General features: G+C 35.2%; 42 protein-coding genes, 16 tRNA genes, 2 rRNA genes and 2 pseudogenes (2 of these 62 only partly in view). 57 read left to right on the forward strand and 5 right to left on the reverse strand.

Annotation, left to right across the window (positions count from 1 at the left end):
• The 18 genes from BGI23_RS02720 to BGI23_RS02805 form a co-directional block, all read left to right on the forward strand.
• Positions 1-1080: ribosomal RNA gene (locus BGI23_RS02720) — 23S ribosomal RNA — on the forward strand; it begins 1843 nt to the left of the window's first position.
• 100 nt (positions 1081-1180) lie between these two features.
• Positions 1181-1296 (forward strand): 5S ribosomal RNA (gene rrf / locus BGI23_RS02725).
• Positions 1297-1304: 8 nt separating this feature from the next.
• Positions 1305-1379 (forward strand) — tRNA-Asn (locus BGI23_RS02730).
• Between the two features lie 2 nt (positions 1380-1381).
• Positions 1382-1473 (forward strand) — tRNA-Ser (locus BGI23_RS02735).
• A gap of 17 nt (positions 1474-1490) precedes the next feature.
• Positions 1491-1565: transfer RNA gene (locus tag BGI23_RS02740), tRNA-Glu, on the forward strand.
• Between the two features lie 5 nt (positions 1566-1570).
• A tRNA-Val gene (locus BGI23_RS02745) sits at positions 1571-1646 on the forward strand.
• A gap of 24 nt (positions 1647-1670) precedes the next feature.
• Positions 1671-1747 (forward strand) — tRNA-Met (locus BGI23_RS02750).
• A 3-nt stretch (positions 1748-1750) separates the two neighbouring features.
• A tRNA-Asp gene (locus BGI23_RS02755) sits at positions 1751-1826 on the forward strand.
• A gap of 9 nt (positions 1827-1835) precedes the next feature.
• Positions 1836-1911: transfer RNA gene (locus BGI23_RS02760), tRNA-Phe, on the forward strand.
• An 18-nt stretch (positions 1912-1929) separates the two neighbouring features.
• Positions 1930-2005: transfer RNA gene (locus tag BGI23_RS02765), tRNA-Thr, on the forward strand.
• 10 nt (positions 2006-2015) lie between these two features.
• A tRNA-Tyr gene (locus BGI23_RS02770) sits at positions 2016-2099 on the forward strand.
• 7 nt (positions 2100-2106) lie between these two features.
• Positions 2107-2180, forward strand: a tRNA-Trp gene (locus tag BGI23_RS02775).
• Between the two features lie 19 nt (positions 2181-2199).
• Positions 2200-2275 (forward strand) — tRNA-His (locus tag BGI23_RS02780).
• 63 nt (positions 2276-2338) lie between these two features.
• Positions 2339-2413 (forward strand) — tRNA-Gln (locus tag BGI23_RS02785).
• A gap of 5 nt (positions 2414-2418) precedes the next feature.
• A tRNA-Gly gene (locus tag BGI23_RS02790) sits at positions 2419-2493 on the forward strand.
• 14 nt (positions 2494-2507) lie between these two features.
• Positions 2508-2578 (forward strand) — tRNA-Cys (locus BGI23_RS02795).
• A gap of 10 nt (positions 2579-2588) precedes the next feature.
• Positions 2589-2670 (forward strand) — tRNA-Leu (locus BGI23_RS02800).
• 332 nt (positions 2671-3002) lie between these two features.
• A complete protein-coding gene (locus BGI23_RS02805; protein ID WP_000532946.1) occupies positions 3003-3722 on the forward strand; it encodes a YebC/PmpR family DNA-binding transcriptional regulator in 720 nt (239 codons plus the stop codon).
• Between the two features lie 72 nt (positions 3723-3794).
• Here BGI23_RS02805 and BGI23_RS26945 read toward each other — a convergent pair.
• A protein-coding gene (locus tag BGI23_RS26945; protein WP_088300244.1) for an IS3 family transposase occupies positions 3795-5125 on the reverse strand; the annotation gives its coding sequence in 2 pieces (ribosomal slippage) (positions 3795-4738 and positions 4738-5125; 1332 coding nt in all).
• Between the two features lie 218 nt (positions 5126-5343).
• Between BGI23_RS26945 and BGI23_RS02820 the strand changes: the two genes are divergently transcribed.
• The 12 genes from BGI23_RS02820 (at position 5344) to BGI23_RS02885 (ending at position 21222) form a co-directional block, all read left to right on the forward strand.
• Complete coding sequence (locus BGI23_RS02820; RefSeq protein WP_000436089.1) at positions 5344-5805, forward strand: NUDIX hydrolase; 462 nt, start codon at positions 5344-5346, stop codon at positions 5803-5805.
• A 487-nt stretch (positions 5806-6292) separates the two neighbouring features.
• Positions 6293-7069, forward strand: a complete 777-nt coding sequence (locus BGI23_RS02825) for a transglycosylase domain-containing protein (protein ID WP_000664704.1) — start codon at positions 6293-6295, stop codon at positions 7067-7069.
• Between the two features lie 187 nt (positions 7070-7256).
• The gene (locus BGI23_RS02830; protein ID WP_000841311.1) at positions 7257-7907 is read left to right on the forward strand and encodes a DsbA family protein; all 651 of its coding nucleotides are present in this window, start codon (positions 7257-7259) and stop codon (positions 7905-7907) included.
• Positions 7908-8022: 115 nt separating this feature from the next.
• Positions 8023-8096 (forward strand) — tRNA-Gly (locus tag BGI23_RS02835).
• Between the two features lie 198 nt (positions 8097-8294).
• Positions 8295-9437 carry a tRNA epoxyqueuosine(34) reductase QueG gene (gene queG, locus BGI23_RS02840; RefSeq protein ID WP_000345218.1) on the forward strand — a complete coding sequence of 381 codons (1143 nt, stop codon included), beginning with the start codon at positions 8295-8297 and terminating at the stop codon, positions 9435-9437.
• 44 nt (positions 9438-9481) lie between these two features.
• Positions 9482-10369: an amidase domain-containing protein gene (locus BGI23_RS02845; protein ID WP_000260539.1), complete on the forward strand. Its 888-nt coding sequence runs from the start codon at positions 9482-9484 to the stop codon at positions 10367-10369.
• A 58-nt stretch (positions 10370-10427) separates the two neighbouring features.
• The gene (gene trmL / locus BGI23_RS02850; protein WP_000538147.1) at positions 10428-10916 is read left to right on the forward strand and encodes a tRNA (uridine(34)/cytosine(34)/5-carboxymethylaminomethyluridine(34)-2'-O)-methyltransferase TrmL; all 489 of its coding nucleotides are present in this window, start codon (positions 10428-10430) and stop codon (positions 10914-10916) included.
• A gap of 129 nt (positions 10917-11045) precedes the next feature.
• Positions 11046-13115: a sensor domain-containing protein gene (locus tag BGI23_RS02855; RefSeq protein WP_070805162.1), complete on the forward strand. Its 2070-nt coding sequence runs from the start codon at positions 11046-11048 to the stop codon at positions 13113-13115.
• Between the two features lie 393 nt (positions 13116-13508).
• Positions 13509-15404, forward strand: coding sequence for a PrkA family serine protein kinase (locus BGI23_RS02865; protein WP_000353279.1), 1896 nt, complete (start codon positions 13509-13511; stop codon positions 15402-15404).
• Between the two features lie 447 nt (positions 15405-15851).
• Entirely contained in the window at positions 15852-17027 is a 1176-nt protein-coding gene (gene yhbH / locus BGI23_RS02875; protein WP_000503505.1) for a sporulation protein YhbH, read from the forward strand.
• Between the two features lie 128 nt (positions 17028-17155).
• Positions 17156-20200: a leucine-rich repeat domain-containing protein gene (locus tag BGI23_RS02880; protein ID WP_083322642.1), complete on the forward strand. Its 3045-nt coding sequence runs from the start codon at positions 17156-17158 to the stop codon at positions 20198-20200.
• 155 nt (positions 20201-20355) lie between these two features.
• Positions 20356-21222, forward strand: coding sequence for a GNAT family N-acetyltransferase (locus tag BGI23_RS02885; protein ID WP_070805163.1), 867 nt, complete (start codon positions 20356-20358; stop codon positions 21220-21222).
• Positions 21223-21351: 129 nt separating this feature from the next.
• Here BGI23_RS02885 and opuD read toward each other — a convergent pair whose 3' ends face one another.
• Complete coding sequence (gene opuD / locus BGI23_RS02890; protein ID WP_070805164.1) at positions 21352-22902, reverse strand: glycine betaine transporter OpuD; 1551 nt, start codon at positions 22900-22902, stop codon at positions 21352-21354.
• Between the two features lie 268 nt (positions 22903-23170).
• On the opposite strand from opuD, the gene colA reads away from it, so the two are divergent.
• From colA to BGI23_RS02920, 7 genes and pseudogenes are all read left to right on the forward strand, one after another.
• Positions 23171-26068 (forward strand): collagenase ColA, encoded by a 2898-nt coding sequence (gene colA / locus BGI23_RS02895; RefSeq protein WP_070805165.1) that lies wholly within the window; start codon positions 23171-23173, stop codon positions 26066-26068.
• A 246-nt stretch (positions 26069-26314) separates the two neighbouring features.
• Complete coding sequence (locus tag BGI23_RS02900; protein WP_000242438.1) at positions 26315-26863, forward strand: NfeD family protein; 549 nt, start codon at positions 26315-26317, stop codon at positions 26861-26863.
• A 12-nt stretch (positions 26864-26875) separates the two neighbouring features.
• Positions 26876-28450, forward strand: coding sequence for a flotillin lipid rafts scaffold protein FloT (locus BGI23_RS02905; protein WP_070805166.1), 1575 nt, complete (start codon positions 26876-26878; stop codon positions 28448-28450).
• A 236-nt stretch (positions 28451-28686) separates the two neighbouring features.
• A pseudogene (locus BGI23_RS28895) lies at positions 28687-29724 on the forward strand (HAMP domain-containing protein); the annotation flags it as partial.
• Between the two features lie 78 nt (positions 29725-29802).
• Positions 29803-30663: a methyl-accepting chemotaxis protein gene (locus tag BGI23_RS28900; protein WP_369805076.1), complete on the forward strand. Its 861-nt coding sequence runs from the start codon at positions 29803-29805 to the stop codon at positions 30661-30663.
• Between the two features lie 153 nt (positions 30664-30816).
• Positions 30817-32427, forward strand: coding sequence for an ATP-binding protein (locus BGI23_RS02915; protein ID WP_083322643.1), 1611 nt, complete (start codon positions 30817-30819; stop codon positions 32425-32427).
• The gene (locus tag BGI23_RS02920) at positions 32427-33119 is read left to right on the forward strand and encodes a response regulator (RefSeq protein ID WP_070805169.1); all 693 of its coding nucleotides are present in this window, start codon (positions 32427-32429) and stop codon (positions 33117-33119) included. The genes BGI23_RS02915 and BGI23_RS02920 overlap by 1 nt, the downstream gene beginning before the upstream one ends.
• 45 nt (positions 33120-33164) lie before the next feature.
• On the opposite strand, the gene BGI23_RS02925 is transcribed toward BGI23_RS02920, so the two are convergent.
• Positions 33165-34469, reverse strand: a complete 1305-nt coding sequence (locus BGI23_RS02925; RefSeq protein ID WP_042515741.1) for a CitMHS family transporter — start codon at positions 34467-34469, stop codon at positions 33165-33167.
• A 252-nt stretch (positions 34470-34721) separates the two neighbouring features.
• Here BGI23_RS02925 and BGI23_RS02930 point away from each other — a divergent pair, with 252 nt between their 5' ends.
• From BGI23_RS02930 to BGI23_RS03015, 19 genes and pseudogenes are all read left to right on the forward strand, one after another.
• Positions 34722-34976: a hypothetical protein gene (locus tag BGI23_RS02930; protein WP_070805170.1), complete on the forward strand. Its 255-nt coding sequence runs from the start codon at positions 34722-34724 to the stop codon at positions 34974-34976.
• A gap of 131 nt (positions 34977-35107) precedes the next feature.
• Positions 35108-35611, forward strand: a complete 504-nt coding sequence (locus BGI23_RS02935) for a nitrous oxide reductase accessory protein NosL (RefSeq protein ID WP_044791429.1) — start codon at positions 35108-35110, stop codon at positions 35609-35611.
• Positions 35612-35848: 237 nt separating this feature from the next.
• The gene (locus BGI23_RS02940) at positions 35849-36718 is read left to right on the forward strand and encodes an ankyrin repeat domain-containing protein (RefSeq protein ID WP_157441013.1); all 870 of its coding nucleotides are present in this window, start codon (positions 35849-35851) and stop codon (positions 36716-36718) included.
• A gap of 559 nt (positions 36719-37277) precedes the next feature.
• Positions 37278-37844, forward strand: a complete 567-nt coding sequence (locus BGI23_RS02945) for a glycerol-3-phosphate responsive antiterminator (protein ID WP_000472009.1) — start codon at positions 37278-37280, stop codon at positions 37842-37844.
• Positions 37841-38938 carry an ABC transporter ATP-binding protein gene (locus BGI23_RS02950; RefSeq protein WP_000571386.1) on the forward strand — a complete coding sequence of 366 codons (1098 nt, stop codon included), beginning with the start codon at positions 37841-37843 and terminating at the stop codon, positions 38936-38938. Before BGI23_RS02945 ends, BGI23_RS02950 begins: the two co-directional genes overlap by 4 nt.
• Entirely contained in the window at positions 38938-39870 is a 933-nt protein-coding gene (locus BGI23_RS02955; protein ID WP_000573563.1) for a carbohydrate ABC transporter permease, read from the forward strand. Before BGI23_RS02950 ends, BGI23_RS02955 begins: the two co-directional genes overlap by 1 nt.
• Positions 39867-40688 carry a carbohydrate ABC transporter permease gene (locus BGI23_RS02960; protein ID WP_000635931.1) on the forward strand — a complete coding sequence of 274 codons (822 nt, stop codon included), beginning with the start codon at positions 39867-39869 and terminating at the stop codon, positions 40686-40688. Before BGI23_RS02955 ends, BGI23_RS02960 begins: the two co-directional genes overlap by 4 nt.
• Before the next feature lie 21 nt (positions 40689-40709).
• Complete coding sequence (locus tag BGI23_RS02965; protein WP_070805171.1) at positions 40710-42086, forward strand: ABC transporter substrate-binding protein; 1377 nt, start codon at positions 40710-40712, stop codon at positions 42084-42086.
• 416 nt (positions 42087-42502) lie between these two features.
• Positions 42503-43207, forward strand: a complete 705-nt coding sequence (locus tag BGI23_RS02970) for a metallophosphoesterase family protein (RefSeq protein ID WP_000821995.1) — start codon at positions 42503-42505, stop codon at positions 43205-43207.
• Positions 43208-43419: 212 nt separating this feature from the next.
• The gene (locus tag BGI23_RS02975; RefSeq protein WP_070805172.1) at positions 43420-44091 is read left to right on the forward strand and encodes a response regulator transcription factor; all 672 of its coding nucleotides are present in this window, start codon (positions 43420-43422) and stop codon (positions 44089-44091) included.
• Complete coding sequence (locus tag BGI23_RS02980) at positions 44088-45338, forward strand: sensor histidine kinase (protein WP_070805173.1); 1251 nt, start codon at positions 44088-44090, stop codon at positions 45336-45338. Before BGI23_RS02975 ends, BGI23_RS02980 begins: the two co-directional genes overlap by 4 nt.
• Positions 45339-45544: 206 nt before the next feature.
• The gene (locus tag BGI23_RS02985; protein ID WP_070805174.1) at positions 45545-46366 is read left to right on the forward strand and encodes a transporter; all 822 of its coding nucleotides are present in this window, start codon (positions 45545-45547) and stop codon (positions 46364-46366) included.
• A 13-nt stretch (positions 46367-46379) separates the two neighbouring features.
• Entirely contained in the window at positions 46380-47126 is a 747-nt protein-coding gene (locus BGI23_RS02990) for a C39 family peptidase (protein ID WP_070805175.1), read from the forward strand.
• Positions 47127-47403: 277 nt separating this feature from the next.
• A pseudogene (locus BGI23_RS29025) lies at positions 47404-48417 on the forward strand (HAMP domain-containing protein); the annotation flags it as partial.
• Between the two features lie 120 nt (positions 48418-48537).
• Positions 48538-49356, forward strand: a complete 819-nt coding sequence (locus tag BGI23_RS29030) for a methyl-accepting chemotaxis protein (RefSeq protein WP_434611925.1) — start codon at positions 48538-48540, stop codon at positions 49354-49356.
• Positions 49357-49434: 78 nt separating this feature from the next.
• A complete protein-coding gene (locus BGI23_RS03000; protein ID WP_070805177.1) occupies positions 49435-51039 on the forward strand; it encodes a sensor histidine kinase in 1605 nt (534 codons plus the stop codon).
• Positions 51036-51743 (forward strand): response regulator, encoded by a 708-nt coding sequence (locus BGI23_RS03005; RefSeq protein WP_000598675.1) that lies wholly within the window; start codon positions 51036-51038, stop codon positions 51741-51743. The genes BGI23_RS03000 and BGI23_RS03005 overlap by 4 nt, the downstream gene beginning before the upstream one ends.
• Positions 51744-51865: 122 nt before the next feature.
• A complete protein-coding gene (locus BGI23_RS03010) occupies positions 51866-53212 on the forward strand; it encodes a 2-hydroxycarboxylate transporter family protein (protein WP_000512725.1) in 1347 nt (448 codons plus the stop codon).
• Positions 53213-53271: 59 nt separating this feature from the next.
• Positions 53272-54471 carry an NAD(P)-dependent malic enzyme gene (locus BGI23_RS03015; protein ID WP_070805178.1) on the forward strand — a complete coding sequence of 400 codons (1200 nt, stop codon included), beginning with the start codon at positions 53272-53274 and terminating at the stop codon, positions 54469-54471.
• Between the two features lie 293 nt (positions 54472-54764).
• Here BGI23_RS03015 and BGI23_RS03020 read toward each other — a convergent pair whose 3' ends face one another.
• Together BGI23_RS03020 and BGI23_RS03025 are read right to left on the reverse strand one after the other, a co-directional pair.
• The gene (locus BGI23_RS03020) at positions 54765-55289 is read right to left on the reverse strand and encodes a DUF4871 domain-containing protein (RefSeq protein ID WP_070805179.1); all 525 of its coding nucleotides are present in this window, start codon (positions 55287-55289) and stop codon (positions 54765-54767) included.
• A 115-nt stretch (positions 55290-55404) separates the two neighbouring features.
• Entirely contained in the window at positions 55405-56331 is a 927-nt protein-coding gene (locus BGI23_RS03025; protein ID WP_001066054.1) for a DMT family transporter, read from the reverse strand.
• Positions 56332-56451: 120 nt separating this feature from the next.
• On the opposite strand from BGI23_RS03025, the gene pdxR reads away from it, so the two are divergent.
• Positions 56452-57671 carry the 5' portion of a MocR-like pyridoxine biosynthesis transcription factor PdxR gene (gene pdxR, locus BGI23_RS03030; RefSeq protein ID WP_070805180.1) on the forward strand. The gene runs 181 nt beyond the window's last position, so 1220 of the gene's 1401 nt are visible here — the first part of the coding sequence; its start codon is at positions 56452-56454; its stop codon lies beyond the right edge, outside the window.

Here is a 57671-nt window from a genome sequence, read left to right on the forward strand (position 1 = left end):
TAGGGGGTGACACCTGCCCGGTGCTGGAAGGTTAAGGAGAGGGGTTAGCGTAAGCGAAGCTCTGAACTGAAGCCCCAGTAAACGGCGGCCGTAACTATAACGGTCCTAAGGTAGCGAAATTCCTTGTCGGGTAAGTTCCGACCCGCACGAAAGGTGTAACGATTTGGGCACTGTCTCAACCAGAGACTCGGTGAAATTATAGTACCTGTGAAGATGCAGGTTACCCGCGACAGGACGGAAAGACCCCGTGGAGCTTTACTGTAGCCTGATATTGAATTTTGGTACAGTTTGTACAGGATAGGCGGGAGCCTTTGAAACCGGAGCGCTAGCTTCGGTGGAGGCGCTGGTGGGATACCGCCCTGACTGTATTGAAATTCTAACCTACGGGTCTTATCGACCCGGGAGACAGTGTCAGGTGGGCAGTTTGACTGGGGCGGTCGCCTCCTAAAGTGTAACGGAGGCGCCCAAAGGTTCCCTCAGAATGGTTGGAAATCATTCGTAGAGTGCAAAGGCATAAGGGAGCTTGACTGCGAGACCTACAAGTCGAGCAGGGACGAAAGTCGGGCTTAGTGATCCGGTGGTTCCGCATGGAAGGGCCATCGCTCAACGGATAAAAGCTACCCCGGGGATAACAGGCTTATCTCCCCCAAGAGTCCACATCGACGGGGAGGTTTGGCACCTCGATGTCGGCTCATCGCATCCTGGGGCTGTAGTCGGTCCCAAGGGTTGGGCTGTTCGCCCATTAAAGCGGTACGCGAGCTGGGTTCAGAACGTCGTGAGACAGTTCGGTCCCTATCCGTCGTGGGCGTAGGAAATTTGAGAGGAGCTGTCCTTAGTACGAGAGGACCGGGATGGACGCACCGCTGGTGTACCAGTTGTTCTGCCAAGGGCATAGCTGGGTAGCTATGTGCGGAAGGGATAAGTGCTGAAAGCATCTAAGCATGAAGCCCCCCTCAAGATGAGATTTCCCATAGCGTAAGCTAGTAAGATCCCTGAAAGATGATCAGGTTGATAGGTTCGAGGTGGAAGCATGGTGACATGTGGAGCTGACGAATACTAATAGATCGAGGACTTAACCATATAATATGTAGCAATGTTATCTAGTTTTGAGAGAACATAAAAAACTTGTTGACTTTTAAAGAAAATAAGTTATAATAATGATTGTCTCAAAAGAATAATGTCTGGTAATGATGGCAGAGAGGTCACACCCGTTCCCATACCGAACACGGAAGTTAAGCTCTCTAGCGCCGATGGTAGTTGGGACCTTGTCCCTGTGAGAGTAGGACGTTGCCAGGCAATATTATTCCGCAGTAGCTCAGCGGTAGAGCTATCGGCTGTTAACCGATCGGTCGTAGGTTCGATTCCTACCTGCGGAGCCATTGGAGAGCTGTCCGAGTTGGCCGAAGGAGCACGATTGGAAATCGTGTATACGTCACAAGCGTATCAAGGGTTCGAATCCCTTGCTCTCCGCCATAGGATTTATAATATTTGGCCCGTTGGTCAAGTGGTTAAGACACCGCCCTTTCACGGCGGTAACACGGGTTCGAATCCCGTACGGGTCACCACTTTTGGAGGATTAGCTCAGCTGGGAGAGCACCTGCCTTACAAGCAGGGGGTCGGCGGTTCGATCCCGTCATCCTCCACCATATAAACTATATGAATAATATTATCGCGGGGTGGAGCAGCACGGTAGCTCGTCGGGCTCATAACCCGAAGGTCGCAGGTTCAAATCCTGTCCCCGCAACCAAATGGTCCCGTGGTGTAGTGGTTAACATGCCTGCCTGTCACGCAGGAGATCGCCGGTTCGACCCCGGTCGGGACCGCCATTTTAATAAGGCTCGGTAGCTCAGTCGGTAGAGCAGAGGACTGAAAATCCTCGTGTCGGCGGTTCGATTCCGTCCCGAGCCACCATTTACTTTAATAAAATACGCCGGCTTAGCTCAATTGGTAGAGCAACTGACTTGTAATCAGTAGGTTGGGGGTTCAAGTCCTCTAGCCGGCACCATGTAAGTTTCGGAGGGGTAGCGAAGTGGCTAAACGCGGCGGACTGTAAATCCGCTCCTTCGGGTTCGGCAGTTCGAATCTGCCCCCCTCCACCATTTACATAGGGGCATAGTTTAAAGGTAGAACTGAGGTCTCCAAAACCTCCAGTGTGGGTTCGATTCCTACTGCCCCTGCCAAATATATTTACACAACATGGCGGTTGTGGCGAAGTGGTTAACGCACCGGATTGTGGCTCCGGCATTCGTGGGTTCGATTCCCATCAGTCGCCCCATTTTTATTTTAAAAATTATAAATAATCTAATGGATACTTACATATAATTAAGTAAGAATTCGATGGGCTATAGCCAAGCGGTAAGGCAACGGACTTTGACTCCGTCATGCGCTGGTTCGAATCCAGCTAGCCCAGCCATTTTTGCGGAAGTAGTTCAGTGGTAGAATACAACCTTGCCAAGGTTGGGGTCGCGGGTTCGAATCCCGTCTTCCGCTCCAGTAAAATTTTATATGGCGGCATAGCCAAGTGGTAAGGCAGAGGTCTGCAAAACCTTTATCACCGGTTCAAATCCGGTTGCCGCCTTTTCTTTTGTGCCGATGTGGCGGAATTGGCAGACGCGCACGACTCAAAATCGTGTTCCTTCGGGAGTGTCGGTTCGACCCCGACCATCGGTATCACGAACGGCGTAATAAAAAGACTCTACACCAAATGTGTAGAGTCTTTTTATATTTTCATCACACTACAAAATAAGCATAAATAGTGTGTTGGTGAAATGGTAGAATTTTTTTGCTAAATTATGTTATGTGCTTCTAAAATTCGTAATAAACGTAGGAATTCATGTATAATATAACTTGTCGAAAGAACAAAATGATAGTGATTTATATTATGTCTGTAATATGAATCAAAAATGAACTTTTTATATTTCTTTTAAAAATGTGTTGAACACACATGATATTTCATATTAATATTTTTATGTAGATTTAAAACGGGAAAGAGAGTGGAAAGTATGGGTCGTAAATGGAATAATATTAAAGATAAAAAAGCATCAAAAGATGCAAATACTAGCCGTATATACGCGAAATTTGGACGTGAAATTTATGTAGCGGCAAAACAAGGCGAGCCAGATCCGGAATCAAACCAAGCGCTTAGAGTTGTATTAGAACGTGCGAAAACATACAATGTTCCAAGAACAATTATCGATCGTGCAGTTGAAAAAGCAAAAGGTGGTTCAGAAGAAAATTATGACGAGCTTCGTTATGAAGGGTTCGGACCAAATGGAGCTATGGTAATTGTAGATACACTTACAAACAACGTAAACCGTACTGCAGCAGATGTACGAGCTGCATTTAGCAAAAACGGTGGTAACATGGGTGTAAACGGTTCTGTAGCTTACATGTTTGATGCAACAGCTGTTATCGGCCTTGAAGGGAAAACATCAGATGAAGTTCTTGAGATTTTAATGGAAGCAGATGTGGATGCACGTGACATTCTTGAAGAAGAAGATGCTGTTATCGTGTATGCTGAACCAGATCAATTCCATGCAGTACAATCTGCTCTTAAAGATGCGGGTGTTGAAGAATTTACAGTTGCCGAATTAACAATGCTTGCACAAAACGATGTAACACTTCCTGAAGATGCACAAGCACAATTTGAAAAAATGGTTGATGCATTAGAAGATTTAGAAGATGTACAACAAGTTTATCACAACGTAGACTTAGGAGAATAATACGATAAAAGCCCCTGTTCGTTTGAACTGTACCCTATAAAATGGACAGTTTAATAAAAAAGCCCTGAAAAATCAAGCACTTAAAAGATGGTTCCGATATTCGATCGGAGCCATCTTTTTTAATGTCCACTGATAACGATTATAATTATACTCCTCCATATAATCCTTTATGTTGAGCTCAAGGGATTCAAAGGTTTGACAATCTTTGTAATCTAATTCATCTTTCATATGACCAAAGAAGGATTCCATTGGTGCGTTGTCTAAACAATTGCCCCTACGGGACATAGATTGTTTGATCCCCATTTCTCTTACACGTTTCTGAAATTCAGGGTGTGTATAATGAATACCTTGGTCTGAATGTAGAAGCGCTTCAGGATGGATGACTTCTCCTAATCTCTCTTTCAAGTTATCTAATGTTTGATAGACGATATCCATTTGTAAAGAAGAGGAGACATGATAGGCTAAAATCTCTCGTGTTGTACTGTCTTTTACACATGATAAATAAGCCTTCTTTCCTTGTCCATAAAATAAATAGGTAATATCGGTTAACATACTTTTTTCAGGCTCTTCTTGATTGAATTGGCGATTTAAAAGGTTCGGACATGTTTTATGTTCTTGTGTCGCTTTTGCGATGTGTTTATAAGGGTTTGCTCGGCGAATCTTTGTCACAAGATTATATTTACGCATAATACGGTAAATACGCTTGAGATTCATACAAATTCCTTTTGTCTTTTCCAACACCATTTTGATAGAACGACCACCACATATTTTTCCTTTTCGATTAAAAATTTCTTGGATCCATTCATAATCTGTTTCATCATTACGTTCTTTTTCTAGATGTTTATCTGACTGATGAAGCCACGCATAGTATCCACTCCGACTTACCCCAGCCAGTGTACAAAGGTAACGCACCATACGTGGGAATTGGAAGCGACGTATGGTTTGTTCAATCAGTGCGTATGTTTCTCGTGGTGTTAACGCTTCTTCTGTAACGCCTGCCTTTCGAGTTCGTCTAACTTTTTTAGGAATGTCAATTCCGCTTCTAAAAACGCAATACGTGCTTCCGCTTTTTTTAATTTTTCATCAGAAGAGAGAGCTTTTTCCGAAGGGCGTCCCGTGCTTCCTTTCCCGCGGCGTTCTGTATAAAAGCCCTCTTCACCAAATTGTTCAAAGGTTCTTCGCCAGCGTTTCAAGCATTGTTTTGGTTTCTTCTCACCAATCACAGCTAAGTCAAACCCATTCTCTAAAAAGATTTGGCTAGGACCTTTTCCTTGTTGATTTTCTTTTACCGCTCTTATTTTGAAATCAGGACAATAGCTAATCGAACGTTCCGACGCTTTTAATACATTTTTATTTTTTTCTAGCTGTTTCATTTGAATCTCGTTAAAAATAATTTTACTCATTCTCCGTACCTCATTTCTATCGTTGATTCCATTATAACGAGGTTTTTTGATAAAAATACACAAAAACCCCGAATCATGGGTCTTTTTTTTAGTGTCCATGATTCGGGGTACAGTTCAGTTTAACGAATAGGGGCTTTTTTAATAAAGGTATTTTATTGTAAACAGGGAATATGCTTATAGGGATATATGAAATATTCATTATTGCTAGGAGGCTTAACATGGAACAAAAAACACCAAAACATATCGTTGCTGTAGCAGGCTATTTAACAAATGAAAAAGATGAAGTGTTATTAGCAAAGGTACACTGGCGAGCTGATACGTGGGAGTTACCAGGAGGACAGGTAGAAGAAGGGGAAGCACTCGATCAAGCTGTTTGTAGGGAAATGCTTGAGGAGACGGGTTTAACTGTGAAGCCGCTTGGAGTTACAGGAGTTTATTATAATGCTTCCAAGAACATTTTAGCTGTCGTTTTTAAAGTAGCATATGTAAGCGGTGAAATAAAAATTCAACATGAAGAAATACAAGAGGCTAAATTTGTAGCTTTAAACGAAGAGAACATAAATGAGTATATAACGCGTCCTCATATGAAATCCAGAACGCTTGATGCGATGAGAGCAACCCATTTCATTCCGTATGAAACGTGGGAAGTGCAGCCGTATAACTTAATAGGAAGATTGTAAAGAAAAGAGTAGCCGATTTGAGATACAGTCAAATCACTACTCTTTTTTGTATACTGTTTAAGAAAAAGGTCAAAATAATAATAGCGTTAGTATTGATTTAAAGAACGTTTGTTCTGTACAATATATGATATATTATGTACATTTAGATTACTAGATACTCAAAAGTATATATATTGGTAGATGATATAATGAAAATAGGGTGCTTTAATAGAGAAAGTATAATAACCTTAAGATCTAATCTGCTATTGATTTAGCATAATCTATATTCAATATTTCAGATGAATAGTAGATAAAAAAGGACTGTGATACAATACTTTTTTATCCCGCTATTTGCCGGGCAGCCAGATTGGTGGGGGTCTGATGAAAGTTTCAATTTATACCTTACAATGATGTAAGGTACGTGTAAGAGAAATCGATGGGATATTTTTTTACAACAAGGTATTCTTAAAGTAAGAGTTATACGCTGTGTGGAAAAGAGGTGTTTAAGATGAAAGAACGAGTATTATCTAGGGTGAACTATCATCAAAAAGTTGCATTAAATCCAATGACTAAGTTTTTTTATAAAGCCATTATTTTATTATTATTGTTAAGTTTTACGTTATTATTCATTGGAAATGTAATGATTGAGAAAAGTGATATTAGTAAATTACATGTACCGGCTAAGTTAGAGGTACCAGAATCATTGACACATGCATTTATTGCGACAGAAGATAAAAGGTTTTATCATCATAACGGTTTAGATTATATAGCGATTGTCAGAGCGTCTGTTGAAAATATAAAAGCTGGTGGTGTTGTGCAAGGTGGAAGTACAATTACACAACAGTTATCTAAAAATGCTTTTTTAACGAATGAACGTACATTTTCTCGTAAGTGGAAAGAGATTTTCTATACGAAAAAAATTGAACGTACATTTACGAAGGATGAAATTTTAAAATTGTATGTAAGCAATATTTATTACGGAGAAGGAGCATGGGGAATTGAAAAAGCAGCAAACCTATACTTCGGTAAAAAGGTAAGCCAATTAACGTTGGCTGAAAGTGCAATGATGGCTGCTGTAGTAAAGGCACCTGCTTATTACTCACCTGCACAAAATTATGATAAGGCCGTAGAGAGACGAAATGTCGTTTTGAGATTGATGGAGAAAGAAGGCTATATCAATCATGATGAGTATGTGCAAGCAGTTAGTGAGAAGTTAGTAATTCGGCATGATATAAAAACAGAGCAGTCAATGTTAAATAGTGCTCGTGAAAAAGCAGTAAGCTAAAGGAAGTTCCTACATAGGAGCTTCTTTTTTTGAATAAATTGTGACAAATTGTGACACAATATCGTCACAATTATTGTGTTTTTGTAATTTATGTGAGCGTGTTCATTGCGTGATGTATATAAGTGTTGATATTATGTGTATTGTGTACAATGCTGTATACAGAATATGAATTTAAAGAGGAATGTATATGAAATCAAATAAACTCATGGCCCTTGGTATAGTTTTTTCTATTGCAGTATTGATTGTAATCGGAACAATTGCGTATAGCATCATAAATGACAAAAAGGATAAAGGGAATGAGATGTTTGCTTATTCCACACAACAATCTTTAGGGAAAGATGATGCCCCAGTTAAGGTAGTTGAATTTGGAGACTTCAAATGTCCTGCTTGTCGTACTTGGGATGTAACAGTATTACCACGATTAAAAGAAGAGTATATCGATAAAGGAAAAGTGCAGTTATACTTTATTAATTTCCCATTTATCGGAAAAGACTCTGATTTAGGTGCAGCAGCTGGTGAAGCAATTTATAAACAAGATAAAGATTCATTCTGGACTTTCTATGATGAGATTTATCAAAGTCAAAAGAAAGATACGGAAGAATGGATTACAGAAGAATTGCTTCTTAATATTGTGAAAGAGAAGCTTCCGAAAGTTGATGTAGCGCAATTTAAGAAAGATTTACACAGTAAAGAAATAAAAGAAAAAGTACGTAAAGATTCAGATCGTGCTCAAAAATTAAAAGTTCAAGGTGCTCCTTCGGTATATGTGAATGGAAATCTTGCAAATCCTGATTTTGATAGTATGAAGGCGGCAATTGATAAAGAATTGAAAAAGTGATGAGTCCTCTCATCACTTTTTCGACTTTTTTCGATAAAATTCTTGCTTCCGCTTTTTGTACATGCTATACTACTTTACATAAGTTATTCTAATATCTTATATGTATTTCATATTTGCGGGTGTAGTTTAGTGGTAAAACAAGAGCCTTCCAAGCTCTGGTCGAGAGTTCGATTCTCTTCACCCGCTCCAAATTTTATTAAATGTTTTTCTATAAATTGTGATCAACGCAGTGTTTCGTTTCCGAGATAAACGAGGCATTGCGTTTTTTAATGTTTTAAAAACATCATTGTATGCGAAAATAGAAGTAAAGAATAGTATTCCAAAAGTGAATTGCTAACTAATAGATCGTTACATAAAGGATGGATTCATCTGAGGAGGCGATTAGGAATGGATTTTGAACAATTAAAGCAAGATGTTATTGCGTATAGTAAAACGATTGGTATAGATAAAATAGGCTTTGCTAGTGCTTCACCATTTGAAGAATTAAAGCAGCGGTTAATCCAGCAGCAACAATTAAATTATCAATCTGGATTTGAAGAGCCTGATATAGAAAAGAGAACGAACCCACAGCTTCTATTACCTGGTGCAAAATCAATTATTGCGATTGCATTAGCGTATCCTTCAAAATTAAAAAATGCACCATTAAGTAAGCGCGGAGAACGTCGCGGGATTTTTTGTCGTGCTTCTTGGGGACAAGATTATCATCTAGTTTTACGAGATCGTTTGCAGAAATTAGAAGCATATTTAATCGAAAAACTTCCCGATATAGAAGTTAAGTCAATGGTTGATACGGGTGAATTAAGTGATCGAGCTGTTTCAGAGCGTGCTGGTATTGGATGGAGCGGTAAGAACTGCTCTATTATTACACCTGAATTTGGTTCGTATGTGTATTTAGGAGAAATGATTACAAACGTTCCCTTCCCACCAGATCAGCCGATAGAAGATCAATGCGGGAGCTGTACAAAGTGTATTGATATTTGTCCTACAGGTGCTTTAATACAAGGAGGACAGTTAGATTCGAAGAAGTGTATAGCATTTTTAACACAGACGAAAGGATTCCTACCAGAAGAGTATCGCGACAAAATAGGTAATCGTATTTATGGATGTGATACGTGTCAGACAGTTTGTCCGAAAAATAAAGGAATGGATTTTCATAATCACCCTGAGATGGAACCAGATCCTGAGTTAGTTAAACCGTTATTAACACCGCTTTTAACAATTAGCAATCGTGATTTTAAAGAGAAATATGGAATTATGTCTGGTTCATGGAGAGGTAAAAAACCTTTGCAACGAAATGCGATTTTGGCACTTGCACATTTTAAAGAAGCATCAGCAATTCCAGATTTAATAGGTGTTATGAAAGATGATCCAAGACCAGTGCTTCGCGGGACGGCAGCGTGGGCGCTTGGGAAAATTGGTGGAGACGGCGTGGGCGAAGCTATTGAAAAAGCGATGCAACGTGAGAAAGACGAAGAGGTTCTTCATGAAATGAATCGCGGACTTGAACTGTTAGCGCAGAAAAAAGAGTAGATAATATCTCCCTTTTTCATATTGTAATATGGGAGGGAGACGAAATGGTTGTAAAAATAAACATTGAAAAGCAAGTCCAACACTTTTTAGCATATATAACAGAGAAACGAACAAATGTAGATGGTATTGCTGAAGATTTATTACAAATAGCAAAGAGAAAGAAACAATTATTTCAAAAGCGTAATGCAGAGATAGTAAAAGCAACTGCGGATGTTTCTTTTATGAGGCAATTAAATAATAGCAATCATCAAGAAATTGATTATCAAATACATTTTAAATATTTAATTAAGCATAAAGAATTATTTTATATTGAAGAGGAACAATTAAAGCGAAGGGTTTGTTTAAATAATAGCCGGATAATAGGTGATTATGCTATTGAAGTGCCAGAAGCAGTTGGAATGAGTGAGACATTAGAAAGGGAAGTTACAAAAGAGAAGTACGGTTCCTATCAGTACAACCGTTTAGAGGCAGTTAAATATGCAGAGCGTTGGTGGGATGATCGAAACCCTGCATATCGTAATTTCCCTGATAATTGTACGAATTTTATTTCTCAATGTCTTCATACTGGAGAAGTACCAATGAATGGATATCCTAATATTCGTAAAGGATGGTGGCAAAGGGAGAATCAGTGGAGTTGGAGCTGGGCTGTTGCACACTCTTTTTATTGGTATTTGTCAGGTGCTACATCAGGACTTCGAGCTGAAGCTGTAGAAAGGCCAGAGGACCTTATTCTTGGTGATGTCATCGCTTATGATTTCGAGGATGATGGTAGGTGGAATCATACGACGATTGTAGTAGCAAAAGACGCAGATGGTATGCCACTTGTAAATGCACATTCAGCGAATAGCCGTCGGCGTTATTGGAACTATGAAGATTCTAGTAAATATACACCACAAATGAAATATAAATTCTTTCATATTATTAATGGGTAGAGATTTTTCGCTCAAGTGGTATAATACGTAGTAGACAAAAAACAGAGGTGAATATCGCGTGGGAGTACATGTTGTTTTATATCAACCAGAAATTCCAGCAAATACAGGAAATATTGCTCGTACTTGTGCAGCAACTGGAACAGAATTACATTTGATTAGACCGCTTGGATTTTCAACGGATGATAAAATGTTAAAGCGTGCAGGATTAGATTATTGGCAGCACGTGAAAATTACGTATTATGATTCAATTGAAGAGTTTTATGAGAAAAATAAAGACGGTGAGTTCTTCTATTTAACAAAGTATGGCGAGAAAGCTCATACAGCGTTTGATTATAGTAAACGTGAGAAGGATTACTACTTTGTATTTGGAAGAGAAACGAACGGTTTACCAGCTAATGTAATCGAAGAAAATTTCGATCATTGTTTACGTATTCCAATGACTGATAAAGTGCGTTCATTAAATTTATCAAATACAGCAGCTATTTTAATTTATGAAGCGTTCCGTCAACAAAATTATCCAGGATTAGATTTAGAAATTGTTTATTAAAAGTCGCCATATGGCGGCTTTTTTTCTAAAAATAAAAGTAAATATGGAATCATACATTTAAAAAAGGGTACATAGTCATATAGAATGGTGATATATGAATAAAAATAGATTAGACGGGTTGAGATAAATATGAAGGAACAATATCGTAATCAAAATACCTTTTTAAGTATGATAGATATGGATTTAATAAGAAAAGGATTATTACATGCTATTCAAGATTTAGTATTTATTGTGAAAGTTATGGATGATGAAACCTTTACATATATTTATGTAAATAAGATAGGTATGGATTATGCAAAGCTAAGCGAAGAATGTTATGGAAAAACGTTTTCTGAAGTATTGCCGAAAGATACGGCGGAAATATTGCAAGTGCAATATGCAAAAGTAGCGAGCGAAGCAAAAGCACATACCTTTTGTGATGTAGTTAGTTTACCAACTGGTAATTTACATTATGAATCTTCACTTAATCCTGTATTTGATGAAGAAGGGGTATGCCAGTTTATTATTTGTATTACGAGGGATATTACAGCTCAAATTGAGGAGAAGATTGAAATAGAGGAAAAACAAATGTTATTTAAGTCATTACTAGAATATAATAATGACGCCATTATATCTATAGATTCTATAGGTAGAATTACATACGCGAATCCAGCAACGTATGAAATATTTGGATATCGATATGAAGAATTAAATAATAAATTTATCTTTGAATTTATTAATAAAGAATATGAAAAAGATTTTCAAATTATATTTAAAGGATCCATGCAAGGAAAAGCGAAGCAAATTGTTTCAAAGAAGTATGTTCATAAAGAAGGGTACGAGCTATATATTTCTCTGAGGACGATTCCGATTATTGTAAATGGTGAAATTGTTGGAGTATATATTGTTACGAGAGATGTTACAAGGCAAGTATTAAATGAGATGAGAACGGAATATTTAGCTTACTATGACCAGTTAACAGGATTAATGAATAGAATTTCATGTGCAAATAAGTTAAATACTTTGTTGAATGATAATACAGAGTTTGCGCTTGTTTTTATAGATTTAGATGAATTTCATCTTATTAATGATACTTTTGGCCATAAAGAAGGAGATAAAGTATTACAAAAAGTTACAGAATGTTTAAGCAGTTTTGAAATAGCTGGTATGCACTTATTTAGAGAACACGATGATCAATTTGTTATGTTAATAGAAAATATAACGAAAGAACGTGTAGAGGGAGTTTCCAAAAACATACTGAAAAGGATTAGTGAACATTTTGTAATCGAAGAAGAGGACGTGTATTTAAGTGCTTCAATCGGAATTGTAATGGCTCCAACAGATGGAGAAGATGAAAAGATATTATTCCAAAGAGTGGATGCTGCTTTGGAAAAAGCAAAAGAAAAAGGAAAAGGGCATTATCATTTTTATTGCAGTGGGTTAGATTGTGAGCGTGAACAAAGATTTATAATAGAAAACCAATTACATCGTGCTATAGAAAAAAATGAATTCTTCTTATATTATCAGCCGCAAATGAATATTGAAACGAAAAAAATAGCTAGTATGGAGGCTTTAATAAGGTGGGAGAATAAAGAATTAGGATTTGTCTCTCCCAATCAATTTATTCCGCTAGCAGAAAGAACAGGATTTATTATTAAGCTTGATGAATGGGTAGTAAATGAAGTGTGTCGACAAATACGCGAATGGTTAAATAAAGGATATGAAGTTGTCCCAATTGCAGTTAATATTTCAGCCAGGCATTTTCGCTCTATTACATTAATAGAGATGATTACACGAGCTTTACATAAGTACAATGTACCAGCTCATTTATTAGCGATAGAGGTTACAGAAGGAGCCCTTATACATAAAGATATATCGAAAAGAGTATTGCTACAATTAAAAGAACAAAATTTAAAGATTCATTTAGATGATTTTGGTACAGGGTATTCATCTTTAAGTTATTTAAAAACGTATCCAATTGATACTTTGAAAATTGATCGTTCTTTTATGGAAGGTATACATGTAGATGAACGCGATACGAATATTACGGCTGCAATTATTCATCTAGCTCATACGTTGGAATTGAATGTAATTGCAGAAGGGGTAGAAAAAGCGGAACAAATACAATTTTTGAAGGAAAAGAATGTGAAGTTTGTACAAGGTTATTATTATAGCCGCCCTTTATCAAAATATGATGTGGAAAATGTGTATTATAAATAATTGATAAAAAAAGTGATGTGCTAAGAAGCACATCACTTTTTATGTGTACCGGGTTTATCATTGTAACCAGATGTAAAAATAGCTGTAAGAAATGTGAGTGATACACCTAAAATTAATAATAATTTCATACTAATATCCCTCCTATTTTTTCAGTTTACGAATCTGAAATATGAATCGAAATGTATGTAATGTTCTTGGAAGAAAAGAATTTATTTAAAGTGAATAGAGGTGTAAAAACTTTAATACCTATATTATACAGAATTTTCTTTGAATTTTGGAGAGAATTTTATAACACTACTGTATATTTCATTTTGATTTAAAGAATGTTTAAGGACATCCTAGCATACCTTTTATAATAATCCGATTGAACAAGGAGATGGGGGAGGAGCTATAATGGATATTCTAAAAAAAATTGAACAGCATCGAGAAGCAGAAGAACGCTTACAATGGGAAGGTACGTTTGCGGAGTATTTGGAGCTTGTGAAGGAAAGACCATGGGTGGCTCAAACAGCACACTCTCGCATTTACAATATGATAAAAGATGCTGGAATTGAAGAAGTTGATGGTAGAAGAAAGTATAACTTCTTTAGTAATCAGCTATTTGGGTTAGAGGATGCTTTAGAACGTCTTGTAGAGGAATATTTTCATCCGTCTGCAAAACGATTAGATGTTAGAAAACGTATTTTATTATTAATGGGTCCTGTTAGTGGAGGTAAATCAACATTAGTTACGATGTTGAAACGAGGATTAGAAACATATTCAAGAACAGATCGAGGAGCAATTTTTGCAATTAAAGGGTGCCCAATGCATGAAGATCCACTTCATTTAATTCCGCATCATTTACGAGATGATTTCTTTGATGAGTATGGAGTAAGAATTGAAGGGAATTTATCACCACTCAACGTTATGCGCCTAGAGCAAGAATATGGTGGGAGAATTGAAGATGTAGTTGTGGAGCGTATTTTCTTCTCTGAAGATCGCCGAACTGGTATTGGTACATTTAGCCCTTCTGATCCTAAATCACAAGATATTGCAGATTTAACAGGTAGCTTGGACTTTTCTACAATTGCAGAATATGGTTCAGAATCAGATCCACGAGCGTATCGCTTCGATGGAGAATTGAATAAGGCAAACCGTGGGATGATGGAATTCCAAGAGATGTTAAAATGCGACGAGAAGTTCTTATGGCATTTATTATCGCTTACACAAGAAGGGAATTTTAAAGCGGGAAGATTTGCACTTATTTCAGCAGATGAATTAATTGTAGCGCATACGAATGAAACAGAGTATCGCTCTTTCATAGCAAATAAGAAAAATGAAGCATTACACTCAAGAATTATTGTAATGCCAGTTCCATATAATTTACGAGTGAGTGAAGAAGAACATATTTATGAAAAAATGATTCGTGAAAGTGACGTGTCCGATGTGCACATTGCACCGCATACACTTCGGGTTGCAGCAATGTTTACGATTTTAACTCGTTTAAAAGATCCGAAGCGTCCAGATATTGATTTAATTAAAAAGATGCGTTTGTATGATGGAGAAACGGTAGAAGGTTATAATGCGATTGATGTAGAGGAGTTGCAACGCGAATATCAAGATGAAGGTATGAAAGGTATTGATCCTCGTTACGTTATTAACCGCATTTCTTCTACAATTATTCGAAAAGAAGTACCATCTATTAATGCTCTAGATGTGCTTAGATCTTTAAAAGATGGATTGGATCAGCATCCATCGATTAGTAATGAAGACCGAGAGCGCTATATGAACTTCATTTCATTAGCAAGAAAAGAATATGATGAAATTGCTAAAAAAGAAGTACAAAAAGCGTTTGTTTATTCGTATGAAGAATCCGCTAAGACACTTATGGATAATTACTTAGACAACGTTGAGGCGTACTGCAATAAGTCGAAATTACGTGATCCGTTAACAGGTGAAGAAATGAGCCCAGATGAAAAGTTAATGCGCTCGATTGAGGAGCAAATTGGAATTTCAGAAAATGCTAAAAAAGCATTCCGGGAAGAAATATTAATTCGCATCTCTGCTTATGCACGTAAAGGAAAACGCTTCGACTATAATTCGCACGAACGTCTTCGTGAAGCGATTCAGAAGAAGCTATTTGCTGATTTAAAAGATATAGTGAAAATTACAACATCAACGAAAACACCAGACGAAAATCAGCTGAAGAAAATTAATGATGTTGTTGCACGTTTAATTGATGAGCACGGCTATAATTCTTCTTCAGCAAATGAATTATTACGCTATGTAGGTAGCCTGCTAAATCGATAGTTTGATAACAAAACGCTGTCTCTTGTATTTTGCGGGACAGCGTTTTATTATCCAGTCATATGTGTAAAGTGTCATACCTTGTCCAAATGTAATAAATTAAGATGCAATTTTATGAATTTATTGTCAATTATTTTTACAATATGCATATGATAGAGTAACCAACCATTCATACGAAAAAAGCCAACACAATACAATATGTTGCAAAGTGTAAATGTGTGCAACTATGCATTGTGTTTCTTTCTTATCAAAGGCTGAATGATTCTTTTCTAGTATGTGAGTGGCAAAATTTTGTTTAGGATGCTCGGAGTATTATATGAAAAACGTTATATATGTTTATGGGATGATTTTCGATGGGCAGTGACCTTTCATTCTAGCTGGTACAGTATAAAACAAAATTTCTAGCTTGCTGTTCATATAGGAAGACAATTACAGTAAGGAGGGAAAGAAATGGGTGAAGAAAACCAACCAAATTATACGATTTCACAGGAAAACTGGTCCCTCCATCGCAAAGGATATGACGACCAACAACGCCATCAAGAGAAAGTACAAGAGGCAATTAAGAATAATTTACCCGATCTTGTAACAGAAGAAAGCATTGTTATGTCTAATGGTAAGGATGTTGTAAAAATACCGATTCGTTCTTTAGATGAATATAAGATTAGGTACAATTATGATAAAAACAAACACGTTGGGCAAGGAAATGGTGACAGCAAAGTTGGTGATGTCGTTGCGAGAGATGGATCAGGTGGTCAAAAGCAAAAAGGACCAGGAAAAGGGCAAGGAGCAGGGGATGCGGCTGGAGAAGATTATTATGAAGCTGAAGTCTCTATTTTAGAATTAGAGCAAGCATTTTTCAAAGAATTAGAATTACCTAATTTAAAGAGAAAAGAAATGGATGAAAACAAGATTGAACATGTTGAATTTAATGATATTAGAAAAACGGGATTATGGGGCAACATCGATAAGAAAAGAACGATGATATCCGCATATAAACGAAATGCGATGCGTGGTAAAGCATCTTTCCATCCGATTCACCAAGAAGATTTAAAATTCCGCACTTGGAATGAAGTATTAAAGCCAGATTCAAAAGCTGTTGTATTAGCGATGATGGATACGAGTGGATCGATGGGAATATGGGAGAAATATATGGCACGGAGCTTCTTTTTCTGGATGACGAGATTTCTACGCACAAAGTATGAAACAGTAGATATTGAATTTATTGCCCATCATACGGAGGCAAAAGTAGTTCCAGAGGAAGAGTTTTTCTCAAAAGGAGAAAGTGGCGGAACAATTTGTTCTTCTGTATACAAAAAAGCACTCGAGCTAATTGATAATAAATACTCACCAGACCGCTATAATATTTATCCATTCCATTTTTCAGACGGTGATAATTTAACATCAGATAATGCTAGATGTGTAAAACTTGTTGAAGAGTTAATGAAGAAGTGTAATATGTTTGGGTATGGGGAAGTGAACCAGTACAACCGCCACAGTACACTTATGTCAGCCTATAAAAATATTAAAGATGAGAATTTCAGATATTATATTTTAAAGCAAAAAGCAGATGTATTTCACGCGATGAAGAGCTTTTTTAGAGAAGAATCAGGAGAGAAAATGGCATAACCCCTTTTTGAGGGGTTATTTTTTTGTAAACTTTTTATTTTTTCAGTTGACGATGATAATGAAAATCATTATCATTTATTCGAGAAATGATTACATTTTGAATTATATATTTTGGAGGAGATGTAAAGTTGAAGAAAAATAAAAGAAAACATATAAATGCGATGTTAGTGGCAGCAGCATTAGCGCTACCATTTGCTGCGTATTCAACACCTGCTTTAGCAACTGTAGCAATTGAGGCGAATAAGGCTGGACATACTTTAGAAGATGGTACATATGATGCTGTAATTAAAGCGTATAAGGATAAAACGAATGAAGAGTCTATGGCAGCCGTTTATATAAAGGATCCGAAATTAAAAATTGGGAATGGAAAGAAAATTGTAACCGCAACATTAAGTGATAGTGATTTCTTTCAATACTTGAAAACAGAAGATATTCATACTCCAGGTGTGTTCCATGATGTAAAAGTAATATCAGAAGATAAAAAGAAAAATGGAACGAAGGTTATTCAATTTGAAGTTGGAGAATTAGGAAAAAGATATAATATGCAAATGCATATTTATATTCCAACAATGGCCTATGATAATAAATATCAAGTGCAGTTTGAAGTAAATGTTTTAGATTTAGAAAACAATGTTCCAGAAAAACAAAAGGAAAATAAAGAGGATAAAGTAGATCAACAGGATGAAAGCGGAAATGTAATAGTAGATAAGCAATTACAAAGACATATTAATAAATATAATTTAAATAGAGAGAATCTAGATACGCCAATAACTAAGGAAGATTTATTAAAGATTAAAATATTATCAATTTACTCAGGTGAAGGAATAAATGAAATAACTGGTTTAGAACATATGACAAATTTAGAGAAGTTGACGTTACAAGAGTCTAATGTAAAAGACATATCAGCCATCTCGAAATTGAGAGGTTTGAAGTACGTAGATTTATCTTCTAATCCAATTGAAAATATTCATCCAATTGGGCAGTTAGAGAATATTAATATGCTTTTTTTAAGAGATAATAAAATTTCAGATCTTACACCATTAGGTAAAATGAAAAAAATTAAAACATTAGATTTAATCGGTAATAACATTAAAGATATTCAGCCATTATTTACATTATCAACTATGAAACAATTATACTTAGCAAATAATCAAATCAGTAACCTTACTGGAATTGACCAATTAAATAATGTGGAACTACTATGGATAGGGAACAATAAAATTAATAATGTTGAATCTATTAGTAAAATGAGTAATCTTCTTGAACTAGAAATTGCTGATAGTGAAATAAATGATATCTCACCATTATCTAAATTAGAAAAATTACAAGTACTGAATTTAGAAGAAAACTATATTTCTGATATATCACCGCTGAGCACTTTAACAAATTTAAATGAGATAAATCTTGGAGCGAATGAAATTTCTGACGTAAGACCTGTTGAGGAATTAGGTAAGCGAATTTCAATTGACATTCAAAGACAAAAAATCTTTTTAAATGAAGCAAGCGTAGATGAAGAAATAAAAATTCCAATATACAATCTTAAAGGAGAGCCACTTCAAAATATTAATGTGAAAAGTGAGGGGGCCGTTCTGAACAATGGATTTATAAAATGGAATAGCCCTGGAGAAAAAATATATGAATTTAAACTAGATACTAATTCTACTGAAAGTAAAATTAGATTTAATGGTGCGGTTATACAGAATATAGTTGAAAAACAAAAAGAACGTGAAAATGTAATTCTGGATAAAACTTTACAACAATATATCAATAAAGAGAGTTTAGGTAGAGAGAATTTAAACGATCCTATCACAAAAGAAGATTTATTACAGATTAAAAAATTAGAGATCCTTAAAGAAAAAGGAAAAGAGATAAAGGATATAACAGGGTTAGAGTACATGGTGAACTTAGAAAAACTCACTTTAGAAGGAGTAGGTTTAAAGAATATCGAATTTATTTCGAACTTAGAAAAGTTGAACGATGTGAATGTATCTTATAATCAAATTGAAGATATAAGCCCATTATCTTCATTGAAGAATTTACAGTGGTTAAATCTTGCGGATAATCATATCAAAGATGTATCAGTTTTTGGCTCAATGTTAGACCTACTTAGTTTAAAATTAGCTGGAAACGAGATTCGGGATGTAAGACCGTTAATACAATTAGGTCAGTGGTTTACAATTGATGTAGGAAGACAAAATATCATTTTAAATGATGCAAAAATAAACGAAGAAATTCAAGTTCCTGTATATAATTTAGAAGGAGAAAGTATTGAAAATATTCAATTGGCAAGTGAGGGAGGGACGTTTAATAACGGAGTAATAAAATGGAGTACCCCAGGTGAAAAGGTGTATAAATTTGATTTGGATTCTGATGAAATTAGTATAAGTTTTAACGGAACGGTAATTCAAAATATAATTGAAAAAGAAGAAGTGAAAGAACCAATAAAAGAAGTTGAAGAACCAAAAGAAGAGCCAAAAGAACCAGCCAAAGAAGTTGAAGAATCAAAAGAAGAAGTAAAAGAACCAGCCAAAGAAGTTGAAGAATCAAAAGAAGAACCAAAAGAACCAACAAAAGAAGTTGAAGAACCGAAAGAAGAAGTAAAAGAACCAACAAAAGAAGTTGAAGAACCGAAAGAAGAAGTAAAAGAACCAACAAAAGAAGTTGAAGAATCAAAAGAAGAACCAAAAGAACCAACAAAAGAAGTTGAAGAATCAAAAGAAGGAGTAAAAGAACCAGCCGAAGAAGTTGAAGAATCAAAAGAAGAGCCAAAAGAACCAACAAAAGAAGTTGAAGAATCAAAAGAAGAACCAAAAGAACCAGGAAAAGAAGTTGAAGGTCCGAAAGAAGAGGTAAAAGGACCAGTGAAAGAAGTTGAAGGATCGATAGCGGAGGTAAAAGAACCAGGAAAAGAAATTGAAGGTTCAAAAGACGCAGTAAATCAATCAGCAGTAGTTCAAGAACAAAACGTGAATAATCAAGTTGTGAAAGAAAAAGTAGTAGAGAATCAAAAAATGAAAGAAAGTAAACCGGCTGTTAATAAACAAGAAGAAAGCAAGAAATCATTAGGAGCAACAGGTGGACAAGAGAATACATCAACATTACTTTCAGGCGTAGCGTTAGTCCTTTCAGCGCTGAGTATGTTTGTATTTAGAAAGAGATTATTTAAGAAATAAAAACGTTTTATCTTATTATAACGTAATATGATTATGCAAGTTTTTGAGAAGACATTATCATGGCGATTTCATTTTGAAATATGCTTATGATAATGTCTTTTTTTGAAGGATATAAATGGGGAAAGTGTAAATGTATTAGAGAAGAAGGAGAGGTTATGCATGTTAGTTCTATTTTGAAAATTGAAGAGGTGGCAGCATTTATTGCGAATATGAATAAAGATGCTACTCATCATGTTGGTTATTGTGGAGATGAGAAAGAGGAGTTATTACAGACAATTATTCATGACTTTTCGGATATAGGATGGGAACAATCTTTTGTTGCTACTTATGAGAATAATAATTTAATAGGTGTATTAGGGTTTGATGTGGATGAAGTAAAAAAATGTGCAGAGATTTGGGGACCGTTTATTCTTTCAACGAATTGGGAAGAAGTTGCTTTACATATGTGGAAGGAACTTATCGAAAAGGTGCCTTTTCATATTGAAAAGTTTTATGGTTTTTATCATGTGGAAAATAATAATTGTGCCCGTTTAATGAAGAAGTTACATGCAAAAGAACAAGTTCGACATAGTATTTTCAGTTTAAGTCATAATACTGTGGAAGAGCGCAGTATATGTAATGTAGAAGAAGCTTTACCAAAAGTGTTTGGGCAGTTTGTCGCTTTACACAATTATGTTTTTCCTAATACATATTATGAAGGAAATGAAATTATTGAACGTTTAAGTGATACGAATAAATTATTTGTAAGTATGAAGAAAGAGAAGTTAGAAGGTTACGTATATGTAGAAGTAAACCCGGAGTTTCAAGGAGCGAATATCGAATTTATTGCAACTGCTGAAAATAGTAGAAGAAAAGGTGTAGGAGAGCGTTTATTACAAGCTGCAATTCAGTATATTTTCTCGTTCCAAGGGATGAGAGAGATAGAACTATGTTTGAATACGAATAATGATCGTGCGGTGAAGTTGTACAAGAAAGTAGGTTTTGAAGAGAAGGCATGTTTACAACACTATATAATAGAGTAAAAACCCATTCGTATGAAGATTATAATTCATACGAATGGGTTTTATTTAATTTACTTTGCCACCCTCAGTAATAACAGATTCAGGACTAATTTGAGGACCGAATTCTTCTTTTAGAAGAGGTGCCAATCGTTACATAACCTTTTTTATTTTTTTCGGAACTTCTTTCGTTTGCAAATTAACGTCTTCTTTTCGTAGCTCTTTAAAGAGTGAAGTAATCATAAGGACGACTACGATAGAAAATGGTAGTGCTGCGATGATCGCTGCAATTTGCAGTGCATTTAATCCTCCAGCTTGTAATAAAATAGCTGCAATGATCGCGATTGTTAATCCCCATATAAGTTTTAAACTATTTTTTGGTGATAAGCTTCCGTTACTCGTTTGCATAGAAACGACAAATGTTGCCGAGTCAGCAGAAGTAACGAAAAATGTGGCTACTAAAATTAACCCGATAATTGTTAAAAATGTAGAGAACGGTAGATGTGAAATAACAGCAAATAATCCAATCTCTGTACCATTTTTCGCGATTTCATCAGCTATTCCAAGCGATTGGAACATTTCCATATGGATAGCGGTACCGCCAAATACTGCAAACCAAAATGTACAGATAAGAGTTGGGACTAATACAACTCCAATAATAAATTCTTTTATTGTGCGCCCTTTAGAAATACGAGCGATGAATGTACCGACGAATGGAGACCAAGAGATCCACCATCCCCAATAGAAAATAGTCCAGTTTTCTATCCAAGAAGAAGATTTTTCATTAAATGCTCCTAAATTTAATCCCATACTAGGTAAAGCTCCGATATAAGAACCGAGTGTAGATGTGAAATATTTCATAATGAATACAGTTGGTCCTAAAAGTAAAAAGGAGACGAGTAAAATACCTGCAAGAGAGAAATTTAAGTTACTCAAATATTTAATCCCACGATCTAAGCCAGTTTGTGCGCTTGTTAAATATAAAACAGCGAAGATGGCGATAAGTATGAGCTGTGTAAGTAAAGTGTTATGAATAGAAGGGAATAAATAGCTTAATCCTCCGGCGATTTGTTGAGCACCAATCCCAACAGATGGCACAATACCGAATACAGTAGCTAAAACAGCTAAAATATCGACTGTTTTTCCGATAGGAGAATTTTTCGATCGATTAAATAATGGAGTAACTGTAGCCCCAATTGTGCTACCTTTTTGTTTGCGAAATGTGAAATATGCAATTGTTAAAGCAACCATTGCGTATAGTGACCATGGAAAGAGACCCCAGTGAAAAAATGAATATTGCATAGCGAGCTTGGCACTTTCCTCTGTACCTGCTTTTCCTGTTAGTGGATCTGTAAAGTGTGAAATCGGTTCAGCGATTCCATAAAAGAGGAGTCCAATTCCCATTCCTGCCCCAAATAACATGGATAGCCAAGATGGATAACTATACTTTGGTTTTTCTCCATCTTTACCAAGACGAATAGAACCGTACTTAGAAAATGCTAAATAAGCGGCTAAAATAATCATTGCGGTCATAAGTAGAGAGTAAAACCATCCAAATTTATTGAGGATAAATGAATTTAAGGAAGATGTAACGCTTTGTAAATCATAGCCTTGTATCCAACTTGCCGGGGTAATTCCCCATATAATGAATAATGTTGTTAGCAAGATGGAGATATAAAATACACTGTTCTCTTTTTTTATCATAGAATCCCACCCTTGTTTAATAAAGTTAACAATTATATTAATCATAACAATTAAAGGGTTAATTGTCAAAAAATTCGATTTTTAACATGTGTAAAAGGACTGTTTAATCGCTAAAGATTCATAACTATTGGCGGCTAGATAGTGGGGAGATTGTTCACGATATGTACAAAATGTAAGAAGAAATAATATGAAATATTGCATTTTATATTGTTGTATCTAGATTTTATGTTAAATTCGTGAATGGAATATTTGAATAGGGGGCAAGGATATGAACAAGAAATCAAAAATTAATAAAGTAATGCTTAGTATTAGTACAATGGCTCTATCGCTGGGGGCAATTCAAACTCATGCATCAGCAGAAGAAAAGGTGCCATATAATGTATTGCATTCGAAACCAGTTGGAATTGAAAAACCAGTAGATGAGGTTGGACACGTTTCTAAAGCGGAGGAAACATTATCGTTTCAAGAACGGTTAAAAGTAGGAGACTTTTCACAACGACCAGCATCTATTACGAACAAAGCGACAGTAAAGAAAGTTAAAGAAAGCTATTCAATGGCTGATTTAAACAAGATGAATGATCAAGAATTAGTTGAAACGTTAGGCAGTATTAAGTGGCATCAAATTACAGACTTATTCCAGTTTAATGAAGATGCAAAGTCCTTTTATAAAGATAAAGGGAAAATGCAAGTCGTTATAGATGAATTAGCTCATCGAGGTAGTACATTTACGAAAGATGATTCAAAAGGAATTCAAACGTTTACGGAAGTGTTACGTTCAGCTTTTTATTTGGCATTTTATAATAATGAATTAAGTGAATTAAATGAAAGAAGCTTCCAGGACAAATGTTTACCTGCTTTAAAAGCAATTGCGAATAACCCAAACTTTAAGCTAGGTACAGATGAGCAAGATACAGTCGTATCTGCATACGGAAAATTGATTAGTAACGCTTCAAGTGATGTTGAAACGGTTCAATACGCAGCTAATATTTTAAAACAATATAATGATAATCTTCATACGTATGTAGACGATCGTATGAAAGGACAAGCTGTATACGATATTATGCAAGGGATTGACTATGATATACAGTCTTACTTAATTGAGGCTCGTAAAGAAGCGAATGAAACGATGTGGTATGGAAAAGTAGATGGGTTTATTAATGAAATAAATCGTATCGCTCTTCTAAATGAAGTAACACCAGAAAATAAGTGGCTCGTTAATAATGGAATTTACTTTGCTAGTCGTTTAGGGAAGTTTCATAGCAATCCAAATAAAGGATTAGAAGTTGTGACACAGGCAATGCATATGTATCCACGTTTAAGTGAACCGTATTTTGTCGCAGTAGAACAAATTACAACAAATTATAACGGAAAAGATTATAGCGGGAATACAGTAGATTTAGAGAAAATACGTAAAGAAGGAAAAGAGCAGTACTTACCAAAAACGTATACATTTGATGATGGATCTATCGTATTTAAAACAGGAGATAAAGTATCGGAAGAAAAAATTAAGAGACTATACTGGGCTGCAAAGGAAGTAAAAGCGCAGTATCATCGTGTAATTGGGAATGATAAAGCGTTAGAGCCGGGCAATGCAGATGATATATTAACGATCGTAATTTATAACAGTCCAGAAGAGTACCAATTAAATAGACAACTGTATGGATATGAAACGAACAACGGTGGAATTTATATTGAAGAAACAGGAACATTCTTTACATATGAACGCACGCCAGAACAAAGTATTTATAGTTTAGAAGAATTATTCCGCCATGAGTTTACCCATTATCTTCAAGGGAGATATGAAGTGCCAGGTTTATTCGGAAGAGGAGATATGTATCAAAATGAAAGGTTAACTTGGTTCCAAGAAGGAAATGCAGAGTTTTTCGCAGGGTCTACTCGAACAAATAATGTAGTACCGAGAAAGAGCATCATTAGTGGATTATCATCTGATCCTGCAAGCCGTTATACAGCAGAGCGTACATTATTTGCTAAATACGGTTCTTGGGATTTCTATAATTACTCGTTCGCATTGCAATCTTACTTATATACACATCAATTTGAAACATTTGATAAAATTCAAGATTTAATTCGTGCAAATGACGTGAAAAATTATGATGCCTATCGTGAGAATTTAAGTAAAGACCTTAAACTAAATGAAGAGTATCAAGAGTATATGCAGCAGCTAATCGATAATCAAGATAAATATAATGTACCGGCAGTAGCAGATGATTATTTAGCTGAACATGCACCAAAATCATTAACAGCAGTAGAGAAAGAAATGACTGAAACGTTGCCGATGAAAGATGCAAAAATGACAAAACATAGCTCCCAATTCTTTAATACATTTACATTAGAAGGTACGTATACAGGTAGTGTAACAAAAGGTGAGTCAGAAGATTGGAACGCAATGAGTAAGAAAGTAAATGAAGCTTTGGAACAACTTGCGCAAAAAGAATGGAGTGGCTACAAAACTGTTACAGCATATTTCGTCAATTATCGTGTAAATAGCTCAAATGAATTTGAATATGATGTGGTCTTCCACGGTATCGCAAAAGATGACGGAGAAAATAAAGCTCCAACGGTTAATATAAATGGCCCTTATAATGGACTTGTAAAAGAAGGTATTCAATTTAAAAGCGACGGCTCAAAAGATGAAGATGGAAAAATCGTTTCTTATTTATGGGACTTTGGAGACGGAAGCACAAGTGCAGAAGTAAATCCAGTACATGTATATGAAAGAGAAGGTTCATATAAAGTAGCGTTAATAGTAAAAGATGATAAAGGAAAAGAGAGCAAAAGCGAAACAACGGTTACGGTTAAAGATGGAAGTTTAACAGAATTAGAACCAAATAATCGCCCAGAGGAAGCAAATCGTATTGGACTAAACAATACGATAAAAGGTAGCCTTATCGGCGGAGATCACACTGATGTTTATACATTTAATGTAGCATCAGCGAAAAATATTGATATTTCCGTTTTAAATGAGTATGGAATCGGGATGACATGGGTACTTCACCATGAATCAGATATGCAAAATTATGCTGCCTACGGTCAAGCGAATGGAAATCATATAGAGGCAAACTTTAATGCAAAACCAGGTAAGTATTACTTGTATGTATATAAATATGATAATGGCGATGGAACATACGAATTATCAGTAAAATAAGTGCTTTTCCAATGTATGTTTAACTTTACTTTTTGTGGAAAATAGTATATTATATAGATATATAATATATCGGTTATTTTCTAGGAGGAGCCTGTCACAATAGGCTTCTCCTGTTCTTTTTTAGAGGCCTGTACTGCAGGCTTTTCTTTAAAGATTAAATAACTGAAAATTAAGAACAATAATCTTTGGAAGAGGTGGGGCATACACATAACAAAAAAGGGATTGTTTAAGAGAGGGGGATAAGAAATGGTTTTGTTTGGTTATCCACTTGAGACAATTTATTTATACGGATTTATTATTGCTACTATACTTACTGTGATTTATATCTTTTTTGGAGATATATTTGAATCCATATTTAGTTTTGGAGGCGGATCAGTATCCGTTGTTACTTTATTACTTAGTTTCTTCGCCATGTTATGTGGACTTAGTTATATAGGAGAATATTTATTTTCCTTTAATAGCATTCTTATTTTCGGGGCTGCATGTGCTATATCTTTTATTGGTGTATTTATAATGAAAATATTAATTTTAAAGCCGATTGCAGAAGCAGAACAAAATACTGTGCAACGTATGGATGAATTCATTGGTTGCAAGGGAGAAGTCATTACGACAATTCCTACAGAAGGATTTGGAGAAGTATTAATCTCCTCCCAATTTGGAAGTAATGCAATTCCAGCTAAAACAATTGGGAAAAAAGATATTTCACAAGGAACTGAAGTTATTATCGAGGGAGTCCAAGATGGTGTTTTGCTTGTACAAAACATCGCTTATTCTTTAAAAAAACCAAAATTATAAGGGGGAATTCACATGACAATTCCATTAATTATTGGTGGAGTTTTACTCGCAATTTTAATTCTACTCATTTTAGTATTCATTACGAAGTATCGAACAGTTGGCCCAGATGAAGCATTAATTGTTACAGGGAACTGGCTTGGTGGCGGGAAAAATGTAGTTACCACTGATGATGGAAAGAAGATTAAGATTATTCGCGGTGGCGGTACTTTCGTAGTTCCAATTATGCAAAGAGCAGAGCCTTTAAGCCTATTAAATTACAAATTAGAAGTTGGTACACGTGATACGTATACGAAGCAAGGTGTTCCAGTTACAGTAAATGGTGTTTCTATTATTAAAGTAGGTTCTACCATTGAAGAAGTATCTACAGCAGCTGAACAATATTTAGGAAAAGAAACAGAAGAGTTAAAAGTAGAAGCAAAAGAAGTTTTAGAAGGTCATTTACGTGCGATTTTATCTTCTATGACAGTAGAAGATGCGTATAGTAATAGAGAGCAATTTGCTCAAAAGGTGCATGAAGTAGCTTCTACAGATTTAAAGAAGATGGGTCTTCGCATCGTTTCCTTTACAATTAAAGAAATCATGGATAAGAACGGTTACTTAGATGCACTTGGTCAGCCACAAATTGCGACAGTTAAGCGTGATGCAACTATTGCGAATGCAGAGCGTGAAAAAGAAGCGCGTATTGAGAAAGCTCGTGCTGAGAAAGAAGCGAAAGAAGCTGAATATCAACGTGATGCGCAAATCGCTGAAGCTGAAAAACATAAAGAGTTAAAAGTACAATCTTATAAGAGAGAGCAAGAACAAGCTCGAGCAGACGCGGATCTTTCTTACGAATTACAACAAGCGAAAGCGCAACAAGGTGTTACAGAAGAGCAAATGCGCGTTAAAATCATTGAGCGTGAGAAACAAATTGAATTAGAAGAAAAAGAGATTGCGCGTCGTGAGAAGCAATACGATGCAGAAGTTAAGAAAAAAGCAGATGCAGATCGCTACGCTGTTGAGCAATCAGCGGAAGCAGAAAAAGTAAAACAAATTAAAAAGGCAGATGCGGATCAATATAAGATTGAAGCGGAAGCGAGAGCTCGTGCAGAAGAAGTACGTGTGGAAGGTTTAGCGAAGGCGGAAATCGAAAAAGCGCAAGGTCAAGCAAAAGCGGAAGTACAAAAAGCACAAGGTACAGCGGAAGCAGATGTTATTAGATTAAAAGGTTTAGCAGAAGCTGAAGCGAAACAAAAAATTGCAGAGGCATTTGAGTTATATGGCCAAGCGGCAATTATGGATATGGTTCTTAAAATGCTTCCAAGTTATGCGAAGGAAGTTGCAAGCCCGCTTAGCAACATTGATAAAATTACAGTTGTCGATACAGGCGGCGGTGGTAAAAATAGCGGCGCCGGAAAAGTTGCAGGTTATGCGACTGATTTAATGGCAACGATGCAAGAAACATTAAAAGCTTCTTCTGGCATTGATTTAAAAGAGTTATTAGAAGGATTTGCTGGAAAAGGAGCGGTTCAACAATTATCAAACGATAAACCTATTGTATCTGTAGTAGAAGATGAGAAAAAAGATAAAGATAAAGATAAAGAATAGTATAGTGGGTGGAACCTCTAGTAAGTGAGATACTAGAGGTTCTTCTGTGAATTATTCGAATAATGTACATTTTAATATATTGTTTTAATTATTTAATTTATATAGAATGAAAAGGGTATGTATTAATTCTTTAATAGAAAAAGAGATAAAGAGTTGATATATTTTAATCGTATAATTTATATAAAGAAATTAAATGTAAGGTAATTACATTTAAAACGGTATGGAGGGGTAGAGATATGCTTCAAGGGAAATTAAGGAGAAGTAGTTTAAAAGCAAAGTTACTTGTGTCATTTGTTATTATTTTAGTTCTTCCAAGTATTGTAATTGGTTGGACGTCTTATCAACAAGCGAAGACAAATTTTAATGAAACAATTTTACAATCAGCGGAAGATAACGTAAAGATTTTAAATAATGTTATTAATAAAGAGATAGACAGTAAAAAGGTAGACGCAGTATATTTTACAAAGTTATTTAACGGAGTAAGTTACGGGACTGATCAGCTCCAAAATGTGCAAAATAAATTAGAAGAATATAATAAATTACATCCAGAAATAGAAGCAATTTATACGGGATCTAGTACGGGACAATTTATTCAATCACCGTCTATTCAAATGCCAGATGGATACAATCCTACCGAAAGAGATTGGTATAAAGAAGCAGCGAAAAAAAGCGGAGAAGTGGTTATCACAGCCCCATATAAGTCAAGTACAACAGGGAATATTGTTATTACAATAGCAAAACAAAATGAGGATAAGAGCGGTGTTCTCGGTATTGATTTAATTATTAATGGCATTGTAAATACTTCAAAAATGGTCAATATCGGCAAAAAAGGATATGTAGCAATCTTCGACCAATCTAAACATGTAATAGCACATCCGACGATGAAACCGGGTGACAAAATAGAAGAAAAACTTGAGAAGGAATTGTACAAACAGGAAACAGGTGATTTTAAATTCAAACTCGATGGTGATGATCGCAATATTACCTTTATAACAAATAAGCAGACTGGATGGAAAATAGCAGGAATTATGCCTTCAAAAGAAATTATTGAAGCAGCTAATCCTATTTTCTATAAAACGCTAACTGTTATTGGTATTTCATTAATAATTGGTGGGATTTTAATTTACTTCATAATTGCTTCTATCATTAGTCCGTTAAAACAACTTGTTATATCATCGAAAAAGATTAGTGAAGGCGATTTAACAGAAACAATTACAGTTCATTCTAAAGATGAAATTGGACAGCTAGGAGAAAGTTTTAATGAGATGGCGGCATCATTACATCAGGTCATTTCCAATATAAATACTTCAGCAAGTCACGTGGCGGCATCTTCAGAAGAATTAACAGCTAGTATGAAGCAGACAAGTGAAGCGACGGAACAAATTACACAAGCAATAGAGCAAGTGTCGAGTGGGGCTGAAATACAAACGAAAGAAGTTGAAGAAGGCGCAACATTATTAGAAGAAGTTACAGAAGGAATTCAGCGTGTTGCAGATAGTTCTTCATTAGTATCCACAGCATCTATGTATACGAAGAAAAAGGCTGAAGATGGTGGGAAGTTAGTTGAACAAACTGTGAATCAAATGCAATTAATCCATGAGTCTGTTTCACAATCAGATAAAGTTATTGTTTTGTTAGATGATAAATCAAAACAAATTGGAGCAATTCTTGAGGTGATTCAACACATTGCAGAGCAGACCAATTTATTAGCGTTAAATGCGGCAATTGAGGCTGCAAGAGCTGGAGAGCAAGGAAGAGGATTTGCAATTGTAGCAGATGAAGTACGAAAATTAGCTGAGCAATCAGGACAGTCTTCTACGGAAATTGGAAAACTAGTGAAAGAGATCCAATTTGATATAAAGGAAACGGTAAGTTCTATGAAGCAAGTTGGGACAGAAGTACAATCAGGGCTTGTAGTTGCAAATGAAACGAAGCAAAGCTTTGCTGAAATACTGAAATCTACGGATGATACAGTTGTACAAATTGATAACATGGTAGATGTAGCGAAGCAAATGACAGTAGATGCAAGACAAGTAAGTGCATCCATTAATGAAATTGCAGCTACGATTGAAGAAAATGCAGCAAGCGTTCAAAATATTGCTGGTTCTTCTGAAGAACAATTAGCTTCAGTAGACGAAATAAATGCAGCAGCAGTTCACTTATCACAAATGGCAGAGGAATTACAAGAGATGATTGGTAAGTTTAAAGTGTAATAATAAATGTTAAGAAACGAGGTAATAATTTTACTTCGTTTCTTTTTTTACGAAGAGAAAAAGAAAGAAATATAGAGTAACCGTGTTATGATTTAAGTATAATTAAAAAAGACTGTATATTCTTTAAATTATACTTTTAATCATGTTAGGGGAATGGTTTTGAAATTGAAAAAATTAAAACTACAACCGAGAATTACTTTAACAATTAGTACACTTATTTTAGTTGTACTTCTGTTAACAAGCTATTTATTCTATTACATATTGTCTGAAACGGTAGAAGAGCAAATTGGGAAACGTGCTTTGCATGTTGCGAAAACCGTTGCTGCTATACCTGAAATAAAAGAAGCTTTTCAAAAAGAAAACCCAGCTTCTATCATTCAGCCAATAGCAGAGAAAATTCGAATTGATACAGATGCTGATTTTATTGTAGTTGGAAACAAAGAGGGGATTCGATATGCGCATCCAGAGCGAGATAAAATAGGAGAAGCAATGACTGGTGGAGATAATGAAGGGGTTCTATTAGAAGGGAAATCTTATGTTTCGAGAGCAACTGGATCATTAGGCCCTTCATTACGCGGGAAAGTTCCAATCCGTAATCAGGAAAATGAAATTATAGGTGTAGTGTCTGTTGGATTTTCAATGGATGATATTCATGGAGCAGTAGAAGTATATGGAAAGCGTGTATTTTGGATTACAATAATAGGTCTTTTAATCGGGGTAATTGGTTCTATATATTTAGCGGGAAGTATAAAAAGAATGATGTTTGGGATGGAGCCAGAAGAAATTTCATCTTTATATGAAGAGCATAGTACAGTGATTCAATCTGTACGGGAAGGGATTATTGTTATTGATCAAAATGGAATGATTAGTTTAGTCAATCAAGCAGCTTACGATATTCTTTCGCTAGATGAACAACGAAATATTATTGGAGAATTCATTTTAAATATAATTCCTAATTCAACGATATTAGATATACTTCAAACTGGTGAAGAACAGTTTGATCGTCAATTAAATATAAAAGGGCAGGCTGTTATTGCGAATCGTTTACCGATTAAAGTAAAGAATAGAGTAACGGGTGTTGTATCGAGCTTGCGTTTGAAATCTGAAATGGATCAGTTAACAGCAGAGTTATCTCAGACGAAGCAATATACAGAGGCACTACGAGCGCAAACACATGAATATAACAATTTGTTGTATACGCTTTCAGGTCTTATCCAGCTAGAATTATATGAAGATGCTTTGGAGCTTATTCATAAGGAAACAGCGGTATATCAAGATTTTGTTCAATTTATTATGAAACGAATTCAAAATCCATGGTTAGGTGGGATTTTAATTGGATTCTATAATAGAGCAAGAGAGTTGAAGATTGATTTTATGCTAGATAGAGAAAGTAGCTTAGACAAATTAAGCCCGCATATTGAGAGTAATTATGTCGTTTCTATTTTAGGAAATTTAATTACGAATGCATTTGAAGCGATCGAAAGAAATGAAGAACATGATAAGAAAGTAAGAATGTTTGTAACTGATATCGGAGAAGAAATAGTCATTGAAGTGGAAGATTCAGGGCAAGGAATTCATGATGAAGTCATTACTAGCATATTCTATAAAGGCTTCTCGACGAAAGAAGGCGGGAAGCGAGGATATGGATTAGCAAAAGTGAAAGAGTTAGTAGAAGATTTAAATGGGAGTATTGCAATCGAAAAAGGGGATTTAGGTGGTGCATTGTTTATTATTGCATTACCAAAAGAGAGGGGCGATTTGTAATGGGTGAGGAGATTGAAGTATTGATTGTAGAAGATGATATTCGAATTGCGGATATTCATCGTCGTTTTACTGAAAAGATTGTGGGATTTAAAGTAATTGGAACAGCAACAACTGGCGAACAAGCGAAAGAATGGCTAGATCTTGTGAAGCCACAGCTCGTTTTATTAGACGTGTACTTACCTGATATGCAAGGAACGGAACTTGTTACGTATATTAGGCATCATTTACATGATACAGATATTATTATGATTACAGCTGCATCGGAAACAGATGTAGTGAGGCATGCTTTACGAGGTGGAGTAACAGATTATATCGTAAAGCCACTTATGTTTGATCGATTTAAAGCAAGTTTGGAAAATTACCAAAAAAAGCTTGTACAGTTAAAGAAAAATAATCAGTTATCTATAGAACAAATTGAACATTTATGGTCTCAAAGAGGGGTAAAGGGAAATGAAATAGAATATGCTCCGAAAGGTATAGACCCCTTAACTTTAGCAAAAATAAAAAAGCATATGTTAACAGTGAATGAAGAAGGAATTACAGCAGAAATGTTAAGTGCGATGGTAGGAGTAAGTAGGTCGACAGCGAGGCGTTATTTAGAGTATTTAATATCAGGAAAGAAAGTACATGCGGAACTTACATATGGGAGTGTAGGGAGACCGGAGAGACGGTATTTTCTTGTTTCTTCATAATAAAAAAGAGAGTAGAGGATATATGTCCTCTACTCTCTTTTTGTCTTATATTGGAATAATCCCAATTACTATCCCAGTAATCAACATCACCATTGTCGTTCCAACTGCCCACAATAAAGTAAAACGTTGATGTTCACCAAAATCAACTTTGGCCATTCCGACTAATAAATAAGTGGATGCGACAAGGGGGCTTAATAAGTGAACAGGTTGCCCGAGTAAGGAAGCGCGTCCCATTTCAGCTGCACTAATTCCGTAAGTGGCAGCAGCTTTCGTTAAAATAGGTAGTACACCGAAATAAAATGCATCATTGGACATGAAAAATGTGAATGGCATACTAAGAAGAGCTGTAATAATTGGTAGTTGTGGTCCAAGAGCGTCTGGTATAAGAGTTACTACACTTTTAGCCATTGCATCTACCATTTTTGTTCCTGATAAAATTCCAGTGAAAATTCCAGCGGCAAATACGAGAGAAACAACCGCTAATACATTTCCTGCGTGAGAAGCAATACGCTCTTTCTGTTGCTCTAAGTTCGGATAGTTAATCATAACAGCAATAGCGAAAGCGATTGTAAATAAAACAGGTAACGGCATAACTTCTAGTATGAGACAGACAAGTAAGGTAGCAGTTAATAAAAAGTTAATCCATAGAAGTTTAGGGCGCTTATGAACAGCAGCTTCTACTGTTGCAGCTTGCTCATCTGTTGTTTGCATTTGTTTTAAATATTGTATATCCATAATTCCTAAACGCTTTCTTTCTTTTTTTCCAAGATAGTAAGCAACGAAAACTACCCAAAGTGCACCAGCAATCATTCCTGGTATAAGTGGTGTAAAGAGCTCTGATGCGTCTAGTCCAAGTGCACTCATAACACGAGCTGTCGGTCCACCCCACGGTGTAAGATTTGTCACCCCTGCACCTAACATAACAACCCCAGCTAATATAAGTGGATTCATTCCAAGGCGTTTATATAGTGGGTACATTGCGGAAACAGTAATCATATACGTTGTCGTTCCATCCCCATCTAATGAAACGATAATTGTAAGAATCGCTGTACCAACAACAATTTTTAAAGGATCTCCTTTTACAAATTTTAAAATCCTACTAATGACAGGATCAAATAAACCGCTATCAATCATAATTCCAAAATATAAAATAGCAAACATAAGCATAATACCAGTAGGTGCTAGTTTTTGAATTCCCTCTAACATCATAGGTCCCATGTTTGCATAAAAGCCTCCAATTAATGCGAACGTAATTGGAATTAATATTAATGCTACTAGTGCTGACATACGTTTTGTCATAATTAAAAACATAAAGACAAATACCATCGCAAATCCAAGTAGTGCTAACATGTAATCTCCCCCTCAAAAATGATTGCGCTTTCAAAATAAAATAAAAATTCAGAAAAAGGTTTTTTGTTTATCATAAAAGCATCTATTTGAATGGTAAATAATTTGAAAAATAACATCATTAGAAGCATAATTTTTATTTTGGTCATTTTGTTCACAGGAGTTAATTTGAATTTTTAAAAAGTAAGCTGCTCTCCATAAGAATGGTAGAATAAGATGACAATATTGAAGTGTGAAATAGGGAGTAGATTTTATATGAAAACAAGAATGGAAGAGATTTGTAGTTCTTATGAAGGAAAAGTAGAAGAGATTTTTGTTAATGAATCTTCTTACGTATATGAGTGGGAAAAATTAATGATGATCCGAAAAAATAACGGTGAACTTGAAAAGGTTGCAGTCGGCATTAGTGGAAATATAAGATTAGTAAATGTAGTTGTTGGGCAGCAAATTTATACAGGTACATTATTAGTTAGGTTGGAAGATGATTTATTAATTACAGGTTGTGAATGATGAGAGGTGTGTAGAAATGGCTACACATCTTTTTTGGCCTTTATATTACAAAAAGTACATTATTTTTTCACAAATCTCACACAACTTTTTGATATGCTCCTTGTGGAAGATACGGTTAGGGAGGAAGTAAAATGAGAACAAAGTATGTGACACTTGCTATATGCTTATTCTTTGTCTTTACAATAGTAGGATGTGGTAAGAAACAAGCAGAGGCAGTAGCAATTGATGAGAAACATGATAAGTGTGATATTTGCCAAATTGGGGTAATGGATAATCAATTTGCAACGGAAATTATTTTAGAAAATGGAAAAGCGTTAAAGTTTGATGATATTGGTTGTATGTATAAATGGATGGAGATTAATCCGGGCGAAAAGACAAAAGAAAAATTTGTTCGAGATTATGATTCGAAAGATTGGGTTTCGTTAGAAGACGCTACTTATGTATATGATAAAACAATTACAACACCAATGGCTTATAATGTCATTTCATTTAAAAACAAAAAAGATGCAGAGAGCTTTGTATCTAACTATAAGGGGAAAGTTCTCTCGTATAAAGAGCTAGCAGAGCATAAATGGGAAATGAATAAAGAAATGATGGGGAACCCGAAAAAGGGAAATCACGGTGGGCATCATTAATACTAGAAAAAGACAACTGCATAGTTGTCTTTTTCTAGTATTATTCAGGTGCAAATATAGAAAAGGTGTAAAATTTTTAGAAGAACGGTTACAATGGAATATAGTAACCTAAAGCAATCATTTATGTACTTTTTAGAAATGTATACAAATGCGGTAAAATCGTGCTAAACTAATTGCTTCGCTAATATAAGTTTAGATAATCCGATTAAAGAAGGAATATAAAGGGCTTATGGATAAATGTACTCAAGAAGAGTTATTGTATGTGATGGAGGAATGGTTAAGAAAACATTATCTTTCATAGGAGCTGTAGTTGTGAGAAAACAAAAAATTTTATTATGTATGTTATTAGGACTTTTAATGACGGTAGTGGCTTGCGATAAGCAAGAGGAGCCAGAATCGAAACCGGTTCATGTGAAAAACGAAAAGAAAAAAGAACAGCATAAAGAACAGGAAGAATCTAAAGAAGAAAAAAGTATAAATTTAATGGACAAACAGTTACTACTTTCTGCGACCCTTGGAGACACAGAAACAGCTATGAAGCTGATTCAAGATGGGGCTAATATAAACGTAGAAGGTGACAACGGAGAAACACCTATCCTTGCAGCAACGTATCAAAATCATGTAGAGACAGTGAAAGCATTAATTGGTGCAGGTGCTAATATTGAAAGTAAAGATGAGAAACAAAGTAATCCATTTCTTTATGCAAGTAGAGAAGGATATACAGACATTGTAAAGCTACTAATTAATGCAGGAGTTAATACGAAAGAAACGACTAAATCAGGTGGAACAGCACTTATTTCTGCATCTGAGCGTGGCCATGTAGAGGTCGTAAAAGAATTGTTAGAGCATACAGATATTGATGTGAATTATAAAAATGCTCGTGGTGGAACAGCTTTAGTAGAAGCAATCGTATTAGGAAATGGTAGTGAAAATCACAAGAAAGTTATTCAAATGCTTATTGACCACGGGGCAGATGTAAATATGGCCAATAAGGAAAATATTACGCCACTGCAATATGCTGAAAAAAGAGGTTTTAAAGATATTGCAAATATGTTGAGGGCAGCTGGAGCGAATGAAGTAGTACAGCCACAACAAACAGTAGAATAAAAAACGAAAAATAATCCCATTTAGATAGACAGAATGAAGAAATCAGTTAGCATGATGGATTCAGTAATGTGTATGTAAATGGGATTTTTGTTTTGGGAAAAATCATTTGAAGAGAGGGATAGATAAGGAGTTTTAAGGTAATAGTGCAGGTATTGTTGCATTATGGACAATATTAATAAGAAAAGAAACATACTTCTGAAAATAACTTTAATTCAAAAAGTGATAAGAAAATTAAACAACCTTAATTATAGAATATGAAAGGTAGTTGGGAGTTTGTTTGTACTATTCCTATGTAATGATTAGTGTAAAAAGGAATAGGTGAATATTAACATTCGATTAACAGCTAATTAACAATCTATCAAAACTGACTTAATAAATACGTAATATAGTAAAGGTAACAAAATAACTAGGGTAGAGAACATTTGAGAACACCCGCTTACATATAACTTGCCACTTTCTTAGGTGTGCTCTATTCCCTAGAGTTCAAATAAGGAGAAAGGTGTTCTATGTAAGTAGGTGTTTTTAGTTTGGATAAAAACAGAAAAGCTAGGTGGAATAAATGTTTAAAGAACCTTATATTGCGATGATAAAAGATTGGAAAGGATACAACACATACAAAAAATTGCCGAAAACAGTTTTTCTTATGACGGGTTCAATGCTGGAGTTACCAGAGCGTGTATATGAATTACAGAAACATGGACATGATGTCTTTCTTCATTGTGATTTTATACAAGGTTTAAATACGAATACAGAGGAAGCACTTTTGTATATTCAAGACGTTATCGGAGCACAAGGTATTATTTCAACAAAAGGATCGACAATTCGAAATGCCAATAAAATTGGATTAAAAACGATCCAACGTATTTTTATTGTCGATACTTTATCTCTTACAAAATCAATTGAAAATTGTAAAACGACTAAACCGAATGCAGTAGAGATTATGCCTGGTATTATGCCTTCCATTATTAAGCAGTTAGCAGAGGAAATAGAATTTCCTATCATTGCAGGCGGACTGATTCAAACACGAGAAGATGCGGAAATTGCTATTCGTGCAGGCGCAAGTGCAATTTCAACGAGTCATTATGAAGTATGGATACAAGAAGAAAAAAGGAGTGCAACTTTGTGATTGAATTGAAAAATGTTTCAAAGGTATATAAAAATGCAGAAGAGACAGCGGTTAAGGGTGTATCGGTTCATATTAAAAAGGGTGAGTTTTTTGTTTTAGTTGGGCCTTCAGGATGTGGGAAAAGCACATTATTACGAATGATCGCTGGCCTAGAAGAAATTTCTTCGGGGGATTTAATTATTAATGAACGTGTTGCAAATGATTTAGAGCCGAAAGATCGTAATCTATCAATGGTATTTCAAAATTATGCACTATACCCACACTTATCTGTAGAAGAAAATATTTTATTTGGACTTAAGGTAAGGAAAGTACAAAAAGAAGAGCGGCAAAAGAGATTAATGGAAGCTATTGAAATGGTAGGGCTGAAAGAGTATGTGAAAATGAAACCAGGTCAATTATCAGGTGGACAAAGACAGCGTGTTGCGCTTGCTAGAGCGATTGTGAGCCAAGCACCGATTTGTTTAATGGATGAACCACTTTCGAATTTAGACGCGAAATTACGTGCGCAAATGAGAATTGAAATTAGAGAAATTCAGCAGCGTTTAGGAATTACAATGATTTACGTTACTCATGATCAAATAGAGGCGATGACTATGGGAGATCGCATCATGGTTTTAAATAAAGGAAGCATACAGCAAGTTGGAACACCACTTGACATCTATAACGAACCAGCAAATGAATTTGTTGCAAGTTTTATAGGGTCTCCTTCGATGAATATAAATGATGGAGAAGTAAACAAAGAAAAAGGTGTATTACATATAGGGCAATTGCAAATTCCGTTATCTATTGGACAGTTAAAGCAATTACCAGAAGGAATAATTCGCATAGGCATGCGTCCTGAGCATATTGCCCTGTCTGAGGAAGGACAAGAAGTTACGCTACAATCTGTAGAAGTATTAGGCAACGAATCTATATTAAACTTCGCAATAAATGGAACAACTTGGAGTGCAAAAGTCATTGGACAGCTAATCCTGAACAAAGGTGACAAAGTAAAATTATTATTCTCACAAGATAAGTTATGCTTCTTTCATCAAAATACGAATGAACGATTAAAAGTGGTAGCTGAAGAAGAGTTGAAAGTGGTGGCGAAATAATGATTGAAGTAGGCAAGTTACCAGCCCAAGCAAAGGTGGCAAAAAAGAAGAATTTATGGAGTAGAACGAAAGATTTAAGAATAGGATTATTATTTTTAGCGCCATCTATTTTATTGTTCTCGATTTTTCTTTTTTATCCATTATTTAGGACGATTTACTATAGCTTTTATTTAACAGATATACACGGAGAAGCGAATCTTTTCGTTGGCTTAGAAAATTATCAATACTTATTTTCTGATCCTGCTTTCTACAAAAGCATAAAGTCAACTTTATTATTTGTTGTATATACAGTGCCTACGAGTATTATACTCGCTTTATTTCTTGCATTGATTGCAAACGGAAAGGTAAGAGGTATTGGGTTATTTCGAGTTCTGTTTTCTTCGACAATGGGAATATCAGTAGCTGCTAGTGCAGTGATTTGGTTATTTTTATTTCATCCAAGTGTCGGGTTATTCAATAATATATTAGCTTCTATGAATCTTCCTGCAATTGCATGGTTAACGAGTCCGGACTGGGCACTATTCTCTGTATCAGTTACAACGGTTTGGGTGAATACAGGATTTGCATTTTTAGTTATATTAGGTGGTTTACAAAATATTGATACGTCTTTATATGAGAGTGCATCTATAGATGGTGCTAGCTATTTATATAAGCTTCGTCGTGTTACATTACCGATGCTATCACCAACTTTATTCTTTATCGTGACAGTAACGTTAATTAGTGCGTTCCAAAGCTTTGGACAGATTGATATTTTAACGCACGGTGGACCGAATGATGCAACAAATTTAATTGTATATTCGATTTATAAAGAGGCATTTGTGAATCATCAATTTGGGACAGCAAGTGCACAAGCGATGGTACTATTTGTTTTCATTTTCATTGCTACATTACTTCAATTTAAGTTTGCTGAGAGAAAGGTGCATTATAAATGATCGTTAAACAGTGGAAACAAAATTTCCTGCTATACATGCTGCTCATAATTAGTGCAGTAATGGTATTTTTTCCTGTGCTGTATGCGTTTTTAATAAGCTTTATGACACCAGACGATATTCAAATGAGAAGGATATTTCCAACTCAATTTACTTTTGATAATTTCATTAATATTTTTCAGAAAGTACCACTTTTTACATATTTATATAACAGCTTAGTTGTATCGACAGTTGTTATGATTGGACAACTTATCGTGTCAAGCTTAGCGGCGTATGCTTTTGTCTTTCTTCAGTTTAAGGGAAGAAATCTTATTTTTTTCCTGTTTATTTCAACGATGCTTATTCCGTGGGAAGCGACGATGGTACCTAACTTTTTAACGATTCAAAACTTTGGCTGGATCAATAGTTTCGCTGGGATGACAGTGCCGTTTTTTGCAACAGCTTTCGGTATTTTCTTGTTACGCCAACATTTTATGACACTTCCGAATGAACTGAAAGAAGCTGCTTTTATTGAAGGGATTGGAAATGTAAGATTTTTGTTCAGCGTTGTAATTCCGTATTGTAAAACGAGTTTTATTACGCTTGGCGTATATAGTTTTTTAACAACATGGAATATGTACTTATGGCCACTTTTAGTGACCACTGATGAAAAGGTAAGAACAGTTCAAATTGGTGTGAAGCAGCTTCAATCTCAAGAAGTTGCAACTGATTGGGGAAGCGTAATGGCTGGCGTTACGGTTATCGTTATACCAACATTGATTCTATTATTTTTAGGACAAAAGCAATTACAACAAGGATTAACAAAAGGTGCAATTAAATAATTAAGAGAAGGTGAGATTAAAATGGGTCTGGTTAAAAAAGGTGCTGCTCTATTAATGGTAGCAACAATGGCATTATCTAGTGCTGCTTGTTCAAATAGTAAAACAGAGGGAAAACCTGAAGCACAGGCGAAAGTAGCACCAGTTGAAAAAAATGGTGATAAAACTGTAATTCGTTTTTGGCATGCGATGGGTGGAAAAACACAAGGCGTACTAGATGGGCTTGTTGCAGACTATAATAAGTCACAAAATAAATATGAGATAAAGGCAGAGTTCCAAGGGACATATGAAGAGTCTTTAACGAAATTTAAAACGATGTCTGCTACGAAAGAAGCACCAGCTCTTGTTCAGTCGAGTGAAATTACAACAAAATATATGATTGATAGCAAAAAGATTACGCCAATTGATAGTTGGATAAAAAAAGATAAGTATGATACTTCAAAATTGGAAAAAGCAATTACAAATTATTATTCAGTTGATGGAAAAATGTATTCTATGCCATTTAATTCATCTACACCAGTATTAATTTATAATAAAGATGCTTTCGCAAAGGCGGGCTTAGATCCAGAGAAAGCTCCAAAAACATATGCGGAATTGCAAGAAGCAGCGAAAAAGTTAACGATTAAAGAAGGCGGAAATGTAAAACAATATGGATTTTCAATACTGAATTATGGTTGGTTCTTTGAAGAATTGTTAGCGACACAAGGCGCTTTATATGTAGATAATGAAAATGGTCGTAAAGATGCTGCAAAGAAAGCTGTATTTAACGGTAAAGAAGGACAGAAAGTATTTGGGATGCTAGATGAGTTAAATAAAGCTGGTGCACTAGGAAAGTATGGAGCAAGTTGGGATGATATTCGTGCCGCGTTCCAGTCTGGACAAGTTGCTATGTATTTAGATTCTTCAGCTGGTGTTCGCGACTTAATTGATGCATCTAAGTTTAATGTAGGCGTGTCATATATTCCATATCCAGAGGATTCGAAACAAAATGGTGTTGTTATTGGTGGAGCATCATTATGGATGACGAATATGGTTTCAGAAGAAACACAACAAGGTGCTTGGGACTTTATGAAATATTTAACGAAGCCAGACGTACAAGCAAAATGGCATACTGCAACAGGTTATTTCTCTATTAATCCAGATGCATATAATGAACCATTAGTAAAAGAGCAATATGAAAAATATCCACAGTTAAAAGTAACAGTAGATCAATTGCAAGCGACGAAACAATCTCCAGCAACACAAGGTGCTTTAATTAGCGTATTCCCAGAATCACGAGATGCAGTTGTAAAAGCATTAGAAGCAATGTATGACGGAAAGAATAGTAAAGAAGCGTTAGATGAAGCTGCCAAAGCGACAGATAGAGCAATTAGTATTTCAGCTCGTACGAGTCAAAAATAAGAGAAAGCCGTATCCGAAAAAGGATACGGCTTTCTTTAGGAGATAAGGGATCAAAAAAATGAAGAAGTCTTATCTCCTTTATATGAGTAAAGGGTCTAGAATGAATCTTGTCCTTTTCATTATTTGTTTAACTCCATTGCAACTTGTTTGCCATTTACGAAAACCTCTGCCACTGCTACCATAACTTCCATCACTTTTTTCATTTCTCATCTCTCCTTGTTTTTTTGTTTCATTTTTTACTTTTAGTATAAGGAAATATAGCAATTGCAACTATCGAATTGGATGACAAGAGACTTACATTGTTGTAAGGATAATCGCTTTGTTTGTAATAAAAGTGATTCTGAATATGATTTCGGAAATTTCTGTCGTTTTGAACTATAATTATAAAGAGAGTGGTTTAGAAAGAAGGGGATAATATGAAAAGAATTCTTGTTATTAGTGATATTCATGGAGAAATAAAAAAGTTCGAACAGTTATTAGAAGAAGCTCAATACGATGCAAAACAGGATCAACTAATTTTATTAGGGGATTATGTAGATCGTGGTCCAAATGCACGTGCAGTAATTGAAAGGGTAAAAGAGTTAAAAGAAGATGGAGCCCTCGTTCTAAAGGGAAATCATGAAGATATGATGATTAAGGCGTTAACGACTGATGAGGAACGTTCATGGAACCATTGGGTAAAAAGGAATGGTGGAGATAAGACATTATATAGCTATGGATTTGTAGAAGAAGATATTGTAGTTAATGAGGAAGACTTCCAAAAACCAATTTTACAATCGCATGTTTTAGAAGATCATGTAAAGTTTATTCAAGAATTAGATCATTACATTGAAACAGAAGAGTACATATTTGTACATGCTGGTGTTGAGCCTATGAAACGAGTTTCTGAATGTGAACCATATACGTTAATGTGGATCCGTAATGAGTTTCATAATGGATATAGTGGCGAAAAGGTTGTTGTATTTGGCCATACGGAAACAAAAACGCTTCACGGTAGTGAGAATTGTGGCGTGTATTTTGGTAGTAATCGAATTATTGGAATTGATGGCGGGGCTGTGTATGGTGGTCAGCTAAATTGTTTGGAATTGCCAAGTAAAAAGGTATATGTAGTAAAAAATTGAAAGAGATAAGGGAAATCTTATTTCTTTCAATTTTTTATTAAGCTAAATTTAAGAAAGAGCCTTTATAATTAATCTTTAAAATTCTGTATCAAGAAAAAGTGTAGAAAGAACGAATTAAAAATGAAGTTACAAAATATAATGATATTCTTTTGTTAGGAAAAGCAGGAATGTAATTATAAATAGAATCGAACAATATGGTGGAAGGTGAGAATATGCGCTTACTCGTAGTAGAAGATAATGCTTCTTTATTAGAGTCTATCGTACAAATTTTGCGTGATGAATTTGAAGTAGATACGGCATTGAATGGAGAAGATGGATTGTTTTTAGCGCTTCAAAATATATATGATGCAATTTTGCTGGATGTGATGCTGCCAGAAATGGACGGGTTTGAAGTAATTCAAAAAATACGTGATGAAAAGATTGAAACACCTGTCTTATTTTTGACAGCGAGAGATTCTTTAGAAGATCGCGTGAAAGGGTTGGATTTTGGAGGGGATGACTATATCGTTAAGCCGTTTCAGGCCCCAGAATTAAAAGCAAGAATTCGTGCTTTATTAAGGCGAAGTGGTAGTTTAACAACGAAGCAGACTATTCGATATAAAGGGATTGAACTGTTCGGAAAAGATAAAGATGTTCAAGTAGATGGACAAAGTATGAAGCTAACATTAAAACAATATGAGCTTCTAGAGTACCTCGTTCAAAATAGCGGAAAGATTTTAATGAGGGAACAAATTTTTGATCGTGTTTGGGGATTTGATTCAGATACGACAGTGGCAATTGTAGAAGTGTATGTACATCATTTACGTAAAAAATTAGAGCCATTCGGTTATCAGAAAGATATTCAAACCGTTCGAGGTATTGGATATATATTAAAAGAACAATGAAAAAGGGAAGTATGTTTCAGAAGACGCGTATTCGATTGACTATATTGAATTCATTAGTATTTATCATTTTGATAGCCGTATTAGGTAGTATCATTTATTCTTACACATATAAGCGTATTTATAGTGGAGTAAATGAATCGATAGAAAAAGCCGTTCAACATAGAAAGAATGCAGATGATAAAAAACTACCTAAAAAAATTAGAGGATATCCTCCAATTGGGGATCCAAGGATAATGGAGTTAACTTGGCTTGGAAACACGGTGGAGATAGATATTGAAAACGGCAAACGTCGTTTTATTTTTGAAGACAATTTGGAAAAGTTTTCGCCAAAGAAATTAGGAACTTTGCAAGATATAGAAGTGCAAGGGCAATATTTTAGAATATTTTCATTTCAACAAGATACAAAAATAGTTCAAATTGTAAGGGAGATAACAGCCGAAAAAGAAATGTTACATACTTTATTTTTAATTCTTGTGATAGGTTGTAGCATAGGAAGTTTATGTGCAATAGGAATCGGCTTTTTCTTAGCTGGCAGGGCACTTGTACCCATTCAAAATTCATGGGAAAAACAGCAGCAATTCGTTTCTGATGCATCACATGAACTAAGGACACCCCTTGCAGTTATTCAATCAAAAACAGATGTTTTATTCCAGTCACCATCCGCTACGATAGAAGAAAAAGCGATGGATATTTCTACAATTTCAAAAGAATGTAGGCGGTTATCAAAACTTGTTAGTAATTTATTATTGCTAGCACGTTCTGATTCTAATCAAATTGAGATGGATAAGAAAACATTTGAACTCGATAAATTGTTAGAAGAAATAGTAGCTCCATATAAGGAGATTGCCTCTTATCAAGAAAAAGAAATGATATTAAAAGTAGAACGTGGCGTATCTTTTATGGGTGATAGAGAGCGGATTCATCAAATGATGGTCATATTGTTAGATAATGCGATGAAGTATACGAATGAAGGTGGTCATATTCAAATCGATTGTACGCAAACGAACAGTTCGATTCGTATACGAGTGAAAGATGATGGGATAGGAGTGAAAGAAGAAGATATTCCGAAATTATTTGATCGTTTTTATCAAGGGGATAAAGCAAGAAGTACGTCAGAAGGAGCTGGATTAGGTCTTTCAATCGCAAATTGGATTGTAGAAAAACATTACGGAAAAATATCAGTAGAGAGCAAATGGGGAGATGCTACTTGTTTTGAAGTGATTTTCCCTAAAAACCAAAAAATATAAGTAAGAAGACGATCTTGTTTTTACAAGGTCGTCTTTTTTTAAGGGAAAGTTAAGAAACTATTTTTAACATGTATTGTATACGGAAAGTTCGCCCTATAAAGAAGCGATTATAAAAAGGTATTTGAGTAGATTACATCGATCATAATGTTATTTCGATTATGAATAGGGAATGATGGAAAAGAAAGTGTAAGAGGGAGGAATTAATTTTGAAAAAGAAAATGATGATGGTATTCACTATTGGAGTAATGAGTTTAAGTATATTAGGGGGTGCCTCTCCTTCTGAAACATCAAAAGGAAAGACAGATTACACGCAGCGTAGCAAAGAACAATTAAACAATGGAAAGATACATGCTGTACATACAGAAGAAAAGGCGGAGAATCTAGGTATTGAAACGAAAGGGAAAGAACAAATTACGTTAGAAAAAGAAATCCATGAGACGGAAGTAGGAAGAGAAGCAGAACAGTTAGGAATTTTGATTGAAGGAAAAGATGTTGGAACTCTTTCAGAAGAAATCTATGAAACAAAAGTGAAGCAAGAAGCGTTAAAGCTAGGCATATCAATAGAAAATACATCAATTGTAAATTTGATTACTCAAATTAATACGATTAAAATTAATGATGAGGCGGATAAATTAGGTATTTCGACAAATGGAAAAGAAATAGAGGACATTGCAGAAGAAATCTATGGAACGAAAGTAAGAGAGGAAGCAGGCAAGTTAGGTATTTCACAAAAAGGAAAAGAGATAGAAGAGTTAGCACAAGAAGTGTACGAACAAAAAGTACAGGAAGAAGCAAAAGAATATCATATCGATTTGTATGGTAAAGATATATATCAAGTATTAAGCGAAATTAATGAACAAAAGGTGTTACAAATGGCAGATGAGCTTAATATGGATAAAACGAATATGAACACTCAAGAACTAGCAGAAAAAATAAAAAAAGATCAGCCTGAAAAAGGAAAAGAACTAAATTTTGTACCGGTAATTCGAACGGATGCGGACGCGTTTTATTCTTATTTAACGAACTAAGAAGGGCGTGAGAGTGATACGAAGGTTTAAGTGGTATATATGTATAGCATTACTAGCTATAGCAGTATGGAATGTATATACAAATGGAATTACAAAGTATATGGAAAAGTTAACATTCTTCAATATACAAAGTGAAAAAGAAGCGGAGTTTAGTAATAATGGTGAAAAGGTCATCTTATCAAATGTACCTTTAATTCAGCAGTTACCAGAGTTAGATAGAGGCTGTGAAGTGACGAGCTTAGCGATGATGTTACAATACGCAGGTATTACAGTGGATAAGATGAAATTAGCAAACGAAATAAAGAAAGTTGATTTTATGAACGATGGTGTACGTGGGAATCCGAATGAAGGATTCGTAGGAAATATTTATACCTTTTCTGAATCAGGATATGGTGTATATCATGGACCACTTTTTCAATTAGCGAAAAAGTATTTACCTAACAAAGCTGTGGACTTAACAGGGAAGAGTATAGAAGAGCTTTATAAGAGTGTAAAATCAGGGCAACCGGTAGTCATGATTACAAATGCAACATTTGCGCCATTAGATGAAGATGAATTTACTACATGGGAAACAAATAGTGGAGATGTTTCTATTACGTATAATGAACATTGTGTAGTGCTTATTGGATATGATAAGGAATTTGTATATATTCGAGATCCTCTTAATGAAAGTTTAGATGTAAAAGTATCGAGAGAAAGTTTTGAAAAGGCATGGATGCAAATGGGTAGTCAGGCGATTAGTTATGTGAAAAGCAATTAGTAAGGAAAGGGATGTAAGGAATTGTAAGAGGAGTTTTTGTGGGGGCTTTTTGTTACGAAATAAGAGAACTTCAGCATATATAATAAGCTGAAGTTCTCTTATTTTTTATGCTTAAATCTTTAGAAGTAGTGAATATGTAAAAATGCATAATTGACAAAAAAATTACATGTTATCATTATATATTGTTTTATATATGTTACTTGTATAAAATTACACAAGTATTCACATTACATAAAGGAGGCTTATTATGCAAAAAATATTTAACTGGGTTAAATGTATGAGTATCAAGAAAAAATTAATCATTTCATTTTTTCTAATTTTAACTATACCAGGACTTATTATCGGTGGTGTTTCATATCAAACTGCCAAAACAAATTTTGAACAACAAATCACAGGTAAAGCAAAGGAAAACATTTCGATTTTAAATACTGTTATTTCTCAAAATATAGAAGAGAAATTTGTTGATGCAGCATACTTTGCAGATATCTTAACAGAGGATACATATCCAAACGGACAAGAAGAAATAGTAAGAACAAAGTTAGCGCAATATATAAAACTTCATCCAGAAGTAGAAGGTATTTATATTGGAACGCAGACAGGAAAGTTTATAAGAGAACCATTTATCAAAATGGATGATGGGTATAATCCAACAGATAGATCTTGGTATAAAGAAGCACATGAAAATAAAGGGAAAGTAATTGTTACTGCACCATATCAATCAGCATCTACAAAAAATATGGTAGTGACAATTGCAAAAGAAGTAAAAGATGGTAAAGGTGTTATAGGAATTAACTTAAATCTAGATAACATCTTGAAAATTTCCAAAATGATTAACATTGGTGAAAAAGGTTATGCAGTTATTTTAGATCAAAATAAGCAAATTGTTAGTCATCCATCTAGAAAACCAGGTGCAAAAGTTACTGACCCTTGGATTAAACCGATTTATGAAGAAAAACAAGGAAATGTCTCTTATACAGAACAAGATGATAAAAAGAATTTAATCTTTGCAACAAATGAGAAAACGGGCTGGAAAGTAGTTGGAGTTATGTTTGATGAAGAAATTACCCAAGCTGCGAATCCAGTATTTTATAAGACTTTTATTGTTATTGCTATCGCTATTGTATTTGGTAGTGTATTAATTTATTTCATTACAAAGTCTATTACAAGACCATTAAGAAAAATAGCTGACTCGGCACATAAAATTAGTAAGGGAGATTTAACAGAGAAAATTACAATCCATTCCAAGGATGACATAGGGAAATTAGGGAATTCCTTTAATGAAATGTCTGCCTCTTTACAAGATGTGATTACTCAAATTAGTTTTTCAGCAGAACATGTCGCTGCATCGGCTGAAGAGTTAACAGCGAGCGTACAGCAAGCAAATGATGCGACAGATCAAATTACAATTGCAATGGAACAAGTATCAGGTGGGGCTGAATCACAAAGTCAAGGTGTTGAAGAAGGTGCGGCTACATTACAACAAGTAAATACAGCAATTCAAGATGTAACTGGAAGTGCAGAATCAATTTCTATCTCCTCATTGCATGCGAGAGAAAGAGCTGAAGAAGGGGAGGAATTGGTTGAACAAACAGCAAAACAAATGCAGTCTATTTCTAGGTCGGTATCCGAGTCAGATGCCATTATTAAACTTCTTGATGAGAAATCAAAGCAGGTAGGAGCTATTTCTGAAGCAATTCAAAATATCGCTACTCAAACGAACCTTTTAGCTTTAAATGCGGCTATTGAAGCAGCAAGAGCAGGTGAACAGGGCCGAGGGTTTGCTATTGTAGCAGATGAGGTTAGAAAATTAGCGGAGCAATCAGGAGAATCATCTGGAGAGATTGCGAATTTAATTGCAGAAATTAAGGCTGATATTGAACATACTGTTAAAGCGATGGATAATGTGAATGAGGAAGTTCAACAAGGTCTTGATGTTGTAACAAAAACGAAAGTAAGTTTTACGGAAATTTTAAGTTCTACTACACATATTGTTTCTCAAGTGAATGAAATGGTAGAAACAACGAAGAGAATTGCTGGAGATGCAAATGAAGTGACAAATGCTATTGATGAAATTGCAGCGGCTGCAGAAGAAAATACAGCTAGTATGCAAAGTGTTGCTGCTTCAACAGAAGAACAAGTGAATTCAATGGAAGAAATTAGTTCAGCTTCACAAAACTTAGCTGAGATGGCCGAAGAACTACAAGCGATGACTAGTAAATTTAAAGTATAATAACAGCAGATAAGTAAGGTGAGAATAATATCACCTTACTTATTTTTCTATTCAGCAATTAGGGGAGTCATTAACGGGATGAAAAAAAGAAAAAGACTATGGAATTTGTGGAAAACGATTACATTGTTAGTTTGTACAGTTGTAATTTTTTCTTTACTTGTGACAGATATATTAATTAGTCACAATGTAGAACGGACAACGGAGGATAGCCAAGCAGAGAAAGCAAAAACAATTGCACACATTGTAGCGAATGATTCAATTGTAATTGATGGTTTAATTGGGAAAACAGATACTGCTGCAATCCAAACGTATACAAATAGAATATTAAAAAACACAGGTGTTCAATTTATTGTAGTTATGGACATGAATGGAATAAGAAAGTCACATCCAAATCCTCAAAAAATAGGTCATCATTTTATTGGGGGAGATGAAGGGCCTGCATTGAAAGGAAAGGAACATGTATCGCTGGCAGAAGGAACTTTGGGTATTTCAATGCGAGTGTTTGTACCTATATTTTCTGAAACAGGTGAACAACTTGGAGCGGTGGCCGTTGGTATTTCAGCAGATAATGTAAAAGAGAGAGTTAAGGAAAGTAGACATATCATTTATATTGGAGTTGGAGTTGGGGTACTAGTCGGAATGATAGGAGCAATATTGCTAGCCAGACATATAAAGAAAAGTTTATTCGGTCTTGAACCTCACAGGATAGCGAAAATTCTTGAAGAAAGAAATACGATGCTACAATCTGTAAAGGAAGGTATTATTGCTGTAGATAAAGAGGCCAATGTAACTTTAATAAATAATGAGGCAAAACGATTGTTTAAGAAAAGTGGACTTGAAGAAGATTTTATCGGTAAAGACGTTGAGTTGTATATGCCTAATTCGCGTATAAAGGAAGTATTACAAACTGGAGAGGTACAATTAAACGAAGAACAAAATATTTATGGAATTACGATTGTAACGAATCGTGTTCCTTTATATGTAAAAGGAGAAATAGTTGGCGCGATTGCAACATTCCGTGATAAAACAGAGATTAGAAAATTAGCAGAAGAATTAACTGGTATTAGGCTATATGCGGAAGCATTACGGGCACAATCGCATGAATTTATGAATAAAATGCACGTCGTATTAGGGCTTACACACATGAAACAGTATGAAGAATTACAGAAGTATATAAGCGGTATGGTATCAGAGCATCAATATGAAATTGGTGGGATTATGAAAAGAATAAAAAGTCCAGTATTTGCTGGTTTTTTACTCGGGAAACTTAGCTATGCTAGAGAGAAGAATATAAAATTAATTATAAGTGAAGATTCTTACATGCCAGAAATAGAGGATGAAAGTATTACTCATGAACTGATTACGATTGTAGGAAATTTAATTGATAATGCATTAGAGGCAGTGGCAAATTGTGAAAAGAAGCAAGTTGAAGTTAAGATACAATATGGGGATACACTAATTATTACAGTACAAGATACGGGAAAAGGTATACAAGAAGAAGAAATAGGGGCATTATTTACGAAAGGTTATTCCACAAAGGGAGATAACCGTGGTTATGGTTTGTATCTTGTAAAAGAAAGTATACAGCGAATAAATGGGGAAATTCATGTGTATTCATTAGTAGGAAAGGGAACAACGATAACAATTGAAATACCTAAAGGTAGGGATGAGAGGCAAATATGATTAAAGTTTTAATTGTAGAAGATGACCCGATGGTAGCAATGTTAAATACGCATTATTTAGAGCAAGTAGGAGGGTTTGAACTTGTTCAAGCAGTTAATTCGGTAAAATCGGCGATAGAAGTATTAGAGGAATCAAGAGTAGATTTAGTATTACTTGATATTTTTATGCCTGAAGAGACTGGATTTGAGCTTTTAATGCATATTCGGAACCAAGAAAAAGAAATCGATATTATGATGATTTCAGCTGTACATGATATGGGGAGTATTAAAAAAGCATTACAATATGGCGTAGTAGATTATTTAATTAAGCCATTTACATTTGAACGATTTAAAGAGGCGTTAACTATATATCGAGAAAAACTTACTTTCATGAAAGAACAACAAAAAATTAGTCAATCGGAATTAGATTCGTTAATTTTGCAAAAAGAAAAAAGAGAACCTACTGTCACGAAAGAGCTTCCGAAAGGGTTAACGAAGCAAACGATGCAATTAATTTGGCGGAAGATCGAGTCGCTAAATGGACAAGCATTTACAACAGAGGAAATGGCGCAATTAGTTGGTGTTTCAAGGGTTTCTATTCGAAAGTATGTAATGTTTTTGACTGAAATTGGAGTGTTAGAAAACGAAATGGTGTATCAACATGTAGGGAGACCAGTGAGTAAATTAAGATGTATTGACCAAAATAAAATAGAGTTTTATGTATAAGCGACTTATTATAAGTCGCTTATACTTTTTTTAATTACAAAATCAATTACAAAACTTACAAAAACTATTTTTACTATTGAAAGCGTTTTAATATTGTTATTAAGAAAACAAGGGGGTACCATATGGGAATTCAAAAGAATGTGGAAGCGGTATCATTTTCTGAAGGAAATGAAGTACAAAGAGAATCTTTCGCTTCTAAAATTATGAATGTGAAAATCGGTGTTATACCTTTACCGTTATATGTAGTATTGGCTGCTATTATTTATGGGGCATCTGTATATAATAAATTGCCAGCAGATATGATTGGTGGATTTGCAGTTATTATGATCATGGGTATTTTCTTAGGAGACATTGGGATGAGAATTCCAATTTTAAAAAATATCGGTGGTCCAGCAATACTTTCGTTATTTATTCCATCATTACTTGTATTTTTTAACTGGATGAATCCAGCTTCAATGGAAGCTGCGACTATGTTAATGAAAAAATCGAACTTTTTATATTTATATATTTCTTGTTTAGTAGTCGGAAGTATTTTAGGAATGAACCGTAAAGTGTTAGTACAAGGTTTCGTTCGCATGTTTATTCCTTTAGTGGTAGGAACGTTAGCTTCTGTAGCGGTAGGATTATTGGTCGGTTCATTATTTGGATTTGAAATGAAGCAGACATTCTTCTTTATCATCGTACCAATTGTGAGTGGTGGTATCGGGGAAGGGATTTTACCATTGTCGCTAGCTTATAGTGATATTTTAAATGAATCATCAGCAACATTTGTATCACAGCTTATTCCAGCAGCTATTATTGGAAATATGTTCGCTATTGTGAGTGCAGGGTATATGAAGCGTTTAGGTGAGAAGAAACCGGAGCTTAGTGGTAACGGTGTATTAGTAAAAACAGATAATCAAGCCGAGTTATTAAAAGAACAAAATACAGAGAAGCCAATTGACTTCTCATTAATGGGAGCAGGTTTATTAATCGCGTGTACGTTCTTCATCTTCGGAGGATTTGCTTCTAAGTTCATCGGTATCCCTGGGGCAATCATTATGATTTTCTCAGCAGCACTTGTGAAATACTTTAAATTAATGCCCGCAAAAATGGAGCAAGGAGCATTCCATTTATATAAATTTATTTCGAAGAATTTAACTTGGCCGTTAATGGTTGGATTAGGATTGCTATATATTCCGCTAAAAGACGTAGCAGCAGTTCTTTCAGTAGGATATGTTGTCGTATGTGCATCGGTTGTTCTTACAATGGTAGCGTCAGGTTTTCTTGTAGGGAAAGTGATGAAAATGTATCCAGTTGAATCAGCAATTGTAACTGGATGTCATAGCGGTTTAGGCGGAACTGGAGATGTTGCTATTTTATCAGCTTCAAATCGAATGGAATTAATGCCGTTCGCGCAAATTTCGACTCGTTTAGGCGGGGCAGCAATGGTTGTAACAGCGACAATTTTATTAAAAATGTTTTCATGATCAAACAAGCTAGCTATATAAATATAGCTAGCTTGTCAAATTAAGGGGAGATTATAAGTATGTTAGAAAATCAAATTAATGAGAGATCATTGTTATTGCATAAAGAATTAGTAGGAAAAATTGAGATTACAAGTAAAGTAGAAGTAAATTCAGCGGATGATTTAAGTCTGACATATACACCAGGTGTAGCGGAGTCTTGCAAAGCAATCGCAGCAGATGAAGAAACAGTGTATGACTATACAGCACGTGGAAATATGGTGGCAGTTGTCTCAGACGGAACAGCGGTACTTGGTTTAGGAAACATTGGACCAAAAGCGGCTATGCCTGTTATGGAAGGAAAAAGTATATTATTTAAAAAATTTGCGAATGTAGATGCTTTCCCATTATGTTTAGGTACGACTGATGTGGATGAAATCGTTACCCTTGTGAAAAATTTAGAGCCTACGTTTGCAGGAATTAACTTAGAAGACATTGCGGCACCACGCTGTTTTGAAATTGAAAAACGATTAAAAGAAGAAACGAATATTCCTGTATTCCATGATGATCAACATGGAACAGCTATCGTCGTCTTAGCAGCTGTTATTAATGCATTAAAAGTTGTTAGCAAACAAATGGATCATGTGAAAATTGTTATTAACGGTGCGGGTTCGGCAGGAATTGCAATTGGAAAATTATTATTAAAGGCTGGTGCACAGCACATTACATTAGTTAGCTTAGAAGGTATTGTTTGTGAAGGTGAAGCATGGATGAACGAAGCACAAATTGAAGTTTCAAAAAAGACAAATCGAGAACATGTACGTGGAACGTTAAAAGAAGCGATTTATCAGGCTGATATTTTTATCGGTGTATCTGCTCCTAATGTACTAACGAAAGAGCTTGTAAAGACGATGAATAAGAAAGCAATTGTGTTCGCTATGGCGAATCCAATTCCAGAAATCTTCCCAGAGGATGCATTAAAGGCTGGGGCAGCTGTAGTAGGAACCGGGCGCTCGGATTATGCGAATCAAGTAAATAATGTATTGGCGTTTCCAGGAATATTCCGCGGTGCGTTAGATGTGCGCGCGACTGATATTACAGAAGAAATGAAATTAGCGGCAGCGTATGGGATCGCTAACATCATTACGGACGAAGAACGTAATGCGAATTATGTAATCCCGAATCCATTAGATAAAAGAGTTGTTCCAAGTGTTGCTGAAGCTGTGGCGAAGGCAGCTATTGATTCAGGCGTGGCGCAAATTACGAAAATACCAAGTTATTAATAGCTAAAAGCAGTGCCTAAAAAGGCACTGCTTTTTTGAGATAAGAAATCAAAATAATGAAGAAGTGTAACATTATTTATGTTTCCTCATTATTTATTTAATTCCATTGCAACTTGTTTACCATTTACTAAAACCTCAGTTACTGCTACGATCACTTCTATCATTTTTTTCATCTCTCATCTCTCCTTGTGTCATTTCTTACTTTAAGTATAAGAGAAGAGAGTTACTTCAACTATCGAAGTACATGACGTAGAAATTACATTGTTGTAAGAAAGTGTTTTAGTTTTGTCACTTTACTCAGCAGTAATTACAAACTGATCATAATATTTTTCATTCACGTATATATTTAATACCCATAATCCAGATGAAGGTAGTGACATAGTGAGTGGGAGTTCGGTTGTAGTAGAATCAATTGTATTTGAAGTAGTCCAAGTTGGTTTAGAAGTTTCTTGTTGAAAGAGTACGGGTGTTGGGGTTACTGATCCTTGTTTTAGTGCAATAATAGATAGTTTTCCAGTTGGCATTTCAGGATCTAAAAAGTACCACATCATTTCGTTTTTTTCATTTGCGATAATAGGGCCATCAGCCATTGCAATTTTGTCTTCGATACCTCTTAAAGGTATTTTTTCTTGTATGAAGGAGGGTGTTTCTTCCCAATTTACATCTTTTAAAACGCTAAGGTGAAAGAAGGAAGGTGCATTAACTTGATTGGATGATGTTGAGATGGCTTCTTTTTTAGGTACTTCGGAATCGGGTTGAGCTTGCGAGCATCCAGCGATGAGAAAGGAGAAAAGTAGCATAGTTCCAATTTTTTTCATGGTGTCACACTCCTAATTTTTACTGTTAGTGTAATTGTATTTGCCAGAAAGAGGGACAATTCCTTTAAAGTATAAAAAGAGGTCGTAAGTTTTGTACGACCTCTTTTGACATTTTTTATATTTGTTCAGTTGAAAAGGTTGGTTCTCGTTCTTTTTGAGGCATCGTTAAGAAAATAACAGAAAGAACGATACATACGCCGCCTAGTAATTGATACGCTCCAAATGATTCATTTAGCCAAGCGATTGAAACGATAGCTGCTACAAGTGGTTCAATGCTAGATAAAATGCTCGTTTCTGTTGCTGCTAAATATTTCAGACTACCGATATAAAGGAGGAAAGAAAGGGTGCCACTTATAATGATAAGAATAAGCATAGAAAAAGTTTTTAGTGTAAAAGTTTGTGAAAGCTGATCCCATTCAAACGAACGATTACAAATAAGCAGTGCAATTCCTCCAATTAACATCCCCCAGCCAATTACTATGGTTGTTCCGCATTCTTTAATAAGAGAAGCTGGATGGAGGGTATAAAATGCAAATCCAATTGCTGTTAATAGGCCAAAAATAATGGCTTCTTTCGATAAAACAATATTTTCAATTGAACCGTTTGTAATAATAAAGTACGTTCCCGTTAGTGCAGTTATAATTGCGAGTAGTTGCATAGAAGCAGGGAATTTTCGTTGTTCAAATGCGACATAAATGGTAATGAGAACAGGACCTAGAAATTGAAATAATGTCGCTGTGACCGCGTTACTAATATGAACTGTTTCGATAAAGGCGTATTGCGCACCGAGCATGCCGAGAATAGAGAAAATAATAAGTTGTATAGAATGTCTAGTGTGTTTCCAAATTTGAAAAATGTTTTGTTTCTTTATCCGTAAAAAAGATAAAATAAATATTCCTGCAAGCAGCAATCGAATTGTTAAAAAATCAATTGATGATACGTTAGTATGTTGAAATAGCCACTGAATCATCGGGCCAGATAACCCCCATAAGGTAGCTCCTGTAATAATCATAATGAGTCCAATCCGTCTACTATTGTTCATAATCATGCATCTCCTCTCGAGTATTTGATTTTTTATGTGTGACATGATAAAAGGAATTATATATATAATCTGGCACTGTAAAAAGTATCAGATTTCAGTTTTATTAAGGGGTCAGATGTTATGTTAGAATTAACGCCTAATTTAAATACGCAAAGTAAAATAGCGTTATACGTGCAATTGTATGAGTATATAAAAAAAGAAATTAAAGATGGAACGATTCCGGCTTTTACAAAATTACCTGCAAAAAGAAAACTGGCGAGCTATTTACAAGTGAGTAAGAATACAGTAGAAGCGGCTTACGAGCAATTACTTGCAGAAGGTTATATTGAGTCGGCATCGAGAAAAGGTTATTTTGTATGTAAAGTTGAACAAATGATTGATGTAGAAGGAAGCGAAGCGAAAGTAGAAGAAGTATCGTTTCGGGAGGAGAACTATACATTTGATTTCACACAAACAGGGGTTGATACGAATACTTTTCCGTTCACTACGTACCGCAAGCTTATTAATGATGTATGGCAGCCACATAATAATAAGTTGCTTTTTCTTGGACACCCTCAAGGGGAATTGAGCTTAAGGGAGGAAATTGCGAACTATTTGTATGAATCTAGAGGTGTACGTTGCTCAGCTAGTCAAATTGTATTAGGAGCGGGAACACAAATATTAGTGAAACTATTGTTTCAATTGTTAAAGGGAAGCAATTATGCAGTGGAAAACCCAGGGTATCATAGGAAAATGGTCGTTTTTGAACAGGGAGAAGAGAAGGTTCAAATGTTGTCTTTAGATAGGGACGGCATTTGTATGGCAGATTTAGAAAATAGCAATGCGAATGTTGTATTTGTTACACCTTCCCATCAGTTTCCGTATGGAATGATTATGCCTATTACGAGAAGGACGCAGCTTTTACAATGGGCGAAGAAAGCGAAAGACAGGTATATTATTGAAGATGATTATGATAGTGAATTTCGCTATTCTGGAAAGCCTATACCGGCGCTGCAAGGGTTAGATACAGAGGGGAAAGTTATTTATATGGGGACGCTATCTAAAGCATTATTGCCATCGCTACGGATGAGCTATATGGTGTTGCCGAAGAAATTAATTAAAAAGTATCAACAGCAATATTTATTTTATACACAAAGTGTTTCAAGAATGGACCAAGAAGTGATTAGAAAGTTTTTAAATGAAGGCTATTGGGAAAAACATATTCATAAAATGCGTGTCGTCTACCGGAAAAAGAGGGATCGGCTCGTCTTTGAAATAGAGAAATATTTCTCTAATTGTGTTGAGGTGATAGGGGAAGATTCGGGATTACACATTTTATTAAAAGTGCATAATGGAATGCG

The organism is Bacillus sp. ABP14 (assembly GCF_001831375.1).
GTDB lineage: Bacteria > Bacillota > Bacilli > Bacillales > Bacillaceae_G > Bacillus_A > Bacillus_A paranthracis.

Coding starts and splice junctions, on each gene's coding strand:
- BGI23_RS02855 (WP_070805162.1), top strand. CDS start 11,046: ATGAAGGAACAATATCGTAATCAAAATACCTTTTTAAGTATGATAGAT.
- BGI23_RS02885 (WP_070805163.1), top strand. CDS start 20,356: ATGCATGTTAGTTCTATTTTGAAAATTGAAGAGGTGGCAGCATTTATT.
- BGI23_RS02845 (WP_000260539.1), top strand. CDS start 9,482: ATGGTTGTAAAAATAAACATTGAAAAGCAAGTCCAACACTTTTTAGCA.
- BGI23_RS02900 (WP_000242438.1), top strand. CDS start 26,315: ATGGTTTTGTTTGGTTATCCACTTGAGACAATTTATTTATACGGATTT.
- opuD (WP_070805164.1), bottom strand. CDS start 22,902: ATGATAAAAAAAGAGAACAGTGTATTTTATATCTCCATCTTGCTAACA.
- BGI23_RS02925 (WP_042515741.1), bottom strand. CDS start 34,469: ATGTTAGCACTACTTGGATTTGCGATGGTATTTGTCTTTATGTTTTTA.
- BGI23_RS02960 (WP_000635931.1), top strand. CDS start 39,867: ATGATCGTTAAACAGTGGAAACAAAATTTCCTGCTATACATGCTGCTC.
- BGI23_RS02820 (WP_000436089.1), top strand. CDS start 5,344: ATGGAACAAAAAACACCAAAACATATCGTTGCTGTAGCAGGCTATTTA.
- BGI23_RS02805 (WP_000532946.1), top strand. CDS start 3,003: ATGGGTCGTAAATGGAATAATATTAAAGATAAAAAAGCATCAAAAGAT.
- BGI23_RS28900 (WP_369805076.1), top strand. CDS start 29,803: ATGAAGCAGACAAGTGAAGCGACGGAACAAATTACACAAGCAATAGAG.
- BGI23_RS02955 (WP_000573563.1), top strand. CDS start 38,938: ATGATTGAAGTAGGCAAGTTACCAGCCCAAGCAAAGGTGGCAAAAAAG.
- BGI23_RS02970 (WP_000821995.1), top strand. CDS start 42,503: ATGAAAAGAATTCTTGTTATTAGTGATATTCATGGAGAAATAAAAAAG.
- BGI23_RS29030 (WP_434611925.1), top strand. CDS start 48,538: ATGGAACAAGTATCAGGTGGGGCTGAATCACAAAGTCAAGGTGTTGAA.
- BGI23_RS02915 (WP_083322643.1), top strand. CDS start 30,817: ATGGTTTTGAAATTGAAAAAATTAAAACTACAACCGAGAATTACTTTA.
- queG (WP_000345218.1), top strand. CDS start 8,295: ATGGATTTTGAACAATTAAAGCAAGATGTTATTGCGTATAGTAAAACG.
- BGI23_RS02830 (WP_000841311.1), top strand. CDS start 7,257: ATGAAATCAAATAAACTCATGGCCCTTGGTATAGTTTTTTCTATTGCA.
- BGI23_RS02965 (WP_070805171.1), top strand. CDS start 40,710: ATGGGTCTGGTTAAAAAAGGTGCTGCTCTATTAATGGTAGCAACAATG.
- BGI23_RS02975 (WP_070805172.1), top strand. CDS start 43,420: ATGCGCTTACTCGTAGTAGAAGATAATGCTTCTTTATTAGAGTCTATC.
- BGI23_RS02935 (WP_044791429.1), top strand. CDS start 35,108: ATGAGAACAAAGTATGTGACACTTGCTATATGCTTATTCTTTGTCTTT.
- BGI23_RS03020 (WP_070805179.1), bottom strand. CDS start 55,289: ATGAAAAAAATTGGAACTATGCTACTTTTCTCCTTTCTCATCGCTGGA.
- colA (WP_070805165.1), top strand. CDS start 23,171: ATGAACAAGAAATCAAAAATTAATAAAGTAATGCTTAGTATTAGTACA.
- BGI23_RS02905 (WP_070805166.1), top strand. CDS start 26,876: ATGACAATTCCATTAATTATTGGTGGAGTTTTACTCGCAATTTTAATT.
- BGI23_RS03010 (WP_000512725.1), top strand. CDS start 51,866: ATGGGAATTCAAAAGAATGTGGAAGCGGTATCATTTTCTGAAGGAAAT.
- BGI23_RS02930 (WP_070805170.1), top strand. CDS start 34,722: ATGAAAACAAGAATGGAAGAGATTTGTAGTTCTTATGAAGGAAAAGTA.
- yhbH (WP_000503505.1), top strand. CDS start 15,852: ATGGGTGAAGAAAACCAACCAAATTATACGATTTCACAGGAAAACTGG.
- BGI23_RS02825 (WP_000664704.1), top strand. CDS start 6,293: ATGAAAGAACGAGTATTATCTAGGGTGAACTATCATCAAAAAGTTGCA.
- BGI23_RS02865 (WP_000353279.1), top strand. CDS start 13,509: ATGGATATTCTAAAAAAAATTGAACAGCATCGAGAAGCAGAAGAACGC.
- BGI23_RS03015 (WP_070805178.1), top strand. CDS start 53,272: ATGTTAGAAAATCAAATTAATGAGAGATCATTGTTATTGCATAAAGAA.
- BGI23_RS02920 (WP_070805169.1), top strand. CDS start 32,427: ATGGGTGAGGAGATTGAAGTATTGATTGTAGAAGATGATATTCGAATT.
- BGI23_RS02980 (WP_070805173.1), top strand. CDS start 44,088: ATGAAAAAGGGAAGTATGTTTCAGAAGACGCGTATTCGATTGACTATA.
- BGI23_RS03025 (WP_001066054.1), bottom strand. CDS start 56,331: ATGAACAATAGTAGACGGATTGGACTCATTATGATTATTACAGGAGCT.
- BGI23_RS02940 (WP_157441013.1), top strand. CDS start 35,849: ATGTACTCAAGAAGAGTTATTGTATGTGATGGAGGAATGGTTAAGAAA.
- BGI23_RS03005 (WP_000598675.1), top strand. CDS start 51,036: ATGATTAAAGTTTTAATTGTAGAAGATGACCCGATGGTAGCAATGTTA.
- BGI23_RS02945 (WP_000472009.1), top strand. CDS start 37,278: ATGTTTAAAGAACCTTATATTGCGATGATAAAAGATTGGAAAGGATAC.
- BGI23_RS03000 (WP_070805177.1), top strand. CDS start 49,435: ATGAAAAAAAGAAAAAGACTATGGAATTTGTGGAAAACGATTACATTG.